We start from the raw sequence: 57,671 nt of genomic DNA, 5'->3' as shown, positions 1-57,671 counted from the left end.
GGATCGGGCGCAAGCTGCGCCAGAAGATCAACCCGGACAAGCTGTCCGGAGTGGACAAGACGTTGGGCGCGATCGTCCAGGCCGCCGCGGTTTTCGTGGTGGCCTGGCTGGTGGCGAACCCGCTCACCACCGTGTCGGCCATCCCGGGGCTGGCGAAGTCGATCAACTCGTCGGTGGTGCTGGGCGAGGTCAACGACCTGATGCCGGCCGAGGCCCAGGGCCTGCCGAGCGACCTGCGCAAGCTGCTCGACGCCTCGGGCTTCCCGTCGGCGCTCTCGCCGTTCGAGAAGGCGCCGGCCGCCGACGCCGCGCCGCCGGACACGTCGATGAACATCACCGCGGTCGCGCGCCGGGTGCACCCGAGCGTGGTGAAGATCCGTGGCAACGCGCCGTCGTGCTCGAAATCGCTGGAGGGCAGTGGTTTCGTGATTGCGCCGCAGCGCGTGATGACCAACGCGCACGTGGTCGCGGGCACCGACGAGGTCGGCATCGAGTCCACGCGCGGCGACTACCGGGCGCGCGTCGTGTACTTCAACCCCGAGGTCGACATCGCCGTGCTGGCGGTGCCGGGCCTGTCCGCGCCCGCGCTGCCGTTCGCCCAGGAAACCGCGCGCGCCGGCGACAACGCCATCGTGCTCGGCTACCCGCTCGACGGCCCGTACACCTCCACCGCCGCCCGCGTGCGCGGCCGCATCAACCTGCGCGGCCCGGACATCTACGACGCCAACACCGTGCAGCGCGACGTCTTCACCATCCGCGCCGGCATCCGCAGCGGCAACTCCGGCGGCCCCATGATCACCCCCGACGGCGACGTCATCGGCGTCGTCTTCGGCGCGGCGGTGGAAGACCCGGACACCGGCTTCACCCTGACCGCGGAACAGGTCCGCGCCGAGGTCGCCGCGGCGCCGTCCCAGACGACGAACGTGAGCACGGGCGCCTGCGCGAGCTGAGCCAGCTCACGAAGTCCGCTCAGCTCACGAAGTCCACAACGGACTTCGTCACGCGGTCCGGCTCCTCCAGGTGCGGGAAGTGCCCGACGCCGGGCCAGACGCGAGGCTCGCCGTGGGGTCCGGCCCAGTGCACGGAAGCGCGCGCGGTTTCCGGGACGATGCAGGTGTCGGCGGCGCCGTGCAGTTGCAGGACGGGGGCGGTGACGCGTTCGCCCACGGCGTCGGTGAAGCGGCGGCCCTCGCCGCGGAACTGGGCGCGGAAGGCCCAGCGGTAGTACTCCAGCGCGGAGTGCGCGACGCCCGGGATCAGCATCGCCTGGCGGAAGCGGGCGACGGTGTCGGTGAAGTCCGAAGAGGACCGCCAGACCGGGCCGGACCAGCTGTGGAACAACGACTCCACGTTGGCGGCGCCGTCGCGTACCAGCCACTTCTCCGGCGCCATCGGCACCTGGAAGCGGAACAGGTGCCCGACCGCGCGGGCTTGGCGGCGGGGCGAACGCAGCACGGCGGACTTCAGTGCGAGCGGGTGCGCGGCGCCGACGGCCGTCACGGAGGACACGAGCCGGGGGTGCAGGGAGGCGACCGTCCAGGCGAGCATGCCGCCCCAGGCGTGGCCGACGAGGTGCGCGCGGCGGGCGCCGAGGGCCTTGACCAGGCCGCCGACGTCGCCGGCGAGCGTCCACGCGTCGTAGCCGCGCGGGGGTTTGTCGGAGTCGCCATAGCCGCGCAGGTCGACGGCGACGGCGCGGAAACCGGCGTCCGCGAGGCCGCGCAGCTGGTGGTGCCACGTCCACCAGAACTCGCCGAAGCCGTGCAGCAGCAGGACCAGTGGTCCGTCGCCGAGCTCGGCGACGTGCAGGCGGATGCCGTTGGCCGAGACGTCGCGGTGCGTCCACGGACCGTCGATCCGGACGATCGACGGGTCGGGCGTGAGCTGCACTGCGGGCTCCGCTTCAGCCGGTACTGTGCCGATCGTTACCAATCCAACCACAGCCACGGCCGAATGACTTCGTAGCAACGGTTACGGGCCGGCGTGCTTTCGGCCGGATTGGTAACTCAGCCTGGGCGCGGTCCCGCGTCAGGGACGCGTCGCGGGCAGGTCGTCTTCGGCGGCGCGACGCGGCTTGAGGGCCGCGGCCGTCTCCTTGACGCTGTCGATCGTGCGCTCCGGCGCCTTCAGCTTCTTCACCTTGCGCCAGCCGAGGAACGCCGTGACGGCGGTGGTCAGCAGCATCAGGCCGAACACGGTGAGGAACGCCGGCCAGCGGACGCCCCACCAGTCCGACAGGATCTCCGCGATGAAAAGGAACAGGAAGTACGAGCTGTAGAGCCCCACGGCGAGCGCGATGAGGAAGTAAACGGCTCCCTTGAGCCCCTTCTTCATCTCGCCGACCAGCTCCGACTTCGCCAGCTCGACCTCGGCCCTGACCAGCGTCGACAGGTGCTGGGTGGCGTCGCCGACGAGTTTGCCGATGGACTGTTCCGCCGCCGCGGCCTCCTCGTCGCTCGACAGGGGCAGGTAGGGCACGGCCCCCACGCCGTCGGGGCCGGTGCGTTCGTGTTTGGGGCTGGTCACCGGGTCATCGTGCCACGTACCCGTTCCCCGGGCGCGGCGGACCGTCGGGAGTGTCGGGATCGGATCCGCGCGCGTGTGCCCGGCTGCGTCGCAACAGCAGCGCGGCGGACGCCAGCGAGGCGATGGCGGACGCGATCAGCACCGCCGCTTTCGCGAGGTCGCTCGTCGCCTCGTCGAGCGCGAGGTCCGAGATCAGCAGGCTCACGGTGAAGCCGACGCCGCCGAGCAACGCCAGCGCCGAGAGATCACGCCAACCCGTGCCGGTGGGCTTTTCCGCGACGCCCAGCTTCACCGCCAGCACGCTCGCCCCGAGGATGCCGACGAACTTGCCCACGACCAGTCCCAACAGGACAGCCAGCGGCAACGCGGTGGTGAAGACCTGTCCCAACGCGTGCCCGCTCACCGAGATGCCCGCGGCGAACAGCGCGAACACGGGCACCGCGACCGCCGCCGACCACGGCTGCAGCCGGTGCTCAAGCCGCAGCGCAGGCGCCTCGCCCTCGCCTTCGTCGGGCTTCACGCGGGTGAGCAGCCCGAGCGCGACGCCGGCGATGGTCGCGTGGATGCCCGTGGCGTGGACCGCGACCCAGGTGACCACCGCGAGCGGCACGTACAACCAGGTCGTGCGCACGCGTTTGTGCTGCAGGAACCAGTACAGCGCGAGCGCCACCACGGCGACGGCCGCGGCCACGAGGTCGAACCCGGTGGTGAAGACGATCGCGATCACGAGGATCGCGCCGAGGTCGTCGACCACCGCCAGCGACAGCAGGAACACCCGCGCGCTGCTCGGCAGGTTCGATGCCGTCAGCGCGAGCACGCCGAGCGCGAACGCGATGTCCGTGGCCACGGGGATCGCCCACGCGCGGTCGATCCCCGGCGTGCCCCAGGCCACGGCCAGCGCGAGCAGCGCCGGCACGACCATTCCGCCGACGGCCGCGATCACCGGCAGCACCGCCTGCTTGAACCGCGAGAGCTCACCCACCACGAGCTCGCGCTTGAGCTCCAGCCCGGCGACGAAGAAGAACAACGCGAGCAGCCCGTCCTTCGCCCAGTCGCCGATCGACAGGTTCAGGTGCAGGAACTCGGGGCCGATCTCGAAGTCGCGCACGGCCCGGTAGACGTCACCGGCGGGCGAGTTGGCCCAGATCAGCGCGACGGCCGTGGCGACCAGCAGGATGATCCCGCCGGTCGTCTCCGTGCGCAGGTAACGGGCGAACTCGGCGGCGGCGCGGGCCGGGCGGGAAGCGGTCACGGGCAGAACCCTCCAGGGGTCGGCAACGAACACAGACTCTTGCCGACCAGGCTTCCCGGCGCACCTTTGATCTCATCTTAACGAACGCGAAGCGCTCGTGAGGGCCTTCGATGACGCTTCCCACATCCACTCCGGTGTTCGTTTCACCCATTTGCCATCTAGCATGCGAATCGGAAACGACAACGTTGTCTAGGACAAGGACGAGACAGTTGTGAGTACCTCTACCGAGGCCCAGCACGACACGAGGTTCTTCGGGCACCCACGAGGGCTGGCGAACCTCTTCGGCGTGGAGATGTGGGAGCGGTTCTCCTACTACGGGATGCTCGGCATCCTCGCCATCTACCTGTACTACAAGGCCGACCAGGGCGGACTCGGCATCGACCAGGGCGACGCGCTCGGCGTGGTCGGCGCGTACGGCGGCACGGTCTACCTCGCCACCGTGATCGGCGCGTGGGTGGCCGACCGCCTGCTCGGCTCCGAGCGCACGCTGTTCTACAGCGCCGTGCTGGTGATGATCGGCCACATCGCGCTGGCGCTGCTGCCGGGCCTGACCGGTATCGGCGTGGGCCTCGCGTGCGTCGCGATCGGCTCCGGCGGCCTCAAGGCCAACGCCACCGCCGTGGTCGGCACGCTCTACGCCGAGGGCGACGAGCGCCGCGACGCCGGCTTCACGATCTTCTACATGGGCATCAACCTGGGCGGCTTCATCGGCCCGCTGCTCACCGGGCTGGCGCAGTCGGAGGTCGGCTTCCACCTGGGCTTCGGCCTCGCCGCGATCGGCATGGCGCTCGGCCTGATCCAGTACACGCTCGGCCGCAAGAACCTGGGCGCGAAGGCGTCGGAGGTCCCCAACCCGCTGCTGCCTTCGCAGCGCTGGATGGCGATCGGTGTCGCCGTGGTGATCGTGGTGGCGGTGGCTGCGCTGATCATGTCCGGGGTGGTCGGGCCGTCGAACCTGGCCGACGTGGTCGTGTACGTGGTCGTCGCGATCTCGGTGGTGTACTTCGTGGTCATCCTGACCAGCAAGAAGATCACGTCCGACGAGCGCAGCCGCGTGTTCTCGTTCATCCCGATGTACATCGCGAGCGCCGCGTTCTTCTCGCTGTACCAGCAGCAGTCCACGGTCGTCTCGGTCTACAGCGACCAGCGCCTGGACCGGAGCCTGTTCGGCTGGGACATGCCGGTGTCGTGGGTCAACTCGATCAACCCGGTGTTCATCATCATCTTCGCGCCGATCGTCGCCGCGATCTGGACGAAGCTCGGGCCGAGGCAGCCGTCGACGCCGATGAAGTTCGTGCTCGGCACGGTGCTCATGGGCCTGGCGTTCCTGCTGTTCCTGCCGATGACCGGCACCGGCGTGAACGGCAGCCCGCTGATCGCCCTGGCCGGCATCCTGCTGGTGTTCACGATCGCGGAGCTGATGCTGTCGCCGGTCGGGCTGTCGCTGTCGACGAAGCTCGCGCCGAAGGCGTTCCGCACGCAGATGGTGGCGCTGAACTTCCTGTCGGTCTCGCTGGGCACCGCGATGTCGGGCAAGCTCGCCGAGTCCTACGACGTGCACGACGAGACGCCGTATTTCAGCATCATCGGCGGCGTGGCCATCGCGATCGGCCTGATCCTGCTGGCGCTGATCCCGTTCATCCGGCGGCTGATGAAGGGCGTGCACTAGGGCGCGTCTGACAATGCTTTGGTCCAGGTGATCACGGCATGCAGGACGACCGCTGATCGGTAGACGATGGCCAACTTGTCGTAGCGAGTGGCCAGCCCGCGCCACTGCTTGAGCAGGTTGAAGCAGCGTTCGACCACGTTGCGGCCGCGGTAGTCGACCGGGTCGAAGGCGGGTGGGCGGCCGCCGCGGGAGCCGCGGCGTTTGCGGTGCCCGGCTTGATCAGCTGGCTCGGGGATCACCGCCGTGATGCCGCGGTCGCGCAGATGCCCGCGGATCGCCCGCGAGGAATAGGCCTTGTCACCACGGACGCGGTCGGGTCGGGTGCGGGCCCGACCGCGTCCGGCCCGACGGATCCGCAGATGTCGCATCAGGTGCGGGAACATCGGTGCGTCCCCGGCCTGGCCGGGCCCGACCAACGTCACCAGTGGTCGGCCGTTGCCGTCGACGAGGTGGTGGACTTTGGTGCTCCAGCCGCCACGGGAGCGGCCGATCGCGTGGTCAGGCGGCTCGGTCAGCAGATCCGTGTAGTTCGACCCAGCCCCCTGTGGGGCGAGTGATGGTGGTGGCGTGCTGATGCGCCCGCGCGATCGTCGAGTCCACCGACACCGACCAATCCACCAGGCCCGCCGCGTCGGCTTCGGCGAGCAGCCGTTGCAGCACGGTGTCCCAGGTTCCGTCGCCGGCCATCCGCCGGTGCCAGGTCCAGATCGTCTGCCACGGACCGAACACCCCGGGCACATCCCGCCAGGCAATCCCGCACCGATACCGGTAGATGATCCCCTCGACCATCGACCTGGCATCCGAGAACGGCCGACCTTGTTTGCCGGTGCGGACCGGAAGCAGGTCCTCGATCAACGCCCACTGATCGTCTGAGAGCAACTGAAACCGCGACACACCGGGCAGCATCTCAGCCGCCAACCGAAACCTTTCTCAGACACGCCCTAGTACTGCAACGACACTTCGTGATGGCCGCGTCGTCGGTAGTGGCTAGTACGTGCTCGGGCTTGGCTGGAGCGTCGCCATCGTGACCAGTGCATCGCATGCTGGATTGTGTGGCGGATCGGTGCGGTGACGCGGTTGAGCAGTTTGCGGATTTCGTTGGACGTGAGCGGTATCAGACCGGGTGCGGATCCCCTTTTTTCGCGGCGTCTCGGGTGATGACGAGGAATGCCGCCGCCGCCATGGAGAGGGTGATGTGCCGATACCATGCTTGGTATCGGCGGACCTGGTAGTGGTCGAGCCCTGTTTCGTTCTTCGCGGTTTGAAAACTTTCTTCGATTGCCCAGCGGGTTCCGGCGACGCGCACCAGTTCTTGGAGGTCGGTTGCGGCGGGGCCGAAGCAAATGTAGTAGGCGATCTCGGTGGGGTCGCTGACTGAGCGGCGGGCCAGCAGCCAGTGGCCGACCTCTGGTCGGCGCAGGGGGCGGATGTCGACGGCGGCCCAATCGTAGATCCGTTGCCCGTGGGCGCCATCGCCGCAGGACAGACGTTGCCAGGTGGCCGGGTCGACGTCCGCGATGACGGCGTGGACACGCCGCTGCCGCAGATCCATGGAAATCACCATCTGGGACTTGGGCACTGCGAGCACATGCGCGATGTCGTGTTCTTCCAGCCAGAGCCGTAGCCGCCCGACCTGCCCATAGGCTTCATCGGCGGTGAACCATGCAAACGGGATTCTCGCGGCGAGCGCGCGTTCCACCATCAGTTGTGCCAGTTCGGGCTTGGTCGCGAATCCGACGTCGTCGGGAATACCGGCTGCAGCGCACCTTCCCCGATCCGCGATCCACTCTTTCGGCAGGTACAACTCGCGATCGATCAAAGCCCGCCCCCGATCCGAGGCGTACGCCAAGAACACGCCGATCTGCGAATTCTCGATCCGCCCAGCCGTGCCCGAATACTGGCGCGCCACGCCGGCGGATTTCGTGCCCTTCTTCACGAATCCGGTCTCGTCGGCGATCAACACGCCACGTTCGGCGTCCCCGAGCACGTCGACCACCGCAGTGCGCACATCATCACGCATGCCCTCGGCGTCCCAGGCGTAGAAGTTCAGCAGCCGCTGCATGCCCTGCGGACCCGTCTCACCGGCCATCTCTGCCAGGGTCCAGCCGTTCTTGCGCTCGGCTTCCGCCAGCAGCCCCCGCAGGTAGGAAACCATTTGCCGCCGCGGCTCCACCCGCGAAAACCGCTCCGCGAACCGCCCCGCGAACGCAGCGAAACGCGCCGACCAGTCCGTCACCATCTCCAGCACACAAGATCAACTACACGACCGTCGAACCCGAGCCTAACCGACACGCCGGTAGATTCATAACGAAGTGTCGTTGCAGTACTAGCCCTTAGGCGATGGTGGTGCCGAACAGCACTCCCACGAAATAGGTGACGAGCATGGTGAGGGCGCCGACGCCCACGTTGCGCGCGATCGCGCGCCCCACCTGCGCGTTGCCCAGGCGGGCGCTCACGAAGCCGGTGAGCGTGAGGCCCACGACCACGGCCAGCGCGCACGCCCACACGCGCACCGAGACGGCCGTCCAGGCGATGGCCAGCAGCGGCAGCAGCGCGCCGACGGAAAACGCGATCAGCGAAGCCCAGGCCGCCTGCCACGGGTTGGTGAGGTTGTCCGGGTCGATGCCCAGCTCGGCCTCCGCGTGGGCGTGGAACGCGTCCTTGCGGGTCAGCTCGCGCGCGACCTGCGCGGCGAGCTCCGGGGAGAGGCCCTTGCCCTCGTAGATCTCGGCCAGCTCGCGTTCCTCGGCCTCGGGCATCGTTTTCAGCTCTTGCTTCTCGAGCTGCAGCAACGCGCGTTCGGTGTCGCGCTGCGTGCTCACGCTCACGTATTCCCCGCCGGCCATCGAAAACGCGCCGGCCACCAGTCCGGCAATTCCGGCGGTGAGGATCGCGGTGCTGTTCGTGGTCGCGCCCGCGACGCCCACCACGATGCCCGCGACGGACACGATCCCGTCGTTGGCCCCGAGAACCCCGGCGCGCAGCCAGTTCAGCTTGCCGCCGACGTCCTCGTGGGGCTCGTGGGAGTGGGAATCAGTCCCGTCCACTGTTTCGGTCACGGGAATAGTGAAACACGGAATTGGGGTGAGCGCCTCTGTCTTGTCGACGACATTAAGGAAGGGTTTCCTTATTTAATTGTGCCTAGCCTTTGACTGTCAACCGATCGGCGTCGGCAGCTGCTCCGTGTTCTTGGTCCAGGTGACGCCGTGCACCTCCCGCGGCCTTGCGCCCGGCTGTGCATACATGAGGTATATCTACTCAATGAATACAGACTTCACCACGGCCGCGTCCGTCGGCCGCCGATCGTCGCGCCGCGTGTTCGCGGCCGGCCTGTCCCCGGAGCCGCACTTCTTCGGCGATGGTTCGGCGGGTTCGGCCCGAATCGCAATCCGTCGGCCGGTCACGTTCGCAGTTGTCCTGTGGCCGGCCTTCGCGGCCGCGGACACTGTCGCTGTTTCGCCGTACCTCGCGGGGTGGCCGAGTTCAGTGCGACTGCTGCCGTTGCGACACCATCCACCCAGCGATCGGGGTCACCGACGCCTCCGGCCCGGACGACCACACCTCGCAGCCCCAGCGCGCACACGACCTCGACCGGCCGGCACACAGCCCCCGCCCTCCCGAGGGGGGCGTCCCCAAGTCCATTCTACCGGCCACCCCCGACAGAATCCGTTGAATGCGCTGGTAGGGGCTCAGTTGTCCACAACTCGGTCTGGGGTGTGGACAACTTCGATGTTTGCCACCCGGGGCTGTGCGCGGCCCGACCGTGTGGCGCCGGCCGGAACCGCCGGGCGCCGGCGGGGGGTGTCGGTGTCGAACGGCACCTGGCTCGCCGTGGCGGCGTGCCTCGCGGTGGCGGCTGTGGTCAGCTTTGTCGGTGTGACATGGCCTTGGAAGGCGGCGGAATGAACGAGTGGCTCGAAGTGTCCACTGTGGAAGGACAACGGCTCACCGGCGGCACCGCCTTCGTCCGCGAGCGAGAACGCGCGACGCACGGGCTGGTGTACGAGATCCGCTACCCGGCCGGCGTCGGGTCGCCGGTGCACAGCCACGACCACGACAGCGTCATCTACGTGCTGCAAGGACGGCTGACCGGCGTGGTCGACGGACCACCGCCGAACTCGGCCCTGGCGACACCGCCGTCCACCCCCGCGGAGTCGAGCACCAGGTGACGGCCATTGTGGACAGTCGCTGGCTCGAGTTCAAGGCGCCGCTGCCGGAAAACCTGCCGTTGGCGTGAAAAAGCCCGGCACCCCTGGGATGCCGGGCTTCCTCGGGAAAAGGCTCAGGCGTCGAGCTCCGCCAGGGCCGCCTTGGCGGCTTCCAGCTCGGCCTCGAGCTGCGCGACCTTGGCGGCCTGCGCCTCGCGGGCCTGGTTGATGACCTCGTCGATCGGGCCCGACAGGTCGGCGTGCAGCTCCTTCGCCGCGCGCGAGACGGCGGCGGCCGGGATCTCGAGGCCCTTCGCGACCCACTTGCTGCCGTTCTTCAGCTCGGCCTGCCACTCGCCGTCGGCCGTGCCGGTGACGGTGAGGATGAGTTCCACCGTGCGGGTCTTCTTCGCGGTGGACGCCGCCGCGGCCTTCGGGCGGCCGCGCTTCGGCTTCGGCGCCTCTTCGGCGGCCGGGGCGGCCGCGTCCGAACCGGAAGGCGACGCAGGTGAGGCAGTGGTCTCGGTGGGCTCGGTGACCTCCGGGGCGTCGGCGGCCTGGGCCGAGGCGGTGGTCGCCTCAGTCGTCGCCGCTTCGGCCGCGGTGTCCTCGTCGTGCGTCAAGGCTTCCACGGTCATTCGTGTCGTCTCCTTGCCCGGATCTGGGGTGGGTACAGCGGCACATCTTAGAACATGCGTTCGATGTCCGCCATTCGGGGTAGTCACGCAGGAAGGGGCCCTCCCTTGGCCGGGAGAGCCCCTTCCTGCACAGCTGCGGACTCTACTCTTCCTTGCCCGACTGCAGACCGGAGGAGATCAGGTCCATCACCGACGAGTCGGCGAGCGTCGTGACGTCACCGATCGCCCGGTTCTCCGCGACGTCGCGCAGCAGGCGGCGCATGATCTTGCCCGAGCGAGTCTTCGGCAGCTCCGGCACGACCATGATCTGGCGCGGCTTCGCGATCGGGCCGATCTCCTTCGCGACGTGGTTGCGCAGCTCCTGCACGGCCTCGTCACCACCGTCGACCGCGTTGCCCCGCAGGATCACGAACGCCACGATGCCCTGCCCGGTCGTCGGGTCGGACGCGCCGACCACGGCCGCCTCGGCCACCGTCGGGTGCGAGACCAGCGCCGACTCGACCTCGGTGGTCGAGATGCGGTGGCCCGACACGTTCATCACGTCGTCGACGCGGCCGAGCAGCCAGATGTCACCGTCGGCGTCGTACTTGGCGCCGTCGCCGGCGAAGTAGAAGCCCTGGTCGGCGAAGCGCGACCAGTACGTCTCGCGGAAGCGCTCCTCGTCGCCCCACACGCCGCGCAGCATGCCCGGCCACGGCTTGTCGAGCACGAGGTAGCCGCCGCCACCGTGCGGAACCTCGTTGCCCTGGTCGTCCACGACCTTCGCCGAGATGCCCGGCAGCGCGCGCTGCGCCGAACCCGGCTTGGTCGAGGTGACGCCCGGCAGCGGCGAGATCATGATCGCGCCGGTCTCGGTCTGCCACCAGGTGTCGACGATCGGCGCCTTGCTGGCGCCGATGGTCTCGCGGTACCAGATCCACGCCTCGGGGTTGATCGGCTCGCCGACGCTGCCGAGCACGCGCAGCGACGTGAGGTCGTACTTCGCCGGGATCTCCGCGCCCCACTTCATGAACGTGCGGATCAGCGTCGGCGCGGTGTAGTAGATGGAGACCTTGTACTTCTGCACGATCTCCCAGTGCCGGCCCTCGTGCGGGGTGTTCGGCGTGCCTTCGTACACGACCTGCGTGACGCGGTTGGCCAGCGGCCCGTAGACGATGTAGCTGTGGCCGGTGATCCAGCCGATGTCGGCCGTGCACCAGTACACGTCCTCGCCCGGCTTGTGGTCGAACACGTTGTGGTGCGTGTACGCGGCCTGCGTGAGGTAGCCGCCGGAGGTGTGCAGGATGCCCTTCGGCTTCCCGGTGGTGCCGGAGGTGTAGAGGATGAACAGCGGGTGCTCGCTGTCGAACGCCTCGGGCGTGTGCTCGGCCGGCTGACCGTCGACGAGCTCGTGCCACCACAGGTCGCGCCCGTCGGTCCACGGCACCTCGCCCGCGAGGTCGTTGCCGGTGCGGCGGACCACGATGACCTTCTCCACGGTCTCGGCGCCCTCGAGCGCCTCGTCCACATTGGCCTTCATCGCGGCGGCCTTGCCGCGGCGGTACTGGCCGTCGGAGGTGATCACGATCTTCGCCGCCGCGTCGTCTACGCGGGCGCGCAGCGCGTGCGGCGAGAAGCCGCCGAAGACCACGCTGTGCAGCGCGCCGATGCGGGCGCACGCGAGCATGGCGAAGATCGCTTCGGGCACCATCTGCAGCTGGATCGCCACGACATCGCCGGCGGTCACGCCGAGCGAGGTCAGCGCGTTGGCGGCCTTGGAGACCTCGTCCTTCAGCTGCGCGTAGGTGATGTCACGGGTGTCGCCGGGCTCGCCGACCCAGTGGATGGCGACCTGGTCGCCGTGGCCGGACTCGACGTGCCGGTCGACGCAGTTGTAGGCGACGTTCAGCTTGCCGCCGACGAACCACTTCGCGAACGGCGCATTGGTCCAGTCCAGTACCTGGGTCCACTTCGTGTCCCAGCTCAGGCGCTCGGCCTGCTCGGCCCAGAACTGCTCCCGGTCCGCGTCCGCCTTCTCGTACGTGTCGGCCTTGGCGTTGGCCTGAGCGGCGAACTCGTCGCTCGGTGGGAAGGTGCGGCTCTCGGTGAGCAGGTTGTCCAGCGCTGGGGACTGCTCGGTCATGGTGCAAGGCCTCCTGTAGTGCGAACCCGCGGCTCACGGCACGCTAGCGACGTTAGTCCGCCCAGGACAAGGATGCAGCCGTGTGGGCGCGCCCTCAGGTGAGGCGGGCCAGCAGCCGGGCGCGTGCGCCGGGCCATTCAGCTTCCGTCATCGAGTACACCACCGTGTCGCGTGAGCTGCCGTCCGGACGGATCCGGTGGGCCCGCAGCACGCCCTCGCGCAGCGCGCCGAGCCGCTCGATGGCGCGTTTTGAACGCAGGTTGCGGCTGTCGGTCTCCCACGCCACGCGCTGGGCTCCGAGCACCTCGAACGCGTTGCGCAGCAACAGGAACTTGGCCTCGGTGTTGAGCCCGGTGCGCTGCCAGCGGGGGCTGATCCAGGTGTGCCCGATCGAGAGGATCCGGTGCTTCGCCGCGATCTGGTAGTACGACGTGGTGCCGGCAACCAGCCCCGTGGCGACGTCGATCTGCGCCCACGCGCGGCGATCGGGATCGGCCGTGGCGGCCTCGACGAAACGCTCGGCGTCGGCCGGCGTCTCGAACTGCCGGACGCTCAACCAGGCCCAGATCGCGGGATCCTGCCCGGCCTCGAAGAGGCCCTTCACGTGGTCCGGGCCGAGGGGCTCGAGGCGCACGTGGGTGCCGGACAGGGTCGGGTGATCGTTCCAGTCGCTCACGAACCCCAAGCTACGACGTCAAGTGGTCGTGCTCGATAGCCAGTTCCCGATCATTTCTCCAGTCCACTTCCCGGTTGCTTATGCTCGCTGGAACACCGAGGAGAGGCATGGGCATGGCTGAAGACGGCGCGGCGCGGGAAGAGCTCACCTGGGAGTTGTTCGGCACCGCCAGCAGGGAGCTCGCCGAGCAGGTCGCCGGCGACGGCTTCGCGCCCGACCTCATCCTCTCCATCGCCCGCGGCGGGCTCTTCGTCGCCGGTGCGCTGGGCTACGCGCTGGACGTGAAGAACCTGCACGTGATGAACGTGGAGTTCTACACCGGCGTCGACCAGCGCCTCGACCTGCCGGTGATGCTGCCGCCGGTGCCCAACGTCGTGGACCTGAGCAACAAGAAGGTGCTCGTCGCCGACGACGTGGCCGACACCGGCGCCACCCTCAAGCTCGTGCGCGACTTCTGCGCCGACCACGTGGCCGACGTGCGCTGCGCCGTGATCTACGAGAAGCCGCATTCCACGGTGACCAGTGAGTACGTGTGGCGCCGCACCGACCGCTGGATCAACTTCCCGTGGTCGGTCCTGCCGCCGGTCGTCAAGCGCGCCGGGCAGGTGCTCGACGCATGAGCGACCCGCTCAAGCCGCTGCTGGAGCTCGACGGCGTCGCCGCCGCGGCCAAGGCGGCGCAGGACGCGGTGTTCGCCGTGCACCGCCTGCCCGCCAACCTGCGCGGCGGCGCGGAGACGGCCGCCGAGGCGTCGGTGCGCGCGGCCCGGGCGTCCGCCGGCATCGACGGCGCGAACCCCGAACTGCCTGCCGACGGCGCGGTCGCCGACCCGCTGCTCGCCGGCGCCCTGCGCGTGGCCGAGTCGCTGGAACCCCTCCTGCCCACCTGGCGGCGCGCGCCGTTGCAGGCGCTGGCCCGCCTCCACGTCCTGGCCGCGGCCGACATCGTCGAGGATCCCGACGCACTCGGCCGGCCCCTCGCCGGTGGCGAACGCCTGGAGCTGCTGGCCCAGCTCGTCACGGGCGCGACGTCCGTGCCCGGGCCGGTCCTCACGGCCGTTGTGCACGGCGAGCTCCTGGCCCTGCGCCCGTTCGGCTCGGCCGACGGTGTCGTCGCCCGCGCGGCGGCGCGCCTGTCGATGATCGCGACGGGCCTGGACCCGAAAGCCCTGACCGTGCCGGAGGTGGCGTTCTTCCGGCGCGTGCCGAAGTACGTCGAGCTGGCTGCGGGCTTCGCCGCCGGATCCGTCGATGGGGTCCGGGAGTGGCTGCTGTTCTGCTGTGAGGCGTTCGAATCGGGCGCGCGGGAGGCGCGGAGCATTTCGTCTGCCGCCGGATAGGGGTGTGGTCCGGCCACACTGGATCTTGCCGCGCTGTGGTGGCCGGACACATGGTCGGCGAGGTGGGCGAGACCTAACCTCGTAGCCCATGACCAGTGGGGTACGTCACAGCTCGCCCGGCACGCTCGATGGCCGCGTTGCCCTGGTGACCGGCGGCGCGAGCGGAATCGGGCTCGCCTGTGCCCGGGCGTTGACCGCTGCCGGCGCGAAGGTGCACGTCGCAGACCTCGACGCGCGCGGTGCCGAAGCCGCCGCGGCGGAGATCGGCGGCTGGGCGCACGTCGGTGACCTCACCGATCCCGCGGTGATCGACGCGTTGCCGGACGAGCTCGACGTGCTCGTGAACAACGCCGGGTTCCAGCACGTGGCCGCGCTGCCCGAGTTCCCGCCCGAGCAGTTCGCGCGGATCCAGGCGCTGATGGTGACGGCGCCGTTCCTGCTGATCCGCCGGTCGCTGCCGGCGATGTACGCGCGTGGCTGGGGCCGGATCGTCAACGTCTCCAGCGTCCACGGCCTGCGCGCCAGCCCGTTCAAAGCCGCGTACGTCACGGCGAAACACGCGCTCGAGGGACTGTCCAAAGTGGCCGCTCTCGAAGGTGCCGAGCACGGCGTGACGTCCAACTGCGTCAATCCCGGCTACGTCCGCACGCCGCTCGTCACCGGCCAGATCGACGCGCAGGCCGCCGAGCACGGCCTCGACGCCGACGAGGTCGTGGAGCAGGTGCTGCTGCGGCGCGCAGCCATCAAACGGCTCATCGAACCGGCGGACGTCGCCGACCTCGTGGTGTGGCTGTGCGGCGAGCACGCCGGGCACGTCACGGGCGCGTCGCTGCCCCTCGACGGCGGCTGGTCGGCCGCCTGAAACCCCGTCCCCACAACGAAGTGGAGTCTGCAGTGACAACACCAACCCGGGCCGGCCTGCTGCGCGTGGTCGGCGCGAGCCTGATCGGCACCACCGTGGAGTGGTACGACTTCTTCCTCTACACCTCGGCCGCCGCGCTCGTGTTCAACAAGCTGTTCTTCCCGAACGCCGATCCGCTCACCGGCACGCTGCTCGCGCTGCTGACCTACGCGGTCGGGTTCCTCGCCCGGCCCATCGGCGGGCTGGTGTTCGGCCACTTCGGCGACCGCATCGGGCGCAAGCGCCTGCTCGTGGTGAGCCTGGTGATGATGGGCGGCTCGACGTTCCTGATGGGCGTGCTGCCCACGTACGGCGCGGTCGGCGTCCTCGCCCCGATCCTGCTGACACTGCTGCGGCTCGTGCAGGGTTTCGCGCTCGGCGGCGAGTGGGGCGGCGCGGTGCTGCTCGTGTCCGAGCACGGCGACGACCGGCGGCGCGGCTTCTGGGCATCGTGGCCGCAGACCGGCGTGCCGGCCGGGAACCTGCTGGCCACGGCCGTGCTGGCGATCCTCGCGGCGGTGCAGTCCGACGCGGCGTTCAACGCGTGGGGCTGGCGGATCCCGTTCCTGCTGTCGGGTGTGCTCGTGGCGATCGGGCTGTGGGTGCGGCTGGCGGTCGCGGAGTCGCCGATGTTCCTGGCCGCGAAGGCCGCGGCAGGGGAGGAGGAAGCCACGCCGATCGTCGACGTGTTCCGCGGGCACCTGCGCGGGCTCGTCGTGACGTTCGGGGCGCGGCTGGCGGAGAACGTGTCGTACTACGTGATCACGGCGTTCATCCTCGTCTACGTGACGACCGGCCTCGGTCTTCCGAAGGCGACCGGGCTCACGGCCGTGCTGGTCGCGTCGGCCGTGCACTTCGTGACGATTCCCTTGTGGGGCTTGCTTTCCGACAAGATCGGGCGCAAGCCGGTGTACTTCTTCGGCGTGGTCGGGATGGCCGCGTGGTCGTTCGGGTTCTTCTGGCTGCTGGACCTGCGCACAACGGGCGCGGTGATCGGCGCGGCGACCATCGGGCTCGTCGTGCACGGCGCGATGTACGGGCCCCAGGCCGCGTTCTTCGCCGAGCAGTTCCCGACGCGCGTGCGCTACACGGGTCTTTCGGTCGGCGGGCAGCTGTCGTCCATCGCGGCCGGCGCGATCGCGCCGATCATCGCCGTGGCGCTGTTCCAGGCGTACCACTCGACGGTGCCGGTTTCGGTCTACGTCGCCGCGATGTGCGTGCTGTCGGTGCTGGCCCTGCTCGGGGCGCGCGAGACGCGCGGCGAGTCGCTGGAGGAGGCTCCCGCCGAACGGCGCTCAGTGACAGCATGACCTGTGTGGATCCCTACCGCCGGTTGCTCGAGCTGCTCGCCGCCGGGGCGAGCAGCGAGCAGCTGGCGCACGCCGCGCGCGAGTCCGGCGCCGATGCGACCGAGCTGGCGCTGCGCGTCCGCGAGACGCTCACCGAGCACCAGCGGCGCGAAGCCGAGCTCACGGCGTTGTTCGACACCGCGAGCGACCTCGCCCGGCTGAGGGACCCGGACGCGGTGCTGCGCTCGATCGTGCGGCGGGCGCGGACCCTGCTCGGCGTCGACGTGTCGTACCTGAGCCTCAACGACGAGGCCGCGGGCAAGACCTACATCCGCGTCACGGACGGCTCGGTTTCCGCGTTGTTCCAGCAGATCGTGCTCGGGATGGGCGAGGGGCTGGGCGGGCTCGTGGCCCAGACCGCGCGGCCGTACGCGACGGCGGACTACTTCGCCGACGCCCGCTTCCGCCACACCTCGCCGATCGACACCGGCGTGCTGGAGGAGGGCCTCACGGCGATCCTCGGCGTGCCGCTGGCCATCGGCGGCAAGGTGCTCGGCGTGCTCTACGCGTCGGACCGCGCGCCGCGGGAGTTCTCGACGGCGGAGGTCGCGCTCCTGTCGTCGCTGGCCAACCACGCGGCGATCGCCCTGGACAACGCGCACCTGCTCGACGAGACGCGCCGCTCGGCCGCCGAGCTCAACGCCGTGAACGCGACCATGCGCCGCGCCGACGAAGCCCACGATCGCCTGATGGACCTCGTGCTCCGCGGCGGTGACCTGCCGGAAGTCGCCGCGGAGGTGGCCGGCGTGCTGCGGGGCGAGATCGCCGTCCACGACGCTTCCGGTGACCTGCTGGCGGGCTCCGCGCTGTCGTTCGACGCGCCGGCGGTGACTTCTTCGCGCGGCAGCGGGCGCGCCGAGTCCACATCGGACACTTGGGTGTGCGCGGTGCGGGCCGGCCAGGAGCTGCTGGGCAGTCTCACGCTGGCGGGCCGGCCTGAGCTGGCCGGCGCGGACCGGCGGTTGTTCGAGCGCGCGGCCGTGGTGACGGCGTTGCTGCTGATGTTGCGCCGGTCCGTGGCGCAGGCCGAGGACGAGGTGCGCGGCGAGCTGCTCACGGACCTGCTGACGGCGCCCGCGCGCAACCCGGCCTCGTTGACGGCTCGCGCGCGCCGGCTCGGTGTCGACTTGTCGGCGCCACACGTGGTGCTCGTCGCCCACGCGCCGGGGATCTCCCGGCGTGGCCTCGCGTCGGCGTGCGCGCGGTACGGCGACCTGGTCGGTGTGCACGCGGAGCAGGTGGTCGCCCTCGCGCCCGACGGCGTCGCGGCGGCGAAGGTGGCGCGGGAGCTCCAGTCCGTTGTGGATTGTCCGGTGACGGTCGGTGCCGCCGGCCCCGCGAAGGGTCCCGCCGCGCTCGCGTCGGCCTATGCCGAGGCGGTCCGCTGCGTGAGCACGCTGCTCGCGCTGGGCCGCGAAGGCGACGGCGCGGCGATGGCCGAGCTGGGCTTCCTCGGCGTGCTGCTGGGCCGCCACGCCGACCTGCCCGCCTACGTCACGGCCACGCTCGGCCCGGTCCTCGATTACGACGCCCGTCGCGGCACCGACCTCGTCGGCACGCTGCGTGCGTACTTCGCGGCCGGCGGAAACCTCGCGCGCGCCAAGGACGAGCTGCACGTCCACGTGAATACCGTGGTGCAGCGCCTCGACCGCGTCTCCGCGCTGCTGGGCGACGACTGGCGTGAGCCGGAACGCGCGCTGGAGATCCAGCTCGCGCTGCGCGTCGATCGGCTCAGTGATCGGTGAGGCGCGCCGACCACTTCTCCTCGATGCGCCCGAACCGCCACACCGCGAGCGCGACCAGCCACGTGACGATGAACAGCCCGACGATCGCGAACCCGACGTAGTCGAGGTCCACGTCGGCGATCGCGGCGAGCGGGCCGTGGGTGATGTCGAGCTTCTCGGCGAGGATCGACACCAGCTCGATCGTGCCGATGACCAGCGCGACGGCCACGGACAGCGCCGTGACGGTGATGTTGTAGTAGATCTTGCGGATGGGCCGCGAAAACGCCCAGCCGTAGGCGAAGTTCATGAACACGCCGTCGGCGGCGTCGAACAGGCTCATGCCCGCGGCGAAGAGCACGGGCAGCACGAGGATCGCGTACCAGGGCAGCGCGAACGCCGCCGCGCCGGCCGCGAGCACCAGCAGGCCGATCTCCGTGGCGGTGTCGAAGCCGAGTCCGAAGAGGACACCCACGGGGTAGATGTGCCACGGCTTGCGCACGGCCTTCGTCGCGCCGCGCAGCAGACGGTTCATGAAGCCGCGCTTGTCGAGCTGACGTTCCAGTGCGGCTTCGTCCAGCTCGCCACGGCGCATCTGCGCGAAGACCCGGATGATCCCGACGAGCGCGACGAGGTTGATGATCGCGATGAGGTAGAGGAATACGCCCGAGACGGACGTTCCGATGAGCCCGGTTGTCTCGTGCAGCGCCGACCCGTCGTCTTCGAGCTGGCCGGCGATCGCGCGAACGCCGAACGACAGCAGCAAACACAGGCCGAACACGATCGTCGAGTGCCCCAGCGAGAACCAGAACCCGACCGACAGCGGCCGCCGGCCCTCGGACATCAGCTTGCGCGTGGTGTTGTCGATTGCCGCGATGTGGTCGGCGTCGAACGCGTGGCGCATGCCCAGCGTGAACGCCGTGACCCCCAGCCCGATCCCGAAGACACCCGACGCGCCCAGGTCGTAGTGGTGCGGCGCGATGAACAGCACCAGCACACCCCAGCCCACGAGGTTCAGCAGCAGGATCACCGCCGCCATCCCGCAGAGCGACCCCCACTCCCGCCTCGACAACGGCTGCCTCGCGCGGGTCGGTTCCTTCACCCCGGTCATCGAAAGCCCTCCCTCAGCGCAACACCTGAGAGGTTAGGCAGGTGAACAGATGAACCGCAATAGGTTCGGGTTCACAAAAGAGCCCCTCACCAGGAGATGAGGGGCTCTTCGTCCGTTTCAGCCCGGCTGCTCGCGCTCCCCGCAGAGCTCCAGCAGCCTTGTTTTCGCGCCGATCAGCCTGCGCGCAGGTGGAGCGAGTCGAGTGCCTTCCGCACGTGGCCACCGTTGGCCGTCAGCGCCGCCGCCGCGTGTTCGACGTCGGAGCCCGACAGCAGGTGCACGAGGGCCGTCTTGAGGTCGCCGCCGGCCTCGGTGAGGGCGTCGGAGCAGTCGGCCATGGTCAGGCCCGTGGCTTCCTGCAGGATGCGGATCGTGCGGCCGCGCAGCTTCGCGTTCGTGGCCCGCATGCTGACCATCAGGTTCGAGTAGGTCTTCCCCAGCTTGATCATCGTGGCCGTGGAGAACGCCGTGAGGATCAGCTTCTGCGCCGTGCCCGCCTTCATGCGGGTCGAGCCGGCGATCACCTCCGGGCCGGTGGCCACGGCGATGAGCACGTCGACGCCGTCCGGCTTCGCCGCCCGCGGGTTGGCCGAGACCAGCCCCGTGTGCGCGCCGAGCCGGCTCGACGCCTCGAGTGCGCCGAGCACGAACGGCGTGCGCCCGGAGGCGGCGAGGCCGAGCACGAAGTCGCCCGGCTGCACCACAGCAGCGAGCTCGGCCGCGCCGGCCTCGTCGTCGTCCTCGGCGTTCTCAACCGCCTGCCGCAGGGCCTTCTCACCGCCCGCGTGGTGCGCGACGAACAGGTCCGGCGGCACGTTGAACGTCGGCACCAGCTCGGCCGCGTCCAGCGTCGCCAGGCGGCCCGACGTGCCCGCCCCGACGTAGTGCACGCGGCCGCCGCCCCGCAGCGCTTCCACGGCGTAGTCGACCGCGCGCGCCAGCTGCGGCAGCACCGCGGCCACCGCGTCCGGCACCCGGCGGTCCTCGGCGTTGATGGCGCTGAGGATCCCCATGGTGGACATCAGGTCGATGTCCACCGTGCGGGGGTTTCGCTGCTCGGTCGGCGAATCGACGTGCACCGCCTGGGTGGGGACGGTCATCATGCGCCTCGTTTCTGAGTTCACTTACCGGTTTCCCGCGGACGGCGGCGACCGTCGGGCCTGACCCCGAGCCGGTGCGAGCCGACCGCGTCCCTCGTCGCGTCCAGCGCGTTGACGGAGGCGTCCATGTGCCGCTGTGCGACCCCGATGAACAGGCAGTCGATCACGGTGAGCTGCGCGATGCGGCTCGCCGTGGCTCCGGAACGGAAGGTGGTTTCCCGTGCGGCCGTGGTGAGCACGTGGTCGGCGACCTCCGTGATCGGCGAACGCGGGAAGTTCGTGACGGCGACGGTGACCGCGCCGTGCTCGCGGGCGACGCGCAGCGCCTCCACGGTGTCGGTGGTCGCGCCCGTGTGGGAGACGCCGATGGCGACGTCGCCGGGGCTGAGCACCGCGGCCGAGGTGAGCATGATGTGCGTGTCGGACCACGAGAAGCTCACGCGGCCGATGCGGTGCAGCTTCTGCTGCAGGTCGGCGGCCACGAACGCGCTCGCGCCCACGCCGTAGACGTCCACGCGGCCGGCGTCGGCCAAGAGGTCGATCACGCGCTGCATCGTCGCGACGTCGAGCTGGTCGGCCGTCTCCTCGACGGCGCGCGCGTCGGCGAAGCTGACCTTGCCGATCACGGCCGCGAGGTCGTCCTCCGGGCTGATCTCGCCACCGAGGTTGCGCGTGGTTCTGGCTTCGGTGCGCGCGGTGTCCGCGGCCAGCGCGATGCGCAGCTGCGGGTACCCGCCGACGCCGACGGCCTTGCAGAACCGCGTGACCGTGGTCTCGCTGGTGCTGGCGGCGAGGGCGACCTCGGTGATGCTCCGGCGCGCGACCGACGCGGGGTCTTCGAGCACGACCTTCGCCACCCGCTGCTCGGCGCGGGCGAGCCCGGGCAGCAGCGAGCGGATGCGGACCAGCGGGCTCGCATCGGCGTCACGCACAGTGGTCTGAGCTGGGGTTTGCTCGGACGGTGCCGGGATGGTTACGGAATCGGCATCGTCCACCGTCGGAAAGTTACTAACCGTTGGCATTTGCGACAAGGCTACCCACATCCTTCGGCAGGATCGCAACCCGTCCGTGTCTGCGGACTTCGTTCTGCGATTAATCGTTGACCAGAAAGTCGCTAACCAGGTCGACCTTGTTAACGAGGTCAAGCTAACGACTTGGCAACTTAGTGTCGCCCCGCAAAAGGCTTCGGATCGCTGAGTGGGAGGGCCAGTTCGGCGTTGTGCGACAGGCCGGTCACCGAGCGCTCAAAAACCACCCGGTAGCGGTGAGTGCCGACGGATTCCGCTCACCATCGAGAACTGCCCGGCCGCGTTCGGTGACTTTCACACCGTCGACAGAAACTCCGCGTCCGGTGTAACTCGCGTCTGTGTTGTACCGCCAGCGCAGGGTCGTAACGCTCGAGGCCGGTACTTCTGCCGTCACGCGCCACCAGGCACGGTGTCCGTGGCCTGAGAGCGACGTCACCTGTCCGGGGGGTGCGCCTGGTCCGTTCGCATGAACCGCGACTGGTTGCCAATTGACGCCGTCCGAGGACGATTCCAGCTGAAGTGGATCAGTCGGACCTTCCGTATCCACGAAGGCGTAGAAGGAGACCTGAAACGGGCCGCCGGATCGCGGTGTCAAGGGCTGCGTACTCAGCGTAGCCGTCGACTTGTCGCCGAGGCCGGCGAACCACGCGTCGTGGCCCTCCGCGGGCTTCACAGCCATGGCTTGCGCGAGCGAAGTGGCCCAGACCTGGCGGGCCGTGTTGATGGAACCCCAGTTGCGGCTGGGGTGCACTCGGTTGGTCAGCAACAACGCGAACGATCGCGATTCCGGGTCGATGACCAGCGTCGTGCCGGTGAATCCGGTGTGGCCCGCCGTCACCGGTGAGGAAAGCGCACCCATGTACCAGGGCTGGTCGAGCTCGAACCCGAGGCCGTGGGCGTCGTCGGGGAAGCGCTCGTTGTAGTTGGTCAGCATCGTCTCGACGGTGTCGGGACGCAGGATGCGCTTGCCCCGGTAGGTGCCGCCGTTGAGGATCGTCTGGCAGAGGATCGCCAGGTCGCTCGCGGTGGAGAACACGCCGGCGTGCCCGGCGACGCCGCCGAGCGACCAGGCGTTCTCGTCGTGCACCTGGCCGCGCACGAGCCCTCGCGGCGGGTTCGTTTCGAACTCCGTGGCCGCGACGCGGTCCAGTTTCGACGCGGGCGGGTTGTACCCGGTGTCGACCATGCCCAGCGGCGCGGTGATGCGGTCGTGCACCACCTTGTCCAGCGTCTGCCCGGTGAGCTTCTCGATGACGAAGCCGAGGGTGAGCATGTTGAGGTCGGAGTAGAGGTAGGTCGTGCCCGGCGCGTTCTTCAGTGGGCTGTCGAGCACGGCCTTGCGGCGCGACGGGATGTCCGGGTAGCCCTGCCACAGCGACGGCACGGGGTCGGCGTCGAAGCCCGACGTGTGCGTGAGCAGCTGCTCGATCGTCACGGCTTCCTTGCCGTTCACGCCGAACTCGGGCAGGTAGCGCACCACCGGCGCGTTGACGTCGAGTTTGCCCTGCTCCACCAGCTGCAGCGCGGCGATCGAGGTGAACAGCTTCGAGACCGACGCCATGTCGAAGATCGTGTCGTCGCGCATCGGCACCTGCTGGCCTTTCGGCAGCTCGGTGCCCGCGGCGTCGGCGTACCTCAGCGCGCCGCCGACGGCGTAGCGGTCGACTACCACGCCGTCGTGGGCGAGCAGGCCGACGGCACCGGAGAAGTGCGGGTGGCCCGACGCGTCGGGCTGGGTCCAGCTCGCCAGGAACTGCTCGGCGGACTTGATGGGGCCGGCGTCGAGCCCGACGTCGGACGGCTTGCCTTCGCGCAGCGTCGTCGACGGAGCCGCGAAGCCGTGCCGCACCACGTCGAATCGCCCGGCGAGCGGGTCGTGCTGCGTCGTGGTGGCGATGGCGGCGGCTCCTGCGATCGACGTGACGGCGAGCAGCACGGCCATCGCCGTGCTCGTCGCGGCGAGCACCTTCCTAGCACGCATGACCGCTCTCCTCAGCGATAGATCAGGTAGGGGCGGCGTTTACGGTCGAAGGCCGCGAGCTCGGCGCGCCAGGCGCCGGTGACCTCGTCGACCCCGGCGCCGGCGTCGATCATGGTGCGCAGCCGGTCGGAACCGGACAGCAAGTCGATGGCGTGGTCGGGCCGCCAGCCGAACGTTTGCGGCGCGACCTGCTTTGCCGTGACGAGCATCGAGACGGCGGTGGTGATCGCGTCGAACGCCTGCGGATCGGTCACGGTGAGCTGCACGCCGCCGCAGGTCTCGTTCACGAACTTGCTGAACGTGGGCACGAAGTACGTCTCGCGGAAGCGCGCGCCCGGCAGGTCGAGCGCTTCGAGCTTGTCGCGCCAGTGCCAGTCGACACCCGGCGCGCCGATGATCTCGAACGGCCGCGTCGTACCGCGGCCCTCCGCGAAGAGCGTGCCTTCGAACAAGCAGGTGCCGGGGTAGACGATCGGGGTGTCGGGCGTCGGCATGTTCGGGCTCGGCATGACCCAGTCGAGACCGGTTTCGGCGAAGAGCATGTCCCGCCGCCAGCCGCGGACCTCGATCACCTGCAGTTCGACGGGCTGCACGCCTTCGCCGGGCAGGAACTCGGAGTTGAACAGCCGCGCCAGCTCGCCGACGGTCATCCCGTGCTGCTGCGCGATCGGCTTGCGGCCGACGCCGGAGGCGAACTTCGGGTCGAGCACCGGGCCGGCGAGGCGGCCGCCGATCGGGTTCGGCCGGTCGAGCACCACGAAGGCCGCGCCGACCTTCGCCGCCGCGACCATCGCCGTGTAAAGCGACCAGATGTAGGTGTAGAAGCGGGCGCCGACGTCGGCGATGTCGAACACGACGGTGTCGAGACCGGCCTTGGTGAACAGCGTCGCGAGCTTCGCCGCGTCGGCGCCGTACGCGTCGTACACGGGGATGCCGGTGCGTGGGTCTGTGTAGTCGCCTTCGGAACCACCGGCCTGCGCGCTGCCGCGGAACCCGTGTTCGGGGCCGAAGGCGGCGACCGGCTTGACGCCGGCGGCGACCATGTCGTCGACGATGTGGTCGCCGCTCGCGAGCACGCCCGTCGGGTTGGACAGCACGCCGAGCTTGTGTCCGGCGAGCGGACGCCAGTGCTGGGCGGCGAGTTGTTCGGCGCCGGTGAGCACTCGTCGTTTCGCTTGGCTTGGCGTGGCTTGCGCGACGGCCGAACCGCCCGCGAGCGCCGGTACGGCGAGGGCGGGGACGGCGAGGAACTTCCTGCGGTTGAGGTTCACCAGCTCAGTCCGTGTCCGAAGGGGTACTTGACGGTGTTCACGTCGGCGCCCGCGGGGACGTCGACGGGCAGCTTGCCGCTCGGCTTGGTCTCGCCGAGCACGACCTTGGCCAGCGCCTCGAGCGACGGCGTGATGTAACCGTAGGTGGCCAGCCACGTGGGCACGGGGTTGGCGTACCCGGCGTCGTACGGGATCTGTGCGGCGACGGCGACCACGGGCTTGCCGGTGTCCATCAGCGCCTGCAAAAGCTTGTTCTGCAAGGGAAATCCGCCGAGGTTGTTCGTGAGGACCACGACGAGGTCGGTCTTCGCGGCGGCCGCGGCGGCCTGCGCGATGAGATCGTCGGACGGGGTCTGCCCGGTCTGCAACGCGGTCGCCTTGGTGCCGTGGGCGGTGAGGCGGTCGGCGAGCGTCTGCGTGCTGGCCACGCCCCAGCCGGTGACGAGCGCGGTGGCGGGCTTCTGCTTGAGCGGCAGCACGCCGGCGTCGTTGGCGATGGCGGTGATCGAGCGGTCGGCGATGCCCTGCGCGGTGGCGAGGTGCGCCGGCGTGCCGACCTTCTTCGCGACGAGCGCCGGGTTGTCGAACGGCGAGGTGAGGATGCCGCGCTTGAGCTTCAGCTTGAGCACCCGCAGCACGCTCTGGTCGATCCGCTGCATCGGCAGGTCGCCGGACTTCACGGCGGAGATCACGGAGTTGATCGCGAGGTCGAGGTGCACCGGCATGAGGAGCTGGTCGATACCGGCTTTCAGTGCCAGCACAGGGATTTCGGCGTCGCTGTGGAGCTCGCGCACGCCCTGCATCTCCAGCGCGTCGGTGATCACCACGCCGTCGTAACCCAGCTCGTCGCGCAGCTTTCCGGTGATGATCGGCTTCGACAGCGTGGCCGGTTCACCCGACGGGTCGAGGCTCGGGAACTGGATGTGGGCGCTCATGATCGAGTCGATGCCCGCGGCGATGGCGGCCTTGAACGGCGGCACGTCGATCTTGCGCCACTCGTCCTCTGTGCGGTCGATGCGCGGCAACCCGGTGTGGCTGTCGGTGGCGGCGTCGCCGTGGCCGGGGAAGTGTTTTGCCGTGGAGGAAACGGTTTCGAAGGCCGGCCCGGAGTTCTGGTAGCCCTCGACCTCGGCCGTCACGAACTGGCTCGCGAGCCCCGGCTGGCCGGCGAACGAGCGCACGCCGATCACGGGGTTGGCCGGGTTGGAGTTCACGTCGGAATCGGGCGCGAAGTCCTGGTTGATGCCCACGGCGCGCAGCTCGTGGCCGATGATCGTGGCGGCCTGCGTCGCGCTGTCGGTGCTGCGGCCGGCGGCGATGGCCATGGAATTGGGGAACTCCGTGGCGGGAGCGCCCATCCGGGTGACGGTGCCGCCCTCCTGGTCGGTGCCGATCTGCAACGGGATGTGGGCGCCGCTGGAGATCGCGGCCTGCTGCAGGCCGTTGGAGAGCTTCGCGACCTGGGTCGGGGTGTCGAAGTTGTCGCGGGTGTCGTTGTTGAAGTAGATGACGCCGCCGAGGTGGTACTTGCGGACGACCTCGGCGGGCGTGTCGACGCCGAAGTCCGTCTGGTTCTTGGGGTTGACCTCATCGGCGGACTTGCCGTTCACCCACGTGACGAACAGCTGCCCGACCTTTTCCTCGAGGCTGAGGCCGTGGAGCGCCTGCTGGGCGGCGGCGTCGAGGGAGGTCATCGCTTTCGCGTCCGGTGTGCTGCCTGAAGCGGTCGCGCCGATTCCGGCGCCGACTCCGGTGATGGCGAGGAGCCCCGCGAGGGGGACGGCGAGCGCATGGATCCTCCGCGGGCGCGTGCGCGCGAGTCGGGTCGTCACGAAAGGGCCTCCCAGTGTCGTGCGCCGCCGGTGGTGAGAAGTCCACCTGGCGGCGCCGGTATCGGGAAGCTACTCACCGGCTTGGGCGTTGTCCATCGGCCGAGCGCAGCAACATGGGGGTTGTGCTGGGATTTTCGTGGGGACAACCCTGGAAACACTGGCGGCGCCCGTCGGCCGAAGCCGGCGGGCGCCGCCTGCAAGCGCGGAACATCTCGGGCGACCAAGCGTGCAACTCTGGTCGTACCTTCATGGACTCGGCGTCCGGCGTCCCGGTACGCAGTCCCTAGACGACGAGCCTCCCGCGGCGCGCTGCGCGTGGGTACCCGGAGTCCGCGCACGGAGGTTGCCCGGGGTGACAGAGGCTTCTCTTCTACCTCTGCCCTGGCCGGCTCAACGTCCGCACCTACTTTCTACGCCGTGAGCCCGGTCACTTCAAGAGCGTGGACGGGTGCACCCGCAAAAGAGGCTCGATCTGGTGATGCACACACCCTGAGCAACGGCCGATTCCGCTCTACGCTTGAGAAAACCGGTCGCGGTACCGCCGTGTGGGTGCCTAGCGCGGGGGCGTTCGGAACCGTCGGCGACGACTCAGGCTGTACCAGGTGGCGCCCGCCGCGAAGGCGCCCACGCCGAGCGCGACCATGCCCGCGGACCGGGCGGGGATCCGGCTGCGCAGCGACATGGGGCGTTCGAACGCGAGGATCGGCCAGCCGCGCTCGCCGGCCTCTCGGCGCAGGAGCTTGTCGGGGTTCACCGCGTGGGGGTGGCCGACGGTCTCCAGGAGCGGGATGTCCGTACTGGAATCGGTGTAGGCGAAGCACTCGGCGAGGTCGTACCCGTACGTCGCGGCGAGCTGTTTCGCGGCGATGGCCTTGTTGTCGCCGTAGCAGTAGAAGTCGATTTCGCCGTTGTAGCGGCCGTCGGTGACACCCATGCGCGTGGCGACGCAGCGCGTGGCGCCGAGCATCGCGGCGACGGGTGCGGCGACCTCTTCGCCGGTGGCGGAGAGGACGACGACGTCGTGGCCGTCGGCGAGGTGGCGGTTGATGAGATCGGTGGCCTCGACGTACACGAGGGGGTCCACCACGTCGTGGAGCGTTTCTTGCACGATCGCGGAAACCTGGGCGACATCCCAGCCGGCGCAGAGCTTCGAGACCTCGGCGCGCATGCGTTCGGTCTTGTCGGCGTCGGCGCCCGCGAGGGAGAAGACGAGTTGTGCGTACGCGCTACGCAAAGCGGCTCGGCGGTTGATCAGCCCTTCTCTGAGTAATGGTTTGCTGAACGCCAGCGCGCTGGAAGAAGCGATGATGGTCTTGTCGAGATCGAAGAACGCGGCGACGGCGCGCCGGGGTTCTTCGGGGTGGGATTCGCGCGGCGGCGCGGTGCTGGGTTCGGCCACGTGATCAGGATAGGAGAAGCGACGCTCTCGTTCTCGCGTTGATCGAACACCGGCGCGCCCGTCCGGCGGAAAATCCATGACAGGACAGTACATCCGGCTCTGGATGCCGTTATCGAATCGTAGGTGTCACTCGCGGCGCCAACCGGTGCCCTGCGGAGTTACAGTGGGGGAACCCGGTGTCCAACCGGGCCGGTTCAGTCCGACCCCCCGGGGCTGAACCCACGGCGGCCCTCGTCCCTCCCCCCTGGCGAGGGCCGCCCTCTTTTCTCGGGTAGTGCATTTTTTCCGCTGCGTTCGCGGATCGCCAGGATGTTTTTCGTGGCAATTACGAGACTGCCTGCAATTCCCCGGTTCAGGGGTGTCGGCGGGTCGCGCATTGTGCCTCAGCGGCCCGACGGGTTCGGCTGTGCTGAGCGGTTTCGGCGGGAGTTGTCCACAAGCACCGGGTTATCCACAGGTTGCTTGGTTGGCCATTGCCGGCGGGCTCGGGCCGGGTGATCTTGGTGGGACCCGGTCCACATCGGCCGGGTCCGATCCGCCAGGGGGAGGCCTTCATGACAACCGCACGTCCACTCGTCGTCGCCGCCGACGGCGCGGTGCTCGACGAAATCCTGCGCGTCGCCGCGGTCGCCGGCTGCGAGCTCGACCGCGCACCGGACCTCGCGGCCGCACGCTCGCGCTGGACGCGGGCGCCGCTGGTCGTGATCGACGAGGACTCCGCCGACGACCGGGTGCTCCTGCCCCACCTATCCCACTTACCCCGCCGCGACGGCGTGGTGGTGGTGTCGAAAGGCGCGGCCGGCGTCGACTCCTGGCGCCGCGCGGCGCTGGTCGGCGCCCGGCGCGTGGTGTGCCTGCCCGACGACGAATCCGACCTGACCGTGGCGTTGGCCGACGTCGCCGACGCCCCAGCCGAACGCCCCGGCCCGGTCCTCGCCTTCCTCGGCGGTCGCGGCGGCGCGGGTGCTTCCGTGCTGGCCGCCGCCACGGCCGTCGAAGCGGACCGCGCCGGCCCCGCCCTGCTCGTCGACTGCGACCCGTTGGGCGGCGGCCTGGACCTCCCGCTGGGCTTGGAAAACACCCCCGGCCACCGCTGGCCCGACGTCCGCCTGTCCGGCCGCGTCTCGCTGCCCGCTCTGGTCGACGCCCTCCCACGCCGCGGCACCCTGCCCGTGTTGGCCTGCGGCCGCACCGGCCCGGGCCCCACGCCGCGCGCACTGTCCGCCGTCGTCACCGCCGGCCGCCGCTCGGGCCGCACCGTCGTCTGCGACCTGCCCCGCCACCTCGACGAGGGCGCTTTGGCCGTCGCCTCTCTCGCGGACCTGGTGGTCCTGGTCGTCCCGGTCGAATTCCGCGCCTGCATGGCCGCGCGCCAGGTCCTCGAGCTGCTGACGCCCCACACCGACCGCCTCGCCATCGTCGCAAGTGGACACCTCCAAGCCGGCGCACCCCCCTCCCGCACCACGGCACTCCTTGGCCCACCCCTGCTCGCCACCCTGCCGCCCGAACGCCGCGTCGCCGCCACCCTCGAAACGGGCGAGTTCGACCTCCCACCCAAGGGCGCCCTGGCCACCACCGCCCGCACCGTCCTGTCCGAACTCCACCCCACCCCGACCTCACTTCCCGCGGCGGCTTGAGATGCAGCCATGTACGGGCTTCTCGGCCGCCTCGCTGTGGTCGGGTTCCACCGAGCCCCGTCCTCGCTTCCGGTGGCGGCTTGTGATGCGAGCGTGTGGGGGCTTCTCGGCCGCCTCGTCGTGGCCGGGCTTCACCGAGCCCCGGCCTCGCTTTCCTCGGGGGCTTGTGATGCAGCCGTGTAAGGGCTTCTCAGCCCCCGCGTCGTGCCCGCCCTCCGCCCAGCCCCGTCCTCGATCTCCGCGGCGGCTTGTCATGCGAGCGTGCACGGGCCTCTTGGCCACGTCGTCAGGCGGCAGCGTGGCCGACCGACGCCACGACCGCACTCACCGAAATCCGACCTCCGCACGGGTCCGCCTTGGCGCTAGTGGCGCGGCCTTGCCGACCGAACTCCTCTTGCGGCACTCGCTGCGGTGCGGGCCGTAGGCCGCGCCGCCGATAAGTCCTCCGTCGTTCCGGCCGCGAGATTGTGTTCCCGAGCCGGGTTCGCCCTTCGCGCGCCTGCGCTCGGCAGTTCGCGTGGTCCCTCTGTCATTTCCTTCACCACCAACCCATTCGCCTTGCGATGCCGGGAGCCCAGCCATGCCCACTCGTCCGAAGCCGCCGACATGACCACCGAATTCGTCGAGCGCGTCCGCAACCGCCTCGCGGGTGAGAGCCGTCTGGCGGACCCCGTCGCCGTCGCGGAGGCCGTGCGGGCGGAGGCCGGCGGCACGCTCAGCCACGATGCCGTCCTCGATGCCGTCCGCCAGGCCCACGACGAGTTCGTCGGCGCAGGCCCGCTCGCGCCGCTACTCGAGGACCCGACCGTCACCGACGTCCTCGTCACCGCGCCCGACCAAACCTGGACCGACGGCGACTCCGGCCTGACCCGCACCGACGTCCGCTTCGCCGACGAAGAAGCTGTCCGTCGCCTCGCGCAGCGTCTGGCCCTCGCCGCGGGCCGGCGGCTCGACGACGCACAGCCCTATGTGGACGGTTGGCTTCCTGTCCCGGGCGGACACGTCCGAGTCCACGCCGTGCTGCCGCCCATCGCCCCCAACGGCACCTGCCTGTCCCTGCGCGTCCTTCGCCCGGCCACGCACACGCTCGACACCCTGACCTCACTCGGCGTCGTCAACGAGGAAGGCGCCGACATCCTTCGCTCGATCATCACGCGCCGCCTCGCGTTCCTGGTCACGGGCGGCACCGGAGCCGGCAAGACGACCCTCCTCAGTGCACTCCTCGCCGAGGTCAGCCCGCGCGAACGCATCATCTGCGTCGAGGACGCCGGCGAACTCCGGCCCGTGCACCCGCAGTTCGTCAGCCTCGTCGCGCGCCCGGCCAACGTCGAAGGCGCCGGCGCCGTCGAGCTGCCCGAGCTCGTCCGCCAGGCCCTGCGCATGCGCCCCGACCGCCTGGTGGTCGGCGAAGTCCGCGGCGCCGAAGTCTGCTCCCTGCTCAACGCCCTCAACACCGGCCACGACGGCGGCGCCTGCACCCTCCACGCCAACTCGCCCTCCGAGGTCCCCGCCCGCCTCGAAGCGCTCGCCTCCCTGGGCGGCCTCACCGGCGCCGCCCTCCACAGCCAGCTGGCCGCCGCCATCCGCGTCGTCCTCCACCTCCGCCGCGACCCCACCGGCGCCCGCCGCCTCACCGAAATCGCCACCCTCCACCGCACCACCGCAACCACCCACACCACCCCCATCTGGCGCGACGGCCACTGGACCCCCTACCGCCCCCTCTTCGAGGAGGCGACCGCATGATCACCGCCTGGCCGTTCCTCTGCTTCGGCACCGCCCTCCTCACCTGGCCCACCCTCCCGAGCCGCCTGCTCGCACCACCGCGGCGACGGCTCACCATCCCCACGCCGCCGCGCCAGGCCGTCTGGGTGCTGCCCACGCTCCTCGCGCTCCCGCTCGCCGGGGTCGGAGCCGCGGTGGCGACCGCGCTGATCACCGTCGCGGCAAGGCAGGAATGGCGCAGCAGAAAGAAAACCGCCGCAACGCTCACCCGGGCTGAGCAGACGTCCGCCGCGCTCCGCACGATGGTCGCCGAGCTGCGGGCCGGCGCTCACCCGGTGCTCGCGGCTGAAGCGGCGGCCGAAGCAGTCCCCGCGGTAGCCGGAGAACTCACCAACCTCGCGACCGCCGCGAGACTCGACGGCGCGCTCGAATCCCGAGAACTCCCGGAACTCGCCGCGGCCTGGGCCCTCGCCCGACGGCACGGCCTCCCCATCGCAGACACCCTCGACGCCACCCGCCGCGACCTCGACGCCGCCACCACGTTCGCCCGGCGGCTCCACGCCAAGATGGCCGGCCCGCGGATGAGTGCGACCGTCCTGACCGGGCTGCCGGTCCTGTGTCTCGCCATGGGGCAGGCCATCGGTGCCGAGCCGCTGACCGTCCTCACCCACACCGTCCTCGGACAGCTGTTCCTCGTCGCCGGCGCCGCGCTGCTCTGGGCGGGCACCGCCTGGTCCCGAGCGCTCACCGGCCGTCGGGAGATCCGATGACGCCTTACGTCCTCGCCGCCGTCGCGCTCCTCGTCTGGCCGAGCGCTCCGAAGCCGCGGAGCCTCGCGCCGCCAACCACCTGGCGACCCAAGCTCCCGAGCCTCCGCACGAGACACGCCCTCGCGGCCGCGATCGCCGGCGCATCCGTGGCCGTAGTCGCCGGACCAGCGGGCGGCGCACTGGCTGGAGCAACAGCCTGGTGGCTCCTCCACCGCTCGCGTCGGCCCAAACCCCGCGACGACGTCACCGAACGTCTGAACTCTGCCGCCACCCTCGACCTCCTCGGCGCCTGCCTCCAGACGGGCCTGCCGGTGCCGACGGCCCTCGAAGCCGTCAGCGCCACCGCGCCCGAGCACACGGCGACCGCGATGAAGGCCACCGCCAACCTCCTCGCCCTCGGCGCCGGGCCGGCCGAAGCCTGGGCCCAGCTCAAAACCCGGCCCGGGTTCGAGGAGCTGTCGGTCGCCGCGACGCGAACGGCCCGGTCGGGCGCGGCGCTCGCGGCGACGGCCGGCGAAGTCTCCCGCCGCCTGCGTGACGGGATCGGCGTCGAGGCCGAGGAACGCGCGGAACGGGCCGGGGTCGCCCTGGCGCTGCCGGTGGGGCTCTGTTTCCTCCCCGCGTTCTTCGTGCTCGGCGTGCTGCCGGTGGTGCTCGGCCTGGCCGAGCGGATCGGGAGCGTGTTGTAGATGAATCCACAATGGACAGAAAGGACCGACCATGCACTTCCTCCCCGGAGACGAGGGCACCACCACGGCGGAGTACGCCATCGGCACGGTGGCCGCGGCGGCGTTCGCGCTCGCGCTGTTCGTGCTGCTCAGCGGCGACTCGATCAGCACGGCGCTGTCGGGTCTCGTGCAGCGGGCCCTCACGGTGGCGACCTGATGGCCGGCCGTCGCCGGGACGGCGGGATGGTCACGGTCGAAGCCGCCCTTTCGCTGGGCGCGCTCACGGCCGTGGTGGCTCTGCTGCTCGCCGGCCTCGCGGCGGTGCTCGGGCACATCCGGTGCCTCGACGCCGCCCGCGAAGCCGCGCGCCTGGCCGCCGCCGGACAGCCCGGTGCGGCCGAGGCCGTCGTGCAGACGATCGCGCCCCGCGGCGCGCGCCTCACCATCCGCCGGTCCGGCGACGGCATCACCGCCGAGGTCACCACCGAGACCCTCACCGGCTTCCACCTGGACGCCAGCGCTTACGCCGTCGCCGAACCCGGAGTGCAGCAATGAAGGACAGCGACGACGGCGTCGCCACCGTGTGGACGGCCATCGTGATCGCCGCGCTCGTCGGCCTCGCCGCGGCGGGGTGCTGGCTCGGCGCGGCCGTGGCGGCGAGGCACCGCGTGGAAGTCGCCGCCGACCTCGGCGCGCTGGCCGCGGCCGCGCACGCCGCCGACGGCCCCGCCCGGGCCTGCGACCGCGCTCGCGAGGTGGCCGACCACGAGGGCGCGGTCGTCACGGCTTGCAGCTGGCACGAGCGTGACGCCCTCGTCGAGGTGCGAGCTGCAAGTCCACCCGTTCCCGGCTTGCCGCCGCCCTCGGCGCGGGCCCGGGCCGGCCCCGTCGGCCTCCCGGAGTGACGCCCGCCACCGCTCGTCCGCGCGTCTTCACGACGAGTGGCGGGCGATGTGGATCATCGCCGAGCCCATCAGACGCACTGTCTCGACGAGCGGCCAACAGCCACGAGCAGCGGTAGCTGACGCACGGCGAGCGGTTAAAACCGCTGGTGAGAGGCGTAAACGACGTGGTGCGCCTTGGCGGTCGCGAAGGGCGGTGAAAGTGTCAACCCGCGTGCTGGAGGGCCTCAGCGGGGGCTCAGCGGCCGATCATCGGCTGTCCGTTATCGGCCGAGCGGTGCACTACCGGGCGTTCATCGCCCAGTAACCACCGGTTGTCGCGCGGCTCTTCCGCGCAATGTGCAAATTGCCGTTTAGTGAGACGTGCGCCACCAACGGCCCCGACCCGGGTGGCGCGAAACCGGACCTTGAAGGCAGGAAAGCAATGTTGGACGCGAATTGGCCGGACAGCTGGCGGAGCGCCTTCCGCATCGAACTTCGTGCGGAGGCGATCGGCCTCGCCTGGCGCGGCTGGCCGGTGCTCCCGGGGGCGACCCCGGCGCCGATCACCGGTGACGGCGACGACCTCACGTGGCGCCGGCCGGTGCCGGTGCGGGACGACTGGCGCGAGCTGGTCGGCACCCACGCCCACGAGGTCGCCACCTGGTTCTCCGACCGCACCCACAGCCTGCTCGTGGCCACGGGCACGGTCGTTGACGCCATCGAGGTCGACGACGAGCTGGGCAAGCGCGCCGCCCGCCTGCTGCGTGCCCTCGGGCACCCCGCGCCGATCGTCGCGATGCCCAACGGCCGTTGGCTGTTCCTCACCACGCCCGCCGACCACATCCCGGCCGAGCTCGCCGAGCAGGCTTCCGTGCAGTGGCACGGTGCCGGCAGCTACATCCCGCTGCCGCCGTCGCCGTTCCAGCACGGTGTCGTGCACTGGCGCGTGAAGCCCGAGGTGTGCGGCTGGCAGCTGCCCGACCCGGCCGAGGTGCACGACGTGCTCATGCGCGCCCTCGCCGACGAGCACGCGCCGCTGCTCGCGGAGACCACCGCTGCGTGACCGGTTCGACCCCGGCATGCAGCGTCGACAACTGAAGAGATTTCACGCACCACCGTGGCCGCACCGCTCCCCGTGCTGACGCAAAGCCCCAAGCACGGTATCCAGTACGGCCACCGCCCCTGCCTTGTCCAGCGGTTCGTTGCCGTTCCCGCACTTCGGCGACTGAACGCAGGACGGGCAGCCCGTCGGGCACTCGCAGGAGACGATCGCCTCCCGCGTTGCGGCCAGCCACGGGACAATCGCGGCATAACCGCGGTCGGCAAATCCCGCACCCCCGGGATGCCCATCGTGCACGAACACCGTTGCCTCCCCGGTGTCCTCGTGCCACGCGGTAGAAACCCCGCCGATGTCCCAGCGGTCGCACGTAGCGAACAGCGGTAGCAGGCCGATCGCCGCGTGCTCGGCGGCATGCAGGGCACCGGGGACGCGCGCCGGAACCAATCCGGCGCCCCCCGGTGCTCTGCCAGCACCCCCGGTCCCCACCGGCGCCCCACCCTCGGCCCCGACCCGAGCGCCCCCGGTCCCCACCGGCGCGACGGTCGAACCCGCGGTTTCAGGAGCAGCTTCGATCCCCACCGGCTCGAGGTCATCGGCCTCGATCCGCGCGCCCCCGGTCCCCGTCGGCGCGATGGTCGCACCCACGGCCTCGTCACGAGCACCCTCGGTCCCCGCCGATGCCACCTGCACCGCAGGCGACTCCTGTACCGGCCGGCCCTTGTCGACTTCCGGCGACACTTGCTCCGTCTGCCCCGGCTCCATCCGGCTACCTCGCCCGGCATTCGGCACGTGAGCGCCCGAAGCCGCGATGCCGGCCTCGTCCGGCTCACACTCTTCCTGGCCGCGGGTGGCTGGCGTCGAAGCGCTGTGGTCCGCGGCCGAAGCTTCCGGTTCCACCCGAGCGCGTTCGACCCGCGCAGAAGCTGCAGCGTCGGACGCCGTCTTCCCGGCGGTCCCGACCGCAGCGTCTCCCGCCCCCGCCCCCGCCGGCGCGACCGCACCGGGCCGAGCCGTGCCCACGACACCGGTCCCCACCCGATAAGACGGGCCGAGCAGATCGCTGGTGACCGTGTACCAGACGGCGCGCGTGTGCAGGCTTTGTTCCGGCAGGTCCAGCGGGGTGTGGTCCAGCACCTCACCCGACGGGCGGCGGCGCAGGTAGCCGACGACCTGCGACGTCACCGCGACCTCGCCCAGGCTCACCGTGACGCCGCCGTGGGTGCACTGCTCCTGGGTGGACAGCACCGAGATGTCCACGACCTCCCGCGGCGACGTGTGCCAGTCCGGGTCCTCGGCGTGCACGAGGGCGAGGCCGGTCTCGAGGTCGAGCTCGTCGACGACGTACGACGAACCCTGGTGCAGGTACACCGCACCCGGGTGCACCGCGTAGCAAGCCGACCCCGGGTCGACGGTGCCGAGCATGCGCCCGGAATCCGCCTCCACCACGGCGATCTGGTCGCCGCCCGAGCCGCGGATGCCGACTTCCGCGTGGGGGCGGTCGCGGGCGGTCCAGTACCAGCCGCTGGACCGGCGGCGCAGCAGCTTCTCCTCCGCCAGGTCCGCGAGCACCGCCCGGGCCGCCGCACCGCCGAACATCGGCAGCTCCGGTTCCGTCAGAGGCAGCTCCGCGACCGCGCACGCGAGCTGCGGCCCGAGCACGTACGGGTTCGTCGGGTCGAGCACGGCCGTCTCCACCGGACGCTCCAGCAACGCCGCCGGGTGGTGCACCAGGTACGTGTCGAGTGGGTCGTCGCGGGCCACGAACACGACCAGCGCCTCGTCGCCCGAGCGGCCCGCGCGTCCGGCCTGCTGCCAGAACGATGCCAGCGTGCCCGGGTAGCCGGCGAGCACCACGGCGTCGAGGCCCGCGATGTCGACGCCGAGCTCCAGCGCGTTGGTGGTCGCCACCCCCAGCAACCGGCCGGACAACAGCGCGGCCTCCAGCGCGCGACGCTCCTCCGGCAAGAACCCGGATCGGTACGCCGCAACGGTTTCCGCCAACGCAGGGTCCACTTCGGACAGAAGGCGCCGCGCGCCCAACGCCGTGAGCTCCGCCCCGCGCCGCGAGCGCACGAAAGCCAGCGAACGCGCGCCTTCCACCACGAGGTCCGTGAGGATCCGCGCCGTCTCCACGCCCGCCGAACGTCGCACCGGCGCGCCGTTCTCGCCCGTCAGCTCGTCGAGCAGCGGGGGCTCCCACAACGCGACCGTCCGCGCACCCCGCGGCGAAGCGTCCTCGGTGACCGCGGCGCAAGGCAGCCCCGTGAGCCGTGAAGCGAACTCCGCCGGCGAAGCCGTCGTCGCCGAGGCCAGCACGAACACCGGCGACGCCCCGTAGTGCGCCGCCACCCGCCGCAGCCGGCGCAGCAGCAGCGCGACGTGCGAACCGAACACCCCGCGGTAGCTGTGGCACTCGTCGACCACCACGTACGCCAGGTTCTTGAAAAACCTGGTCCACCGCGAATGCGACGACAGGATGCCGCGGTGGAGCATGTCCGGGTTCGTGAACACCCAGTTCGCGTGCGCGCGTACCCAGTCGCGCTCGGTCATCGGGGTGTCGCCGTCGTACGACGCCGCCCGCACCTCGGGGACGTCCAAAGAGGACACCGAACGCAGCTGGTCAGCGCCCAGCGCCTTGGTGGGCGAGAGGTACAACGCGGTCGCCGCGGAACCCGTGGCCAGCGCGGACAGCACCGGCAGCTGGTACGCCAACGACTTCCCCGAAGCCGTGCCCGTCGACACCACCACATGGGACCCCGCGTGAGCCAGCGAAGCCGCCTCGACCTGGTGTTTCCAGGGAGTCTCGAGTCCGGAACCCGCGAACGCCGACACGACCGACGGCGCGGCCCACTCCGGCCACGCCGCGAAACCGGCTGCCCGCGCGGGAAGCTCGGCCACGTGCGTGACCGGGTTCTCGTTCACCGGGACCCCCGCCGTGACCCGGCTGAGCAGCCTCCGTCCTCGCTCGACCACGTGCCGCAGCTAAGCACAGGGCACCGACAAAACCGGCGCCAGATCGATCAAGTGAGCAATCACACAAGGTCACGGAACGTACTGTCACCGGGACGCGTTGCACGGCTGCTGAGCACTACCAATACACTCCCGCAATCCACACCCTCTGTGGCGATCGTCATGTGAGACGTGCATTGCCCGCACGGCTAGCGTGTCGCTCGGTACAGATCCCATGCCAGTGCAGGCACGCCGGGTACGACGAGTCCGCATTGGCCAACGGCGTTCCCAGGAGGACGAATGTCCCGGCAGTTCCTCGCGGAGGGCGGTCTCACGCTCTCCGGGGGTGGCTACACCATCGTCGGTGTGGTCGCCGTGGTCGCCCTTGCCGCACTCGCCATCGGTTACGTGCTGCTCAGGGAGGTGCTGGCCGCGGGCCAGGGCACCGCCAAGATGCAGGACATCGCCAAGGCGGTGCAGGAAGGTGCGGCCGCATACCTGAAGCGGCAGCGCAACACCCTCGCCATCTTCGGCGTAATCGTGTTCCTGCTGCTGTTCGCGCTCCCCGCCGACGACTGGAACGAGCGCATCGGCCGCTCGATCTTCTTCCTCGTCGGCGCGGTGTTCTCGTTCACCATCGGCTACCTCGGCATGTGGCTCGCGACGCAGGCGAACCTGCGCGTGGCGGCCGCGGCGCGCGAAGAAGGCGGCCGCGAGATCGCGATGCGCGTGGCGTTCCGCACCGGCGGCGTGGTCGGCATGATCACCGTCGGCCTCGGCCTGTTCGGTGCCGCGATCGTCGTGCTCGTCTACACGGGCCAGGCCCCGAAGGTGTTGGAGGGCTTCGGGTTCGGCGCCGCGTTGATCGCGATGTTCATGCGTGTCGGCGGCGGCATCTTCACGAAGGCCGCCGACGTCGGCGCGGACCTGGTCGGCAAGGTCGAGCAGGGCATCCCCGAGGACGACCCGCGCAACGCGGCGACGATCGCCGACAACGTCGGTGACAACGTCGGCGACTGCGCCGGCATGGCGGCGGACCTCTTCGAGTCCTACGCGGTCATGCTGGTCGCCGCGCTGATCCTGGGCAGCTCCGCCTTCGGTTCCAGCGGCCTGATCTTCCCGCTCATCGTGCCGGCCATCGGTGTCATCACCGCCGTCATCGGCGTGTACATCACGAAGGCGCGCGCGGGCGAGGGTGGTCTCGTCACGATCAACCGCTCGTTCTACATCTCCGCGGTGATCTCCGCGGTGCTGTCGGCCGTCGCGGCGTTCGTGTACCTGCCGAGCAGCTTCTCCGACTTCGGTGCGGAGTTCGCCGGCAACAGCGGCAACCCGGCGGTCATCGCGACCGTCGCCGTGATCATCGGCATCGTGCTCGCCGCGATCATCCTGAAGCTCACGGGTTACTACACCGGCACCGAGCACAAGCCGGTGCAGGACGTCGCCAAGACGTCGGAAACCGGTGCCGCCACGGTGATCCTGTCCGGCATCTCGGTCGGTTTCGAGTCCGCCGTGTACACCGCGCTCGTGATCGGTGCCGCCGTGTTCGGCGCGTACCTGCTGGGTGGCGGTGTCGCACTGTTCGCGGTCGCGCTCGCCGGTACCGGCCTGCTGACCACCGTCGGCGTCATCGTCGCGATGGACACCTTCGGCCCGGTCTCCGACAACGCGCAGGGCATCGCCGAGATGTCGGGCGACGTCGACGAGAAGGCCGCGCAGATCCTGACCGAGCTGGACGCGGTGGGCAACACCACCAAGGCCATCACCAAGGGCATCGCGATCGCCACGGCGGTCCTCGCGGCCACGGCGCTGTTCGGGTCCTATTCGGATGCGATCACGAAGGCCGTGGGCGGCACGGGTGCGTTCATCGCCAACGTCGTGAACCCGTCGACGCTGGTCGGCGTGATCGTCGGCGCGGCTGTGGTGTTCCTGTTCTCGGGTCTGGCCGTCAACGCGGTTTCGCGTGCGGCCGGCGCGGTGGTGCAGGAAGTGCGCCGCCAGTTCCGCGAGATCGCCGGGATCATGGAGGGCACCACGCGGCCCGAGTACGGCAAGGTCGTGGACATCGTCACGCGCGACTCGCTGCGTGAGCTCGCCACGCCGGGTCTGCTCGCGGTGTTCGCCCCGATCGCCGTGGGCTTCGGCCTCGGCACGGGCGCGCTCGCTGGCTACCTGGCCGGTGCGATCGCCACCGGCACCCTGATGGCGATCTTCCTCGCCAACTCCGGTGGTGCCTGGGACAACGCCAAGAAGCTCGTCGAAGACGGCAACCACGGCGGCAAGGGCTCCGACGCGCACGAGGCCACCATCATCGGTGACACAGTGGGTGACCCGTTCAAGGACACCGCGGGCCCGGCCATCAACCCGCTGATCAAGGTGATGAACCTGGTCTCCGTGCTGATCGCGCCGGCGGTCGTCTCCCTGACGCTGGGCGGCGGCGCCGACACCACGTGGCGCATCGTGATCGCGGTCGTCGCGCTGGCGGTCATCGTCGCGGCGGTCGTCGTGTCCAAGCGACGCGGCACGGTCATCGAGAACACCCCGGCGGAGGCGAAAGCCTGATCCGCCGTATCGAACACCGTTTCGGGGCCCGGCGCGCCGCTCGCGTGCCGGGCCCCGGCGTGTCGGTAATTGCTCCCGCACTCCGGTGGGTGACTTGCGAATGATTCTCGGATCGGTACGGTCGGGGGCACCTGGACGTCGACGGGCAGGAGGTGTCGCGGTGCGGCCGCGGTCGACCGTTCTAGCCGCGCTGGTCACGGCACTCGGGATCGGCCTCGCCGGCTGCGGACAGCAGCCGCCGGTGTCGCAGACCCACAGCGGTGGGCAGGCGGACCCCTCCAGCCAGGCCGACCCGGCCGCGAGATGGGCGGACGGCTACTGCTCGGCGGTCACCCACCTCGTGCGCACGCTCGCGAACCTGCCGGCGATCGACCCCAGCTCACCCGAACAGGCCTCCCGCACCTCGAGCCGGCTCCTGGCGTCCGTCGTCGACGGCATCGACCAGACCGTCGAGGGCCTCGACCGCGTCGGCCCCCCGCCGCTCCCCGGCGACGACCAGGCCCGCACCGACCTGCTCAAGCAGTTCTCGTCCGTCCGCTCGCGGGCCGACACCGCCCGCGAACGCCTCGACACCGCCACCGACGCTGCCACCACCAAAACCGCCCTCGGCGACGCCCGCGCCACCCTCGACGACGTCTCCGCCCTCGACGTCCTCCACGCCCTCAACGCGACGCCGGAACTCTCGGCCGCCGGGAAGCGGGCACCGGACTGCCAGCAACTGGTGGTGCCGCCGGCGCCACGGTGACGGCGCTGTTGAGTTGGGTGGCTGGGGTAATTAGGGGTTGATTGGCGCGCAGATCGCGGTGGGGTGCGGTGACGCCGGTCGCCGCCATCGGTCTGGCAGCTCGGGCCCCTGCCGGTGAGCGCGACGCCGCTCGGCGGCCCTGTTCCACGGTGCTCCGCGAGACGTGCCCATCCGCGGTCGGACTGTTGAGCCAGCCGGCGGTCGGCTGCTGCGCGAGTGGCGGTGAGCCGGTCGAACGCCAGCCGCTGCCGCTCGTGAAGGCACGTCGAGCAGTTCGCGACCGCTGCCGATGAGCAACGCCCCCCGGCGGCAACCCTGACCCGCGGTGCTTCGCGAGACGTGACCGGCCGCGGTCGGACTGTTGAGCCAGCCGGCGGTCGGCTGCTGCGCGAGTGGCGGTGGGCTGGTCGAACGCCGGCCGCTGGCCGTCGTTGGGACTGGTCGAGCAGCTCGTGCCTGCGTCCACTGAGCGACAGCGGCGCCCGGCGGCGACGGTGCTCCGCAAGACGTGAACGCCCGCGAACAGCCGGCTGAGCTAGTTGTGATGTCCGGGGACGTTGTTCTCGGTTGAGGTGAGGTCGGCCTGTCGTGCAGACAGGCGAAGGCCTCCGGTTGTGAAGTGGAGCTGTTGAGGAACCGCTTCACCAACGGGAGGCCTTCGTGTCCCACCCTAATGCTGCGTTGACCCCGCGGGCCCGGTTGCGTCTTGCTCGGTTGATTGTCGAAGAGGGCTGGACCGCGACTACTGCGGCGAGAATGTTCATGGTCGCGCCGCGCACGGCCGGCAAGTGGGCCGCGCGGTATCGCGCCGAGGGTCAGGCGGGTATGGCCGACCGCAGCTCCCGGCCACACCGCAGCCCGGCTGCAACACCTGAGCAGCTCGTGCGCCGGATCGTAGGGTTGCGGTGGCGGCAGCGGTTGGGGCCCGTGCAGATCGGTGGCCGGCTGGGTATGCCCGCTTCCACCGTGCATGCGGTTCTGACCCGGTGCCGGATCAACCGGCTTGCCCGCATCGACCGGGTCACCGGAGAACCGTTGCGTCGCTATGAGCACGACCGCCCCGGCTCACTGATCCACGTCGACGTGACCAAGTTCGGCAACATTCCCGACGGCGGCGGCTGGCGTTACGTCGGCAAACGGCAGGGCAAGCGCAACCGCACGCAGACCGCTTACCGCACCGGAGAACGCGACAGGCACCACGGACCCAAACTCGGCACCGCCTACCTGCACACCGTCATCGACGACCATTCCCGGGTCGCCTACGCCGAGATCTGCGCGGACGAGACCGCCGCGACCGCCATCAGCGTCCTGCACCGGGCCGTTACCTGGTTCGCCGACCGCGGCGTCACCACCGAGCGAGTGCTCTCCGACAACGGCTCGGCCTACCGCTCGTTCGCGTGGCGCGACACCTGCACCGCTCTTGGCCTCACCCACAAGCGGACACGGCCCTACCGCCCGCAAACCAACGGGAAGATCGAAAGATTCCACCGCACCCTGGCCGACGGCTGGGCCTACGCCCACTTCTACAAGTCAGAAGCCGACCGTCGAGCCGCCCTACCAGCCTGGCTCCACTTCTACAATCACCACCGACCCCACAGCGCCATCGGAGGCCACCCACCGATCACCCGGCTGACCAACCTCCCTGGACATCACAGCTAGTCGACGGTCGGCCGCTGCGCGAGTGGTTGTGAGCTGGTCGAACGTCGGTCGCTGCCATTCATGGGACGCGTCGGCAGTTCGCGCCTGCGTTCGATGAGGTGCATTGACGCCGGTTCCGAGCCTGGTGTGCGTGGCGTGGCCGACGAGCGTCGGGGGATGAGGTAGCCGGCGGCTGGCCGCTGAGCGGGTGGCCGTGAGTTCGTTGGAAGGTCGGCTGCTGCGCGACTGGCGGTGAGCTGGTCGCTGCCGGCGAGCTGCGGCGGCGCGTGGTGCATGCCCTGTGCCGAGGCATCGGGCGTGACCGGCCGCGTCACCGCGGACCAGGCGAGTGCGCCCGCGCTGACTAGCTCTCCAAGTCCAGTTCGGTCGTCAGCCGGATCAGGTAGGTGGCGAAGCGTTGGCGGTCGGTGGGCGACCAGGTGGCGGTGAGGTCGTTGAAGGTTCGGCGTTGCCATTGGTGCGAGGCGTTGAGCAGGTCGCGGCCGCTGTCCGTGAGTTCCAGTGATGCCCGGCGGCGGTCGTGGCCCGAGGTGCCGCGGGTGAGGTAGCCGGCGGCCGTTGCGTCGCGGACCATGCGGCTGGCGCCGGAGTGGTCGAGGCCGAGGTGGTGCGCCACGGTCGCGACGGTCACCTCGTCGGTGTGCTCGCTGCCCGTGTCGACGGCTTCGACCGCGAGGATGTGCTGCACGTGGCTCATCTCGCCCGTGAGTTCGGTCGATGTGCGCACGGTCCAGCGCCGGGACCAGTGCCTGACCAGGCGGAACAAAGCGGGGCCGGCTTCGGTGAGGGGTGGCGTCACAGCAGCCACCCTACCTTGACTGTGTGCGATTCGCATGCATAACGTGTGCGATATGCACATAATTTTCCGTGGCCGCAACGCCGCGTTCGCCGCGCTCGTGCTGGGGATGCTGATGGCTTCGCTCGACACGAGCGTGGTGGTGGCGGTGCTGCCGTCGATCGGTGCGGACCTGGGTGATCCGGGCTCGGTGGGTGGGGTGACGGCGGCGTACCTGCTGGCGGTCGCGGTCGCCACGCCGGTGCACGGGAGTCTCGGTGATCGGTGGGGGCGGCGGCGGATGTTCGTCGGCTCGGTGACGACGTTCGCCGTCGGGTCGGTGGGGTGTGCGCTGGCGCCGGACCTGGCCGTGTTGATCGGGTTTCGCGCGGTGCAGGGGCTGGGTGGGGGCGGGCTGATCGTGGCCGCCGTCGCGGCGATGGCGGAGCTGTTCGATCGCGACGAGCTGGTGCGGCGGCAAGGCTGGCTGACGGCGGTGTTCGCCGTGTCGTCGATCGGTGGGGCGCCGTTGGGTGGCCTGTTGGCGGCCGTCGCGGGATGGTGGTCGATCTTCCTGATCAACCTTCCGATCTGCGTTGTGTCTTTATTCCTCGGGGCTCGCTCGGTGCCCGGGACGCGACCCGCGGGCCGAATCCGGTTCGATTGGGCGGGCGCGGTTCTGGTCGCGGTCGCCGGTGGGTGTGTCGTCATGCTCGGCAGCGGCGGCAGCGGTGAGGCGCCCGTCCTGGTGGCCGTCGCGCTGGTCGCGACCGTGGCCTTCGTGCAGGTCGAACGGCGTGCCACCGCGCCGCTCGTTCCACCCCGGCTGTTCGCCGACGCCGGCCTCGCGCGGAGTGTCGCCGTCACGTTCCTGACAGGTGTGGCGTTGTTCGGCAGCTTCACCTATGTCCCGCTCGCCCTCGGCGACGCGCGCCCGGTGGCCACGGGCCTGCTGCTCCTGCCGATGAGCGTCGGACAGGTGCTGGCGACGACGGGCTTCGCGGTACTCGCCCGCAGGTGGCCGAAGGTCACGGCGTGGGGCCGGTTCGGCCTGGTCCTCGGCGTGGCCGGACTCCTTGCCACGGCGGCACTCCCGCTGCTGGACCCGGCGAGAGTCGTCGGAGTCGTAGGGCTCGCATGCAGTGGCGCCGCGCTGGGCCTGTCCATGCAGGCCTACACCCTGCTCGCGCAGTCCTGGGCACCGAAGGACATCCTCGGCGCCGGCATGGCCACGCTCACCTTCGCGCGCCAGATCGGCGGTTGCCTCGGCATCACCGTCTTCGGCCTGCTCACGCTGCCCGCGGTGTTCCTCGCCGCCGCCGCCGCGATGGTGGTGGCCGTGGTCATCGCGCCGCGCGGAGCCGACGAACGCGCATCGGCATGATCGCTCGATCGGCGAAAATCCGCCGCACAACCCTCGCATCCGATCGAACTTGTGTTCTATCATGATCCGCGTGGATCGGACGATCTCGCTGTTCTCCGCAGACGCGAGCGGCCCGGGGCTTTCGGACCTGGCCGGCCTGCTGTGCTGCCAAGGGCAGATCACCGGCTTCGGGCGCACGGCGGCGCGGCTGTCCGTGGACGTTGACGAGCAGTGGCGCGCCCGGGTGCTGGCGCGCGAGTGCCGGCGGCGCGGGGCCGATGCGCAGGTGGCGGTTCGGGAGTGCGGGCGGCCACAGGTGCGCACGTCGTTCCGGGTCGACCTGCTGCCGCTGTCGGTGCAGTGGCTGCGGCGGGGCTGCTCGGGTCCATCCGAAGACGATTCGGGCAAAGCGCTGCCCGAAGGCTTCCGGCTGAGCGGCGCGATGCTGCGCATGTGGGCGCTGGCCGCTGGGCGGCAGGGGCCGTCGGGCTACCTGCTGGGTATGGACCCGCTGGCGCCCCACCTGCACGACGATCTGCTGGCCGCGCTGGCACCGCTGGGCGTCCACGCGCGGTTGCTAGGGCCGAAGGCCGAGGAGCCTGCCGCGCGGTTGACCGGGCGGCGCAAGCTCGACGGGCTGCTGGAGCTCATCGGCGAAGCGCCCGCGGGCGCGGAGGCCGCGTGGCCCGAGCTGCCGGAGCTCCGCGAGGAAACCCGGCCCGAACGCACCGAAGGGGACTCACGTCGCGGCGGAGGCGGCGAGAGTCCCCTTCAGTATTTGCTGGGCGACGTCCTGGAGGCCGTCGGCTAGGGCTTCGGCAGCGTGCACCCGGCCCGGTTGAGGTCGATTTCGCTCGCCGCCGTCAGGCACGCGGGAATACCGAACGTCTCCTCGCCGTACTTGGTACCGGGATGCACGGTCACGTTCCCGGATCCGTCGACCTCACACGGGTTGTCGAGCGTGCAGCGCTGGCCGTCGTCGTTCGACGTGTTGTTCACGCCGATGACCTTGCCGGTCGCGGTCTCGACGATCGGGGAGCCGGACGTGCCGCCGATGGTCTTGCACTCGGGTGTGTAGCGGATCGAGTCCTTCCAGACCCAGCCGTTCTCGTGCAGCTCGTGCACGAACCCGTCGATCGAGCAGGAGTAGATGGTCTTCCAGTAGCCCGAGACCACGTCGATGTGCGTGCCCGCGGCCGGGTGCGCCGCCACCAGCTCGAGCGGGGAGACCCGGTACTTCTGCTTGATCGCCGCGTACGTCGTGTCGAGCTGGTAGAGCGACACGTCCGTGTCGGTCATGGTCGCGTACACGACCTTTTTGGCCCTCAGCGTCCCGAGTGAACTTTTGCCGTCCGACGACAGAAGGCTGAAGGTCCGAGTGGACCGCCGGCCGACGATGACCTCGCCGGGATCGGGGAAACCCGACTCCAGGCAGTGACCGTTGGAAAGTACGAGCGCGGGTGCCGTGTCCGGCGTTCCGGCCGGTTTGACGACCGAGCCGGAGCAGTTGGACAGCGCCACCGTGCCGGAGAACGTGGTGGTCGCGGCGCTCGCCTCGGGGGCGGTGACCAGGGCAAACGCGGCCACGGCCGCGAGCACGCCACCGAGCAGGCGTCGGGTCATGGTGGTTCCTTTCGGCTCGACGAGGTAGTAAGTGAAGCGGTGCCAACGTCGGGTCCACCACCGTCGAACGGAGGGTATCGGCGTGATCGCGAGATACCCTGCACGGCACGTGTCCGGAATCACGTGCTAGGTGTGGAGAGGAAACATCGCCGAGGTCACAGGCGATCCGACGGGCAGGGGCCGGGCGGCGTGTCAGGCCACCTAGCCGCTACGCGGCCGGTGCGGGCGTGCACACTGGCAGGTCGAAGACGCGGGCGCAGCACCCCTCGTCGAGGGGTAAAAGATGCCGCCGCCATCGAGGGCGATGGCGCGGGGATGAGTGGAGAGCAGGGCAGCGTGGCAGGAGCACGGACCAAGAAGGACGGCACCGGGACGAACGGCGCCGGGACTCGGCGGCTGGTGATCGTCGAGTCGCCTACGAAGGCCCGAAAGATCGCCCCCTACCTTGGCGGCAACTACGTCGTCGAGTCCTCCGTCGGGCACATCCGCGACCTTCCGCGCGGCGCGGCCGACGTGCCGGCCCAGTACAAGGGCGAGTCGTGGGCGCGCCTCGGCGTGGACATCGACAACGACTTCAAGCCGCTCTACATCGTCACGCCGGACAAGAAGTCCAAGGTCACCGAGCTCAAGGGCCTCCTGAAGGACGTCGACGAGCTCTACCTCGCCACGGACCCCGACCGCGAGGGCGAAGCCATCGCGTGGCACCTGCTCGAGACGCTCAAGCCCAAGGTGCCCGTGCGCCGCATGGTGTTCCACGAGGTCACCGAGCAGGCGATCCGCGCGGCCGCGGATGCCACCCGGGAATTGGACGTCGACCTCGTCGACGCGCAGGAGACCCGCCGCATCCTCGACCGCCTCTACGGCTACGAGGTCTCGCCGGTCCTGTGGAAGAAGGTCATGCCGAAGCTCTCGGCGGGCCGCGTGCAGTCCGTCGCGACGCGGATCGTGGTCGAGCGTGAGCGGGAGCGCATGCGCTTCACCTCGGCTTCGTACTGGGACATCTCCGCGACGATGGACGCCGGCGAGGACGCTTCGCCGCAGACGTTCCCGGCGCGCCTGGTCGGCGTCGACGGCGCCCGCCTGGCCACCGGCCGCGACTTCGACTCCGACGGTCAGCTCAAGGGCACGGCCAAGGAGATCCGCGTGCTCGGCGAGGCCGAGGCGCAGGCGCTGACGCAGGCGCTGGCCAACCGCGACTTCACCGTGTCCAGCGTCGAGGAGAAGCCGTACACGCGGAAGCCGTATGCGCCCTTCATGACCTCGACGCTGCAGCAGGAAGCGGGCCGCAAGCTGCGCTTCACGTCCGAGCGCACGATGCGGATCGCGCAGAAGCTGTACGAAAACGGTTACATCACCTACATGCGTACCGACTCGACCACGCTGTCGGAGTCGGCGATCTCGGCCGCCCGCAGCCAGGCGACGCAGCTGTACGGCAAGGAGTACGTGTCGCCTTCGCCGCGGCAGTACACGCGCAAGGTGAAGAACGCGCAGGAAGCCCACGAGGCGATCCGCCCGTCCGGTGAGGTGTTCCGCACGCCGGGCCAGGTCGCGGGCGAGCTGGACTCCGACGAGTTCCGCATGTACGAGATGATCTGGCAGCGCACGATCGCGTCGCAGATGGCCGACGCGAAGGGCACCACGATGTCGGTGCGCATCGTCGGCACGGCGACCTCGGGCGAGGAGTGCACCTTCGCCGCTTCGGGCCGCACGATCACCTTCGCCGGCTTCCTGAAGGCCTACGTCGAGGCCGTCGACACCGAGGCCGGCGGCGAGGCGGACGACAAGCAGAGCCGCCTGCCGGTGCTGGTGAAGGACCAGGGGCTGACCGCGTCCGACCTGTCGGCCGACGGCCACACCACCTCGCCGCCCGCGCGCTACTCCGAGCCGAGCCTCGTCAGCAAGCTGGAAGAGCTGGGCATCGGCCGCCCGTCGACGTACGCGTCGATCATCAAGACCATCCAGGACCGCGGCTACGTGTGGAAGAAGGGCTCCGCCCTGGTGCCCTCGTGGGTCGCGTTCGCCGTGATCGGCTTGATGGAGCGGCACTTCGAGCGCCTGGTGGACTACAACTTCACCGCCGGTCTCGAGGACGAGCTCGACCGCATCGCCAACGGCGACGAGCAGCGCGTGGAGTGGCTCCAGAAGTTCTACTTCGGCGGCGACTTCGGCGTGGAGGGCTCGGTCGGGCGGCTCGGCGGGCTGAAGAAGCTGGTCGACGGAAGCGTCGAGGGCATCGACGCGCGCGAGATCAACTCGATCCCGCTGTTCAACGACGCCGACGGGCACAAGGTCGTCGTGCGCGTGGGTCGCTACGGGCCGTACCTGGAGCGCGAGGTCGACGGCCAGTCGCAGCGCGCCAACCTGCCCGAGGACCTGCCGCCGGACGAGCTGACGTCGGAGATCGCGGAGAAGCTGTTCGCGACGCCGCAGGAAGGCCGTCAGCTGGGCGTCGACCCGGTGAGCGGGCACGAGATCGTGGCGAAGGAAGGCCGCTTCGGCCCGTACGTCACCGAGGTGCTGCCCGAGCCCGAGCCGCTGCCCGAGGGCGCGACGGCCGCGCAGAAGAAGGCCGCCAAGGCGAAGCAGCCGAAGCCGCGTACAGGCTCGCTGTTCAAGTCGATGTCCATCGAGACGATGACGCTCGAAGACGCGCTGAAGCTGCTGTCGCTGCCGCGCGTGGTGGGCAAGGACCCGGAGTCGGGTGACGAGATCACCGCGCAGAACGGGCGCTACGGGCCGTACCTGAAGAAGGGCACGGACTCGCGCTCGATCCAGACCGAGGACCAGCTGTTCTCGATCACGCTGGAAGAGGCGCTGAAGATCTACTCGGAGCCGAAGCAGCGGGGCCGCTCGGCCACGGCGAAGCCGCCGCTGAAGGAGCTCGGCGACGACCCCGTGTCGGGCAAGCCGATGGTGGTCAAGGACGGCCGCTTCGGCCCGTACGTCACTGACGGCGAGTACAACGCGACGCTGCGGAAGTCCGACAGCATCGAGGAGCTGACGGCCGAGCGCGGCGCGGAGCTGCTGGCGGAGAAGCGGGCGAAGGGCCCGGCCCCGAAGCGCCGCACCACGACGACGCGCAAGGCGCCGGCGAAGTCCACGGCGGCGAAGTCGGCTTCGGCCACGAAGTCGGCCGCCGCGGCGAAGACGACCACGGCCAAGAAGGCGCCCGCGAAGAAGGCGAGCACCGCGAAGGCCAAGTAGCAGGCGGAGTTTCCGTCGGGGCCACCCGAGACTTTCGGGTGGCCCCTTCTTCGCGTCTGGGGGACGTTTCGATGCAGGAGACGCGGCGTGCGCGGGCGGCCGTTTCGGTGGTGTTCGCGGTGTGCGGGGCGGCGTTCGCCACGTGGGCCGCGCGGATCCCGGCGGCGCAGGCCCACGCGGGGCTGAGCGCGGGGCAGCTGGCGATCGGCTTGTTCGGCCTCGCGGCCGGGTCCGTGGTGGCGCTGGTGGCGGCCGGGCCGTTGCTCACGAAGATCGGCAGCCGGCGGGGTGTCGTGGCCGGGGCCACGGTGCTGTGCGCGGGCCTGCCGCTGGCCGCGCTGGCGTCGGACCTGGCCGCGTTCGTGGGTGCGCTCGTGGTGCTCGGCGTGGGCAACAGCCTGCTCGACGTGTCGATGAACGCCCACGCCGCGCGCGTCGAGGAGGCGTACGGGCGGCCGATCTTCGCGGGGTTCCACGCGTTCTGGAACGTCGGCGGGCTGCTGGGCTCCGGCGTCGGCGCGCTGCTGGAGCGCGTGCCGATCGGGGTGCACTTCACCGTGACCGGCGTGGTGCTGCTGGTGGTTGCGCTGGCCGCGTCGACGCGTTTCCTGCCGGGCGCCGACCGCGGCCAGGGCGACGCGGCATTCGCGCTGCCGGGCAAGGCACTGATCCCGCTCGGGGTGATCGCGTTCTGCGGCTTCGTGGCCGAGGGGACGGTGAACGACTGGAGCGCGGTTTACCTGCGCGACGTCACGGTCGCGTCGGCTGCTCTGGCGTCGCTGGGGTACTTCGCGTTCTCGATCACGATGATCGCGGTGCGGGTGGTGGCCGACCGGCTGGTGGCGAGGTTCGGGGTGGTGCTCTTCATGCGGGTGGCGACCTTGGTGACGGTGGCCGGGTTCGTGCTGGTGGTCGCCGTGCCGGTGCCGGGGTTCGCGGTGGCCGGGTTCGCCGTGGTGGGACTCGGGGTGTCCGGCATGGTGCCGCTGGCGTGGAGCGCGGCCGGCCGCAAGCAGCCTTCCGCGCCGGGGCGCGCGATCGCGGCCGTGGCGGCGTGCGGCTACTTCGGCTTTCTCGTCGGGCCGGTCCTCATCGGCGCCCTGGCCGGCGGCATCGGGCTGCACTGGACTTTGGGCGTGGTCGGCGCGCTGGTGGTGTCGGTGTACTTCCTGGCTCCGACCATGCGGGCGGCCCCGGTTCCGGCCCGCTGACCGACCGTTCGGCGCAAGGTGGCGGCGAGTCGAACAAAAGTTCGAAAAATTGTCGGTACCAGGGTGTTCAATGGAGGGGTGAGTTCAGCGACCGCAGTCTTCGACGTCATCGACGAAGTCATCGCGCCGCTCCGGGCCGAGGTTCCGGAGCGGCCGTCGGTGATGGAGTTCTACGACCCGCAGTTCACGGTGCCACCCGTGCTGGAGGGGGTGGGTGGTTCCGGTTCCGGTGGTTCGGGGCCGCCTGGGAGCCGGGGTTCTCGTGGCCCGGGGTCCCGTGGTGGTACGGATTCCGGAGGCGATGGGGAGGCCGGTGGAGGTTCCGGCTCCGGTGCTGCTGGAGGCATGAGCTTTTTCGGAGGCTCGGAGTCTCGGGGCGGGTCGGGGTCGTCCGGCGGTGCGGATGGCTGGGGCCTTGGCTCGGAGGGCTCGGGGCAGCCTGGTGCCGGGGACGCTCGGGGCGGTTCGGGGTCGGCGGAAGGCCGGGATCCTCGGGACGGCTCGGGTCGCTCGGGTGAGTCCGGGGCGCGGGGTGACTCGGGAGGTGCCGGGGCTGACGGTGCTTCTGGGTCTTCTGGGACCTCGGGGACTTCTGGGACTTCTGGGTCTTCGGACTCGGAGGAGCTGAGCCTGGCCGACCAGGTGCGGCAGTCGTTCGGGCCCACGCTGGTGCCGTCGTTGATCGAGGAGATCGAGCAGTACACGCGGTTCGTGGCCGGCATGGCCGAGCTCGGCCTGGTGCCCGAGGGTCAGGTGACGGCGGAGGCCGTGGGGCTCTACCGCGTGCTGCGGGGCGGCTTCATCCGCGGCGTGGTGACCGGTGTTTTCCCGGCGCGCCCGGAGCCGTGGGAGGTGCGCTTCTTCGGCGACGAGGACTACACCACCGTGATGAGCAAGCTGGGCCGCCGCGCGCGGCTGCGGTCCGGCCTGCTCAGCGCCCTGCCGGGCTGGGTGTTCGACGGGCTGCCGGACCGTCCGCCGGGGCCGGGGCCGGCCATCCGCATCGAGACCGACCGCAGCGGCCTCGTCCCGCGCGCCGCGTGGGGCTCGCTCGACGTCATCCGCGCGGCCGTCGCCCGCCCGCGCCTCGGCACGGTGCTCGTCGACCTGGCCGTGCGCGACGCCGTCCTCGCCGAGTACCCGCACGGCGCCTTCGGCCTCGTCGACAACGACCAGGGCCGCTACCAGTTCCGCGCCGCCGCCCGCCCCGACGGCGGCTGGCTCATGACCTGGGAACCCGCCACCCGCACCACGGCGGAAGCCTGGATCGTCGAGGCGGTGCGCAACCATGCCTGACCCGCACGGCACCCGGCCTGGGCCTTCGGGCATCGGGAACGGAGGTGAAGGCGACCGGCATTGAGGGTGCCTGGCCGACCCGCTGGAGCCACGCGCGCCGCTACGGCTCCGGGCTTGCTCGGCGGTCGCCTCGCCGCCGTCCCGGCCGAGCACAGCAGACCGGCGCAGCATCCACCTGAACCGGGACTGCGGACTGTGGCGGATCGGGGTCCGCCGGGCGGGTGAGCTTGGCCTGATCGCCGGCCGAACGGGAGGTGTGGACCGTCGTCGCGGCTGAGGCGGTTCGGCGGCGAAGCTCGACCCGTCGCCGACCTGCGATCGCGGACGGCGGCGAGGCAGGTGCTCTCCGGGCGGTCGATTCAGGCCTGGTCGCCGACCGAGCAGGAGGTGTCGACTGTCGTCGCGTTTGACGTGGTTCGACGGGGCTGAGTTCGACCCGTCGCAGATCTGGGATCGCGGACGGTGGCGAGGCAGGTGATCGCCGGGCGGTCGATTCACGCCTGATCGCCGGTCGGGTGAGAGGTGTCGACTGTCGTCACGGTTGAAGTGGTTCGGCGGCGGCCGAGCTCAATTCGTCGCAGACCCGGGATCGCGGATTGTGGCGAAGCGGATGCTCGCGGGCGGATGAGCCTGGCCTGTTTGCTGGTCGGGTGGGAGGCGTCGACTGCCGTTGCGCCTGAATGGTTCGGCGATGGCTGAGTTCGGCCCGTTGCTGCCCCAGGATCGCGGATTGTGGAGAGCCAGGTGCTCTCCGGGCGTTGACACGCCTGATCGCCGGTCGGATGGGAGGTGTCGACTGTGGTCGCGGCTGAGGTGGTTCGGCGGCGGCGAAGCTCCGGCCCGTCGCCGAGCCGGGATCGCCGACTGTGACGAGGCAGATGTTCGCCATGCGGTCGAGCCGGGCCTGAGCGCCGGCCGGGTGGGAGGCCCGACTGTCGTCGCGGCTGGAATGGGCCGTCCACGCCCCAGCCCGCCGGCCACGATCGATTACGAAGAGTGCCCGATCTCGTGACCGGTATCACCCCTGCACGTCGCTTTCGGCGGTCGACCGGGGTGGCCGTGGCCTGCAAACTGCTGCGGGACCGTCCGGTCGGCGGCGTGGCCGCGAGCGTTTCTGCGGCCATTGGGCGGATGCGGGAGCCGGTAGTGTCGCCGACACTGGAAGGCGAGGACATTCCGTAGTGAGGTGGTCACCATGAGCACGAGCGGTGGGGCTCCCTTCTTCAATGCCCCCCAAGGCACGCAAAGCGCCCCCAACGCCAACGCCCGCAGCGCCCCGCAGCCGGAGCGCGACGGGACGCTGGACGGCAGCGTCGGCGGGGAGCGGTTTGCCGATCCGCTCGCCGGGCTGGTCACGGCGGCCGAGGCGGCGCCCGCGGCGTCGGCGGACGAGTCGCGGCCGTTGCCGACCGCGCGGCCCGTGCAGCACGACCCCGAGGCCGTGAAGCGGATGGTCGAAGCCGCGCTGCGGGAAGAGGCCGCGCGCACGCCGCAGCCGAGCCAGTCGTCGGCCGAGGAGAAGCCCGACGGCGTGCCGCTCGGGTTGCTGCCGCGGCAGCGGACGTGGCCCACGCGCGCGCCGCAGCTGCTCAAGCGGGTGCCGCGGCCCCGGCCGAAGGCGAAAGCCGAGGTCGCCGACGACGACATCGAGGCCGAACTAGCCGAACGGCAGGCCAAAAAGCGCGGTCTGCCGAACATCGGGATGCCGAACCTGGGCCGTCCGTCGACGAGCGCGGCGGGCGTGATCCTCGCGGTCGTGCTGCTCATCGTGTTCGTCGTGATCGCGCTGTACATGGTGTCGAGCCTGGTCAGCAGTGTGACGGGCCTGTTCAGCTGACGTCACTCCACCACCGCCACACCCGGGCCGGTGCCGTGTCCGGATCGGCGATCGGGCTACCCTGACGACACGGTCGGGGGATCCGAAACGGGGTTTCCCGACGCCGCCGTGACGAGTGGGGTGGGCGTATCAGCGAAGGCGTGCGGTCGGTACCCGGCGCCGGATCGAGTGCCTCGGCGAGTGCCGAGGCATCCACGATCCACCGCGTCCGTCGGGTGCTGGCGATCAGACCATTCCGTCGGTTGTGGGGCGTCACGTACCTGTGCAGTGTCGCCGACTGGCTGAACCTGCTGGCACTGACGGCGTTGAGCACGAAGCTGCTCAACAACTACACCGCGCAGAACTTCGCGTTCGTCGGCGTGGTGCTCACGAACCTGCTGCCCGGCCTGCTGTTCGCGCCGATCGGCGGCATCCTCGCCGACCGCTTCGACCGCCGCAAGGTGATGGTCGTCTGCGACTTCCTGCGCTGCGGTTTCCTGCTGTCGATCGCGATCGTCGGCGCGCCCTGGTGGCTGTTCGTCGCGAACTTCCTGGTCGGCTGCTGCTCGATCATGTGGATCCCGTCGAAGGACGCGGCGGTGCCCAACCTGCTGCGCCGCCCGGACCAGGTCGAGACGGCCAACCAGCTCGGCATGGTGATGACCTACGGCCTCGCCGTGATCACCGCCGCCGGCGCCAACGCGCTCATCCTCGGCGCCAACACCACGTTCCACCTGTTCCAAGGCGCGACGGCCGATCTCTACATCGCGAAGATCGTCGTCGTCATCAACGGCCTGCTGTACCTGACCAGCGGCATCCTCATCGCGACGCGCATCCCCGAGCTCTCGCTGCGCGACGTCCACAAGCTGCCCGACCAGAAGGTCAAGAAGGCCGACGAAGAGAAGTTCGGCTTCGGCGACATGGTGCGCGACGGCCTGCGCTTCGTGAAGAGCACGCCCTTGGTGCGCGGCCTGCTGATCGGCGCGTTCGGTGCGTTCGCCGCGGGCGGGGCGGTGGTGGCCTCGGCCAAGCCGTACTCGTCGTCGCTGCTCGCGGGTGACGCGGCGTTCAACCTGCTGGTGCTCGCCGTGTTCCTCGGCCTCGCCTCCGGGATGGCCCTCGCGCCCAAACTCGCGCGGCGGCTGCCGCACGACCGGCTGTTCGGCATCTCGATCGTCGTGGCCGGGCTGTCGCTGGTGATCATCGCGCTGTCGCCGCACCTTGCGATCTCGGTGATCGCCGTGGCGCTCACCGGCTTCTGCGCCGGCATCGCGTTCCTCACCGGCGTCACGATCATCGGCTCGCGCGTGGAAGACGCGATCCGCGGCCGCGTCAACGCGATCTACCAGTCGATGCTGAAGATCGTGCTGTTCGGCTCGACGATCGTCACGCCGGCGTTGATCGGCCTGGTCCGCCCGCACCAGATCAACGTGTGGGGCAGCCCCGTCACCATCGACGGCACGCGCCCGGTGATGATCGGCGGCGGCGTGCTCGCGATGCTGCTCGGTGTGATCGCCTACCGGCAGATGGACGACCGCCGCAGCGAGAAAATCCTCACCGACCTGCGCAACGCCTTGCGCCGCGCACCCCGGCGCGTCAACGGTTTCCTCATCGCGCTCGAAGGCACCACGGCCATCAACACAGCCAGCCAGGCCGCGCGCCTCTCGCGCTGGCTCGGCACCGGCACCCGGCCCGTGGTGCTGGCCGCCGACCCCGCGCTCGACGAGCGGCGGTTCCGTTCGCTGATCTCCGACGCGTCGCTCACCGGGGCGCGGGCCCAGGCCCTCGTCGCCGCAGCAGTGCGCGCGGAGCTGGTCGAACGCGAGATCCAGCCGGCGCTCGACGCCGGGTCCGTGGTGGTGATGGAGCGCTTTGTCGACTCGCCGCTCGCGCACCTGTGCACGGTCGCCGGCCTCGACGCGGGTGAGCTCGAGGGCCTGGCCGACTGGGCGACCGGCAAGCTGCGCCCCGACCTCACGGTGCTGCTCGACGCCGATCCGGGCCAGCGCGACCACAACTCGTCGGTGTCGGTGAACGACCAGTGGCGGGTCCAGACCCTGCTCGCGGAGATGGCCGCGGCCGACCCCGACCGGTACGTGGTCGTCGACGCCGACGGCACCGACGACGAGGTCGCCGCACGCGTTCGCACGGCCGTGCTGGCGGTGTTCGTCGGCCGCCTGTCCGGGCTCGCGCCTTCGGAGCCGGCCGAGCGTCCGGAGCTGGACCGCAGCACCCACGCCGTGGCGACGGCCGACGTCGTCGAAGGCGCCGTCGCGGAGGCCGAGCTCGCGCCCGCGCAGGAAGTGTCCGAAGTGGACGCGAAGTGACCGGGCCGATCGGCGTCTGGGCCGAGCTCGTGGGGCAGGAGCCGGCGGTCGAAACGCTGTCGACGGCCTCGTCGGCGGCCGCGAAGATCGTGGCGGGTGAGCCGGTTCCGCCGGGCGCGATGACGCACGCGTGGCTGATCACGGGCCCGCCGGGGTCCGGCCGTTCGGTCGCGGCGCGCACGTTCGCGGCCGCGTTGCAGTGCAGCACGGGCACGGGCTGCGGTGCGTGCCCCGGCTGCCGCACGACGATGGCCGGCACCCACGCCGACGTCCGGCTCGTGGTGCCCGAAGGCCTGTCGATCTCGGTCGCGGAGATGCGCGCGCTGGTGCAGGCGGCCGCGCGGCGCCCGACCACGGGCGAGTGGCAGGTCGTGATCATCGAAGACGCCGACCGGCTCACGGAAGGCGCGTCGAACGCGCTGCTCAAGGCCGTCGAGGAGCCACCGGAACGCACGGTGTTTCTGCTGTGCGCGCCGTCGGACCACCCGGACGACGTGTCGGTGACCATCCGCTCGCGCTGCCGTCTGGTGACGCTGCGGACGCCGCCGCCCGAGGCCATCGCGCAGGTGCTGGTGGCGCGCGACGGCGTCGATCCTTCACTCGCGCAGTGGGCCGCGTCGGTCTGCGGCGGCCACGTCGGCCGCGCGCGCCGGCTCGCCACGGACGACTCCGCGCGCCAGCGCCGCGCCACCGTGCTGCGGATCCCGACGGGCCTGCGCCGCCCCGCCGACGTCTTCACCAGCGCCGACCAGCTGATCAGCGCCGCGGAGGCCGACGCCGGCGAGGAAAGCAAGGCCCGCGACGAGAACGAACGCTCCGAACTCCGCACCGCCATGGGCGGCGACGGCATCGGCAAGGGCGTCGCCGGCGCCAAGCGCGCGGCCGAGGCCGCCGTGAAGCAGCTCGAAAAACGCCAGAAGTCCCGCGCGACCCGCACCCAGCGCGACACGCTCGACCTCGCGCTCGTCGACCTCGCCGGCTTCTACCGCGACGTCCTCGTCACCACCACCCACTCCGGCGCCACGCTCAACCACCCGGACCACGCCGACGACATCCGCGCCGCCGCCGCGGCCTGGACGCCGGAATCCACGCTGCGCCGCCTGGAAGCCGTCCTGGAGTGCCGCGAGGCGATCGAGCTGAACGTCAAGCCGCGCATCGCCGTGGAGGCCATGGTGACGACGCTTCGCCAGGGCTGACCGCACCGACGACAACGGCCCGGCCACCGAGAAGGTGACCGGGCCGTTTCGCGGGGCAATTCAGTCGCGCGGATGCGGTGAAGGCTTGCGCGGTGCGTCGTCGGAGCGGAGTTTCACCGGCGTGGCAACGCGGCGGCGGTT

At 70.5% G+C, this 57,671-nt stretch carries 49 protein-coding genes (2 of these 49 running past the window's edge); 28 read left to right on the top strand and 21 right to left on the bottom strand.

Annotated elements, in window-relative coordinates; genetic code table 11:
* Positions 1-950, top strand: partial view of a MarP family serine protease gene (locus ACQPXB_RS46720; protein ID WP_366583984.1) — the 3' portion only. The gene continues 235 nt to the left of window position 1, outside the view; the window shows 950 of its 1,185 coding nt (coding positions 236-1,185); its start codon lies beyond the left edge, outside the window; its stop codon occupies positions 948-950.
* A 19-nt stretch (positions 951-969) separates the two neighbouring features.
* Here the strand turns inward: ACQPXB_RS46720 and ACQPXB_RS46715 are convergent, their stop codons facing one another.
* From ACQPXB_RS46715 to nhaA, 3 genes are all read right to left on the bottom strand, one after another.
* Complete coding sequence (locus tag ACQPXB_RS46715) at positions 970-1,890, bottom strand: alpha/beta fold hydrolase (protein ID WP_432848457.1); 921 nt, start codon at positions 1,888-1,890, stop codon at positions 970-972.
* A gap of 138 nt (positions 1,891-2,028) precedes the next feature.
* A complete protein-coding gene (locus ACQPXB_RS46710; RefSeq protein WP_366583981.1) occupies positions 2,029-2,526 on the bottom strand; it encodes a phage holin family protein in 498 nt (165 codons plus the stop codon).
* A 4-nt stretch (positions 2,527-2,530) separates the two neighbouring features.
* Entirely contained in the window at positions 2,531-3,778 is a 1,248-nt protein-coding gene (gene nhaA, locus ACQPXB_RS46705) for a Na+/H+ antiporter NhaA (RefSeq protein ID WP_432848454.1), read from the bottom strand.
* Between the two features lie 211 nt (positions 3,779-3,989).
* Between nhaA and ACQPXB_RS46700 the strand changes: the two genes are divergently transcribed.
* Positions 3,990-5,447, top strand: a complete 1,458-nt coding sequence (locus tag ACQPXB_RS46700; RefSeq protein ID WP_432848452.1) for a peptide MFS transporter — start codon at positions 3,990-3,992, stop codon at positions 5,445-5,447.
* Here ACQPXB_RS46700 and ACQPXB_RS46695 read toward each other — a convergent pair.
* The 4 genes from ACQPXB_RS46695 to ACQPXB_RS46680 form a co-directional block, all read right to left on the bottom strand.
* Positions 5,444-5,938 (bottom strand): IS5 family transposase, encoded by a 495-nt coding sequence (locus ACQPXB_RS46695; protein ID WP_432857127.1) that lies wholly within the window; start codon positions 5,936-5,938, stop codon positions 5,444-5,446. The genes ACQPXB_RS46700 and ACQPXB_RS46695 overlap by 4 nt on opposite strands.
* 7 nt (positions 5,939-5,945) lie before the next feature.
* Positions 5,946-6,365 carry a transposase gene (locus ACQPXB_RS46690; protein ID WP_432848450.1) on the bottom strand — a complete coding sequence of 140 codons (420 nt, stop codon included), beginning with the start codon at positions 6,363-6,365 and terminating at the stop codon, positions 5,946-5,948.
* Between the two features lie 196 nt (positions 6,366-6,561).
* Positions 6,562-7,686 (bottom strand): IS701 family transposase, encoded by a 1,125-nt coding sequence (locus ACQPXB_RS46685; RefSeq protein WP_432856633.1) that lies wholly within the window; start codon positions 7,684-7,686, stop codon positions 6,562-6,564.
* Positions 7,687-7,780: 94 nt separating this feature from the next.
* A complete protein-coding gene (locus ACQPXB_RS46680) occupies positions 7,781-8,506 on the bottom strand; it encodes a VIT1/CCC1 transporter family protein (RefSeq protein WP_432848448.1) in 726 nt (241 codons plus the stop codon).
* Between the two features lie 843 nt (positions 8,507-9,349).
* On the opposite strand from ACQPXB_RS46680, the gene ACQPXB_RS46675 reads away from it, so the two are divergent.
* Entirely contained in the window at positions 9,350-9,616 is a 267-nt protein-coding gene (locus tag ACQPXB_RS46675) for a hypothetical protein (protein ID WP_432848446.1), read from the top strand.
* Positions 9,617-9,729: 113 nt separating this feature from the next.
* On the opposite strand, the gene ACQPXB_RS46670 is transcribed toward ACQPXB_RS46675, so the two are convergent.
* The 3 genes from ACQPXB_RS46670 to ACQPXB_RS46660 all read right to left on the bottom strand — a co-directional run bounded on the left by ACQPXB_RS46670 (position 9,730) and on the right by ACQPXB_RS46660 (position 13,031).
* Positions 9,730-10,233 carry a DUF6319 family protein gene (locus ACQPXB_RS46670; RefSeq protein ID WP_366583976.1) on the bottom strand — a complete coding sequence of 168 codons (504 nt, stop codon included), beginning with the start codon at positions 10,231-10,233 and terminating at the stop codon, positions 9,730-9,732.
* Between the two features lie 142 nt (positions 10,234-10,375).
* Entirely contained in the window at positions 10,376-12,355 is a 1,980-nt protein-coding gene (gene acs / locus ACQPXB_RS46665) for an acetate--CoA ligase (protein ID WP_432848444.1), read from the bottom strand.
* Positions 12,356-12,449: 94 nt separating this feature from the next.
* Entirely contained in the window at positions 12,450-13,031 is a 582-nt protein-coding gene (locus ACQPXB_RS46660; protein WP_432848442.1) for a GNAT family N-acetyltransferase, read from the bottom strand.
* Between the two features lie 113 nt (positions 13,032-13,144).
* On the opposite strand from ACQPXB_RS46660, the gene ACQPXB_RS46655 reads away from it, so the two are divergent.
* The 5 genes from ACQPXB_RS46655 to ACQPXB_RS46635 all read left to right on the top strand — a co-directional run bounded on the left by ACQPXB_RS46655 (position 13,145) and on the right by ACQPXB_RS46635 (position 18,365).
* Positions 13,145-13,651, top strand: a complete 507-nt coding sequence (locus tag ACQPXB_RS46655) for a phosphoribosyltransferase (protein WP_366583973.1) — start codon at positions 13,145-13,147, stop codon at positions 13,649-13,651.
* A complete protein-coding gene (locus ACQPXB_RS46650; RefSeq protein ID WP_366583972.1) occupies positions 13,648-14,370 on the top strand; it encodes an oxidoreductase in 723 nt (240 codons plus the stop codon). The genes ACQPXB_RS46655 and ACQPXB_RS46650 overlap by 4 nt, the downstream gene beginning before the upstream one ends.
* Positions 14,371-14,458: 88 nt before the next feature.
* Complete coding sequence (locus ACQPXB_RS46645) at positions 14,459-15,232, top strand: 3-hydroxybutyrate dehydrogenase (protein ID WP_432848439.1); 774 nt, start codon at positions 14,459-14,461, stop codon at positions 15,230-15,232.
* A gap of 32 nt (positions 15,233-15,264) precedes the next feature.
* Positions 15,265-16,581, top strand: coding sequence for an MFS transporter (locus tag ACQPXB_RS46640; protein ID WP_432848437.1), 1,317 nt, complete (start codon positions 15,265-15,267; stop codon positions 16,579-16,581).
* Positions 16,578-18,365, top strand: a complete 1,788-nt coding sequence (locus ACQPXB_RS46635) for a helix-turn-helix domain-containing protein (protein WP_432848435.1) — start codon at positions 16,578-16,580, stop codon at positions 18,363-18,365. The genes ACQPXB_RS46640 and ACQPXB_RS46635 overlap by 4 nt, the downstream gene beginning before the upstream one ends.
* Here the strand turns inward: ACQPXB_RS46635 and ACQPXB_RS46630 are convergent.
* From ACQPXB_RS46630 to ACQPXB_RS46600, 7 genes are all read right to left on the bottom strand, one after another.
* On the bottom strand, positions 18,352-19,452 hold the full coding sequence (locus ACQPXB_RS46630) for a HoxN/HupN/NixA family nickel/cobalt transporter (protein WP_432848433.1): 1,101 nt from the start codon (positions 19,450-19,452) through the stop codon (positions 18,352-18,354). The genes ACQPXB_RS46635 and ACQPXB_RS46630 overlap by 14 nt on opposite strands.
* A 173-nt stretch (positions 19,453-19,625) precedes the next feature.
* The gene (gene murQ / locus ACQPXB_RS46625; protein WP_432848431.1) at positions 19,626-20,555 is read right to left on the bottom strand and encodes an N-acetylmuramic acid 6-phosphate etherase; all 930 of its coding nucleotides are present in this window, start codon (positions 20,553-20,555) and stop codon (positions 19,626-19,628) included.
* A gap of 17 nt (positions 20,556-20,572) precedes the next feature.
* Positions 20,573-21,547, bottom strand: coding sequence for a MurR/RpiR family transcriptional regulator (locus ACQPXB_RS46620; protein WP_386944700.1), 975 nt, complete (start codon positions 21,545-21,547; stop codon positions 20,573-20,575).
* 238 nt (positions 21,548-21,785) lie between these two features.
* Positions 21,786-23,561 carry a serine hydrolase gene (locus ACQPXB_RS46615; protein ID WP_432848429.1) on the bottom strand — a complete coding sequence of 592 codons (1,776 nt, stop codon included), beginning with the start codon at positions 23,559-23,561 and terminating at the stop codon, positions 21,786-21,788.
* A gap of 11 nt (positions 23,562-23,572) precedes the next feature.
* Positions 23,573-24,832 (bottom strand): exo-beta-N-acetylmuramidase NamZ family protein, encoded by a 1,260-nt coding sequence (locus ACQPXB_RS46610; protein WP_432848427.1) that lies wholly within the window; start codon positions 24,830-24,832, stop codon positions 23,573-23,575.
* Positions 24,829-26,664, bottom strand: a complete 1,836-nt coding sequence (locus ACQPXB_RS46605) for a glycoside hydrolase family 3 protein (protein ID WP_432848425.1) — start codon at positions 26,662-26,664, stop codon at positions 24,829-24,831. Before ACQPXB_RS46605 ends, ACQPXB_RS46610 begins: the two co-directional genes overlap by 4 nt.
* A gap of 553 nt (positions 26,665-27,217) precedes the next feature.
* Positions 27,218-28,063: an HAD family hydrolase gene (locus ACQPXB_RS46600; RefSeq protein WP_432848423.1), complete on the bottom strand. Its 846-nt coding sequence runs from the start codon at positions 28,061-28,063 to the stop codon at positions 27,218-27,220.
* Positions 28,064-28,617: 554 nt separating this feature from the next.
* Between ACQPXB_RS46600 and ssd the strand changes: the two genes are divergently transcribed.
* The 8 genes from ssd to ACQPXB_RS46560 all read left to right on the top strand — a co-directional run bounded on the left by ssd (position 28,618) and on the right by ACQPXB_RS46560 (position 34,807).
* Complete coding sequence (gene ssd, locus ACQPXB_RS46595; protein WP_432848421.1) at positions 28,618-29,700, top strand: septum site-determining protein Ssd; 1,083 nt, start codon at positions 28,618-28,620, stop codon at positions 29,698-29,700.
* A gap of 606 nt (positions 29,701-30,306) precedes the next feature.
* Positions 30,307-31,443, top strand: coding sequence for a TadA family conjugal transfer-associated ATPase (locus ACQPXB_RS46590; RefSeq protein ID WP_432848419.1), 1,137 nt, complete (start codon positions 30,307-30,309; stop codon positions 31,441-31,443).
* The gene (locus ACQPXB_RS46585; protein ID WP_432848417.1) at positions 31,440-32,192 is read left to right on the top strand and encodes a type II secretion system F family protein; all 753 of its coding nucleotides are present in this window, start codon (positions 31,440-31,442) and stop codon (positions 32,190-32,192) included. The genes ACQPXB_RS46590 and ACQPXB_RS46585 overlap by 4 nt, the downstream gene beginning before the upstream one ends.
* Positions 32,189-32,881 carry a type II secretion system F family protein gene (locus tag ACQPXB_RS46580; RefSeq protein WP_432848415.1) on the top strand — a complete coding sequence of 231 codons (693 nt, stop codon included), beginning with the start codon at positions 32,189-32,191 and terminating at the stop codon, positions 32,879-32,881. The genes ACQPXB_RS46585 and ACQPXB_RS46580 overlap by 4 nt, the downstream gene beginning before the upstream one ends.
* Before the next feature lie 31 nt (positions 32,882-32,912).
* On the top strand, positions 32,913-33,077 hold the full coding sequence (locus ACQPXB_RS46575) for a DUF4244 domain-containing protein (protein WP_220244842.1): 165 nt from the start codon (positions 32,913-32,915) through the stop codon (positions 33,075-33,077).
* Positions 33,077-33,415, top strand: a complete 339-nt coding sequence (locus ACQPXB_RS46570; protein ID WP_366588821.1) for a TadE family type IV pilus minor pilin — start codon at positions 33,077-33,079, stop codon at positions 33,413-33,415. Before ACQPXB_RS46575 ends, ACQPXB_RS46570 begins: the two co-directional genes overlap by 1 nt.
* The gene (locus ACQPXB_RS46565) at positions 33,412-33,765 is read left to right on the top strand and encodes an Rv3654c family TadE-like protein (protein WP_432848412.1); all 354 of its coding nucleotides are present in this window, start codon (positions 33,412-33,414) and stop codon (positions 33,763-33,765) included. Before ACQPXB_RS46570 ends, ACQPXB_RS46565 begins: the two co-directional genes overlap by 4 nt.
* Positions 33,766-34,186: 421 nt before the next feature.
* Complete coding sequence (locus tag ACQPXB_RS46560; protein ID WP_432848410.1) at positions 34,187-34,807, top strand: bifunctional DNA primase/polymerase; 621 nt, start codon at positions 34,187-34,189, stop codon at positions 34,805-34,807.
* A gap of 42 nt (positions 34,808-34,849) precedes the next feature.
* Here ACQPXB_RS46560 and ACQPXB_RS46555 read toward each other — a convergent pair whose 3' ends face one another.
* Positions 34,850-37,726 (bottom strand): DEAD/DEAH box helicase, encoded by a 2,877-nt coding sequence (locus tag ACQPXB_RS46555; protein WP_432848408.1) that lies wholly within the window; start codon positions 37,724-37,726, stop codon positions 34,850-34,852.
* Positions 37,727-38,053: 327 nt separating this feature from the next.
* Here ACQPXB_RS46555 and ACQPXB_RS46550 point away from each other — a divergent pair, with 327 nt between their 5' ends.
* The 3 genes from ACQPXB_RS46550 (at position 38,054) to ACQPXB_RS46540 (ending at position 42,719) form a co-directional block, all read left to right on the top strand.
* On the top strand, positions 38,054-40,315 hold the full coding sequence (locus ACQPXB_RS46550) for a sodium-translocating pyrophosphatase (protein WP_366588811.1): 2,262 nt from the start codon (positions 38,054-38,056) through the stop codon (positions 40,313-40,315).
* Between the two features lie 160 nt (positions 40,316-40,475).
* On the top strand, positions 40,476-41,060 hold the full coding sequence (locus ACQPXB_RS46545; protein ID WP_386944721.1) for a hypothetical protein: 585 nt from the start codon (positions 40,476-40,478) through the stop codon (positions 41,058-41,060).
* A 660-nt stretch (positions 41,061-41,720) separates the two neighbouring features.
* Positions 41,721-42,719: an IS481 family transposase gene (locus ACQPXB_RS46540; RefSeq protein WP_432848405.1), complete on the top strand. Its 999-nt coding sequence runs from the start codon at positions 41,721-41,723 to the stop codon at positions 42,717-42,719.
* Between the two features lie 343 nt (positions 42,720-43,062).
* On the opposite strand, the gene ACQPXB_RS46535 is transcribed toward ACQPXB_RS46540, so the two are convergent.
* Positions 43,063-43,518, bottom strand: a complete 456-nt coding sequence (locus ACQPXB_RS46535) for a MarR family winged helix-turn-helix transcriptional regulator (RefSeq protein WP_432848403.1) — start codon at positions 43,516-43,518, stop codon at positions 43,063-43,065.
* Positions 43,519-43,570: 52 nt separating this feature from the next.
* Between ACQPXB_RS46535 and ACQPXB_RS46530 the strand changes: the two genes are divergently transcribed.
* A complete protein-coding gene (locus tag ACQPXB_RS46530; RefSeq protein WP_432848401.1) occupies positions 43,571-44,878 on the top strand; it encodes an MFS transporter in 1,308 nt (435 codons plus the stop codon).
* Between the two features lie 70 nt (positions 44,879-44,948).
* Positions 44,949-45,668 carry a hypothetical protein gene (locus tag ACQPXB_RS46525; protein WP_386944726.1) on the top strand — a complete coding sequence of 240 codons (720 nt, stop codon included), beginning with the start codon at positions 44,949-44,951 and terminating at the stop codon, positions 45,666-45,668.
* Here ACQPXB_RS46525 and ACQPXB_RS46520 read toward each other — a convergent pair.
* Entirely contained in the window at positions 45,665-46,480 is an 816-nt protein-coding gene (locus tag ACQPXB_RS46520) for a S1 family peptidase (protein ID WP_432848399.1), read from the bottom strand. The two genes, ACQPXB_RS46525 and ACQPXB_RS46520, sit on opposite strands and share 4 nt — an antisense overlap.
* Positions 46,481-46,795: 315 nt before the next feature.
* Here ACQPXB_RS46520 and topA point away from each other — a divergent pair, with 315 nt between their 5' ends.
* From topA to ACQPXB_RS46485, 7 genes are all read left to right on the top strand, one after another.
* A complete protein-coding gene (gene topA / locus ACQPXB_RS46515; protein WP_366588797.1) occupies positions 46,796-49,684 on the top strand; it encodes a type I DNA topoisomerase in 2,889 nt (962 codons plus the stop codon).
* A gap of 71 nt (positions 49,685-49,755) precedes the next feature.
* Positions 49,756-50,895, top strand: coding sequence for an MFS transporter (locus ACQPXB_RS46510; protein WP_432848396.1), 1,140 nt, complete (start codon positions 49,756-49,758; stop codon positions 50,893-50,895).
* 642 nt (positions 50,896-51,537) lie between these two features.
* Positions 51,538-52,191, top strand: a complete 654-nt coding sequence (locus tag ACQPXB_RS46505; RefSeq protein WP_366588841.1) for an ESX secretion-associated protein EspG — start codon at positions 51,538-51,540, stop codon at positions 52,189-52,191.
* Positions 52,192-53,187: 996 nt separating this feature from the next.
* A complete protein-coding gene (locus ACQPXB_RS46500; protein WP_432848394.1) occupies positions 53,188-53,373 on the top strand; it encodes a hypothetical protein in 186 nt (61 codons plus the stop codon).
* 13 nt (positions 53,374-53,386) lie between these two features.
* Complete coding sequence (locus tag ACQPXB_RS46495) at positions 53,387-54,028, top strand: hypothetical protein (protein ID WP_432848392.1); 642 nt, start codon at positions 53,387-53,389, stop codon at positions 54,026-54,028.
* A gap of 140 nt (positions 54,029-54,168) precedes the next feature.
* Positions 54,169-56,334: a bifunctional MFS transporter/dTMP kinase gene (locus tag ACQPXB_RS46490; RefSeq protein ID WP_432848390.1), complete on the top strand. Its 2,166-nt coding sequence runs from the start codon at positions 54,169-54,171 to the stop codon at positions 56,332-56,334.
* Entirely contained in the window at positions 56,331-57,530 is a 1,200-nt protein-coding gene (locus tag ACQPXB_RS46485) for a DNA polymerase III subunit delta' (RefSeq protein ID WP_366588787.1), read from the top strand. Before ACQPXB_RS46490 ends, ACQPXB_RS46485 begins: the two co-directional genes overlap by 4 nt.
* 60 nt (positions 57,531-57,590) lie before the next feature.
* Here ACQPXB_RS46485 and ACQPXB_RS46480 read toward each other — a convergent pair whose 3' ends face one another.
* Positions 57,591-57,671 carry the final stretch of a hypothetical protein gene (locus ACQPXB_RS46480; protein WP_432848388.1) on the bottom strand. The gene runs 1,599 nt beyond the window's last position, so only the last 81 of its 1,680 coding nucleotides appear in the window; the start codon falls outside the window, past its right edge; it ends in the stop codon at positions 57,591-57,593.

Origin of the sequence: Amycolatopsis sp. CA-161197 (assembly GCF_050942255.1) — a bacterium.
Taxonomy (GTDB): Bacteria; Actinomycetota; Actinomycetes; order Mycobacteriales; family Pseudonocardiaceae; genus Amycolatopsis.
This window is presented reverse-complemented; position numbering and strand designations above follow the sequence as displayed.

What these genes read in the sequence shown, in the direction of transcription:
- ACQPXB_RS46615 (WP_432848429.1), bottom strand. Translation starts at nt 23,561, where the DNA reads ATGCGTGCTAGGAAGGTGCTCGCCGCGACGAGCACGGCGATGGCCGTG.
- ACQPXB_RS46585 (WP_432848417.1), top strand. Translation starts at nt 31,440, where the DNA reads ATGATCACCGCCTGGCCGTTCCTCTGCTTCGGCACCGCCCTCCTCACC.
- ACQPXB_RS46685 (WP_432856633.1), bottom strand. Translation starts at nt 7,686, where the DNA reads ATGGTGACGGACTGGTCGGCGCGTTTCGCTGCGTTCGCGGGGCGGTTC.
- ACQPXB_RS46560 (WP_432848410.1), top strand. Translation starts at nt 34,187, where the DNA reads ATGTTGGACGCGAATTGGCCGGACAGCTGGCGGAGCGCCTTCCGCATC.
- ACQPXB_RS46570 (WP_366588821.1), top strand. Translation starts at nt 33,077, where the DNA reads ATGGCCGGCCGTCGCCGGGACGGCGGGATGGTCACGGTCGAAGCCGCC.
- ACQPXB_RS46650 (WP_366583972.1), top strand. Translation starts at nt 13,648, where the DNA reads ATGAGCGACCCGCTCAAGCCGCTGCTGGAGCTCGACGGCGTCGCCGCC.
- ACQPXB_RS46655 (WP_366583973.1), top strand. Translation starts at nt 13,145, where the DNA reads ATGGCTGAAGACGGCGCGGCGCGGGAAGAGCTCACCTGGGAGTTGTTC.
- ACQPXB_RS46580 (WP_432848415.1), top strand. Translation starts at nt 32,189, where the DNA reads ATGACGCCTTACGTCCTCGCCGCCGTCGCGCTCCTCGTCTGGCCGAGC.
- topA (WP_366588797.1), top strand. Translation starts at nt 46,796, where the DNA reads ATGAGTGGAGAGCAGGGCAGCGTGGCAGGAGCACGGACCAAGAAGGAC.
- ACQPXB_RS46635 (WP_432848435.1), top strand. Translation starts at nt 16,578, where the DNA reads ATGACCTGTGTGGATCCCTACCGCCGGTTGCTCGAGCTGCTCGCCGCC.
- ACQPXB_RS46530 (WP_432848401.1), top strand. Translation starts at nt 43,571, where the DNA reads ATGCACATAATTTTCCGTGGCCGCAACGCCGCGTTCGCCGCGCTCGTG.
- ACQPXB_RS46645 (WP_432848439.1), top strand. Translation starts at nt 14,459, where the DNA reads ATGACCAGTGGGGTACGTCACAGCTCGCCCGGCACGCTCGATGGCCGC.
- ACQPXB_RS46550 (WP_366588811.1), top strand. Translation starts at nt 38,054, where the DNA reads ATGTCCCGGCAGTTCCTCGCGGAGGGCGGTCTCACGCTCTCCGGGGGT.
- ACQPXB_RS46630 (WP_432848433.1), bottom strand. Translation starts at nt 19,452, where the DNA reads ATGACCGGGGTGAAGGAACCGACCCGCGCGAGGCAGCCGTTGTCGAGG.
- ACQPXB_RS46575 (WP_220244842.1), top strand. Translation starts at nt 32,913, where the DNA reads ATGCACTTCCTCCCCGGAGACGAGGGCACCACCACGGCGGAGTACGCC.
- ACQPXB_RS46565 (WP_432848412.1), top strand. Translation starts at nt 33,412, where the DNA reads ATGAAGGACAGCGACGACGGCGTCGCCACCGTGTGGACGGCCATCGTG.
- murQ (WP_432848431.1), bottom strand. Translation starts at nt 20,555, where the DNA reads ATGATGACCGTCCCCACCCAGGCGGTGCACGTCGATTCGCCGACCGAG.
- ssd (WP_432848421.1), top strand. Translation starts at nt 28,618, where the DNA reads ATGACAACCGCACGTCCACTCGTCGTCGCCGCCGACGGCGCGGTGCTC.
- ACQPXB_RS46510 (WP_432848396.1), top strand. Translation starts at nt 49,756, where the DNA reads ATGCAGGAGACGCGGCGTGCGCGGGCGGCCGTTTCGGTGGTGTTCGCG.
- ACQPXB_RS46670 (WP_366583976.1), bottom strand. Translation starts at nt 10,233, where the DNA reads ATGACCGTGGAAGCCTTGACGCACGACGAGGACACCGCGGCCGAAGCG.
- ACQPXB_RS46495 (WP_432848392.1), top strand. Translation starts at nt 53,387, where the DNA reads ATGAGCACGAGCGGTGGGGCTCCCTTCTTCAATGCCCCCCAAGGCACG.
- ACQPXB_RS46590 (WP_432848419.1), top strand. Translation starts at nt 30,307, where the DNA reads ATGACCACCGAATTCGTCGAGCGCGTCCGCAACCGCCTCGCGGGTGAG.
- acs (WP_432848444.1), bottom strand. Translation starts at nt 12,355, where the DNA reads ATGACCGAGCAGTCCCCAGCGCTGGACAACCTGCTCACCGAGAGCCGC.
- ACQPXB_RS46520 (WP_432848399.1), bottom strand. Translation starts at nt 46,480, where the DNA reads ATGACCCGACGCCTGCTCGGTGGCGTGCTCGCGGCCGTGGCCGCGTTT.
- ACQPXB_RS46675 (WP_432848446.1), top strand. Translation starts at nt 9,350, where the DNA reads ATGAACGAGTGGCTCGAAGTGTCCACTGTGGAAGGACAACGGCTCACC.